Raw genomic sequence first — 57,671 nt, 5'->3', positions numbered from 1 at the left:
TCTCCGGCAAGGGGATACCGCTCCAGCAGGTGCGGGTCGAGAGCCGGTACACCCTGGTCTCGGCCGGCCCGGGCGGACCCGACCTGAACGTCCTCGTCGTCCAGGCGGGGCAGCGCGGCCTCAGCTCCCGTTACCAGGTGCTGCTCGGTTCCCGCCCGCCCCGGTCCCTGCCACCCGACCTGGCGCGTGCGGCGATCGGCGTGTGCCAGGTCTCGGGCAGCCGCCCCAGGGTGGTGTACGACGCCGCCCACGACCCTCAGCTGACGGCCCTGCTGCTGGAGAGGTTCGCCTCCGGCGGTGACGCCGAACGGCGCGGCAGGGTGCGGTTCCGCACCCTGCCGGGGACCACCGTGGACGCCGTCGGTCCGGGGCGCCTGCTCACGGGCGAGCAGTCGAACACCTCGCTCGTGTACGGCCGGGAGTACGTCCTCAAGACCTTCCGCAGGCTCTGGCCGGGGCACAACCCCGACCTGGAGCTCAACGTGGCGCTGTCGGGCTCTCCGTTCGTGGCGCGGCCCTGCGGGTGGATCGAGGCGGACCTGTCCGGACACTCGACCCCGACCACGCTCGCCCTGCTCCAGACGTTCGTCCCGGACGCCACTGACGGGTGGGTGATGGCCACGGCCGACGTCCGCACCCTGCTGGACGGGGTGGAGGCCGACTTCAGCGAGGAGGCCGCCCGGCTGGGGCGGACCACCGCCGAGGTGCACAGCTCCCTGGCCCGGGCGCTGCCCACCGACGTGCTGTCGGCGAGCGCCGCGAGCGAGCTCGCCGACGCCATGGTGGAACGCCTGGCCATGGCCAGCGCCGAGGTCCCCGAACTGGCCGAGCACGCCCCACGGGTGATGGAGGCCTACGCCGACTTCGCCCGGCTGGACGAGCCCCTGCCGATTCAGCGCATCCACGGCGACTACCACCTGGGGCAGGTCATACGGCCCGCCTCCGGGTGGGTGCTGTTGGACTTCGAGGGCGAACCGACCGTTCCGGTGCGCGAGCGCCAGCGGCTGTCCAGTCCGCTGCGGGACGTGGCCGGGATGCTGCGCTCCTTCGACTACGCGGCCGGGTACCTGCTGGTCGACCGGGACGACGATCCCGGGCTCGCGTGGGCCGCCCGGGACTGGGCCCGGCGCAACCGGGAGGCCTTCTGCCGGGGCTACGCCGAGGGGGGCGGAGCCGATCCCGACAAGCACCTGACGGTCCTGCGGGCCTTCGAGTTCGACAAGGCCGTCTACGAGGTCCTCTACGAGGCCCGTAACCGGCCCCACTGGCTCCGGGTTCCGTTGGAGTCCATCGCCACCGCCGCCGGAGCGCCCCGCGTTCCCGGCTGACCACCGGGGCGGCCGCCGTTCACCCGCGGCGGCCGCCCCGTCCCCTTCCCGCCGTCCCTCGGTCACGACCTCACGCCATCCGACCACGACGAGTCACCACGGAGTCGCATTGTCACCGCGTACGACCAGGAAGTCCTCGACACCCGACGATCAGCCGCCGAAGGCGCCGAGGAAGGCCGCCACCAAGGGATCGCAGGCGAAGGGCACGGAGTCGAGGAGCACGCAGGCCAAGGCACCCGCCGCGAAGAGGGCGGCCCCGAAGGCGGGCACGGCGAAGACGGCAGCGGCCAAGGAGGCCGCGCCGAAGCGGGTCGCGGCGAAGGAGAAGCACCCGAAGGGAGCCGCCGCCGGCGGTACCGCGAAGAGGGCGGGAGGCACCCCGCCGAAACCGACCGCCAAGCGCACGCGCGCCACCGCCGGGATCTCCGCCGAACTGGTCGCCGACATCGACCGGATCGTGGACGGCTGGCACCACGATCCCCACTCCGTCCTCGGTCTGCACGGCCGCGACCTGCGGGTCCTGCGCCCGGGCGCCGTCGGGGTGGACGCCGTCCTGCCCGACGACACGCGGGTCGCGCTGACCCACCGCCACCGTGGCGTCTTCACCGCCAAGCTCCCCGCCCGCACCGCCGACTACCGGATCGCGGTGCGCTACGAGGAGGACGGCCCGGAACGGGTCGAGGCCGACCCCTACCGTGCGGCGCCCACCCTGGGGGAACTCGACCTCCACCTCATCGGTGAGGGCCGCCACGAGGAGCTGTGGCGGGCGCTGGGCGCGCACACCACCACCGTCGACGGGCCCATGGGCGAGGTCGCGGGCACCGGCTTCGCCGTCTGGGCTCCGGACGCGCGCGGCGTGCGGGTGATCGGCGACTTCAACTACTGGAGCGGGACCGCGCACCCCATGCGCAGCCTGGGCGCCACCGGCGTGTGGGAGCTGTTCGTGCCCGGCCTGGGCGACGGCGACCTCTACAAGTTCCAGGTCCTGGGCGCCGACGGGCACTGGCGGGACAAGGCCGACCCCATGGCGCGGCGCACCCAGGTGCCCCCGGCGACGGCGTCGGTGGTCACCACCTCCGAGCACGTGTGGACCGACGAACAGTGGATGGCCGAGCGCAAGGGCGTGGAACCGCACCGCGCCCCGATGAGCGTGTACGAGGTGCACCTCGGCTCCTGGCGACCCGGCCTCGACTACCGGGAGCTGGCCGAGCAGCTGGTGGCCTACGTCGTCGACCTCGGATTCACCCACGTCGAGTTTCTGCCGGTGGCGGGCCACCCGTTCGACGGGTCGTGGGGATACCAGGTCACGTCGTACTACGCCCCGACTCCGCGCTTCGGTTCCCCGGACGAGTTCCGCCACCTGGTGGACTCCCTGCACCGGGCCGGGATCGGGGTGTTCCTGGACTGGGTGCCGGCCCACTTCCCCAAGGACGAGTGGGCGCTGGCGCGCTTCGACGGGACGGCCCTGTACGAGCACCCGGACCCCCGGCGCGGCGAACACCCCGACTGGGGGACGCTGATCTTCAACTACGGACGCACCGAGGTGCGCAACTTCCTCGTGGCCAACGCCCTGTACTGGCTGGAGGAGTTCCACATCGACGGCCTGAGGGTGGACGCCGTCGCGTCGATGATCTACCTGGACTACTCGCGGGACTCCGGGCAGTGGGAGCCGAACGCGTTCGGCGGTCGGGAGAACCTAGAGGCCATCGACTTCCTCAAGGAGCTCAACAGCACGGTCTACCGGCGCAACCCGAACGTCGCGATGATCGCGGAGGAGTCCACCGCCTACACGGGCGTGACCCGGCCGGTCGACCAGGGCGGCCTCGGCTTCGGGATGAAGTGGAACATGGGCTGGATGCACGACTCCCTGGAGTACGTGAAGAAGGAACCGGTCCACCGCGAGTACCACCACGACGACATCACCTTCTCGATGGTCTACGCGTACAGCGAGAACTACGTGCTGCCGCTGTCGCACGACGAGGTGGTACACGGCAAGCAGTCGCTGTTGAACAAGGCTCCCGGTGACGAGTGGCAGCGCGCGGCGACCCTGCGGGCGCTGCTGTCGTTCATGTGGTCGCACCCGGGGAAGCAGTTGCTGTTCATGGGCGGGGAGATCGCCCAGGGGGACGAGTGGTCGCACGAGCAGGGGGTGCCGTGGTGGCTGCTCCAGTTCGAGCACCACGCGGGGGCGCAAAGGCTGGTCCGAGCCCTGAACCACGCCTACCGGCCGCGCCCGGCGCTGTGGTCGCTGGACACCGATCCGGCGGGGTTCCGCTGGCTGGACGGGGGCGACCGGCAGGGCAACACGCTCAGCTACCTGCGCCACGGCGAGGACGGATCGGTACTGGCCTGCGCGGTGAACTTCTCCCCCGTCCCCCGTCCGAACTGGCGTGTGGGGCTGCCCTCCGAGGGCCGGTGGACGTCGGTGCTCAACTCCGACGACGCGCGCTTCGGGGGCTCCGGCCACCCGGCACCGGCCTCCGTGGAGGCCTCCGCCCAGGAGTGGCACGGTCAGCCGTTCTCCGCCGAGATCACCCTGCCCCCGCTGGGGGCGGTCTGGTTCGAGCCCGAGCGCTGACCCCTCCGTAGGGGAGGCGGGAACGTGCCCCGGGGCGCCGTCCACAGGCGGCGGCCCGGGGCTTTCGCGCGCCCGGGGGTTCGGGGTCTACTGGAACCGCGGGCCCTCCCCCGGCCCGCGTGTCACACAGAACCCGTCACCCCACCACCGGCCACTCCGTACGACCCCGGCGGCGCCACCGGCCAGAGCGGCGCTTCCCCGGGGCAGCCACGTGGTCTCCTGTCCCCCGCACCCGTGTCCCCGACACGGGTCCCACCCGTTGGGAGCCCCCCATGTCCGACACGAGTCCGGGTTTCGTCAGGGTCCTGGGCAGGGCCGACGTCCTAGCCCTGGCCTTCGGCGCGATGATCGGCTTCGGCTGGATCGTCCTCACCGGCGACTTCGTCGACGCCGCGGGCAGCGGCGGCGCCGCCCTGGCCTTCGTCATCGGCGGCGTGGTGATGGCCTTCGTCGGCCTCACCTACGCCGAACTGGTCTCCGCCATGCCGCACGCGGGCGGAGAACACCACTACGCCATGCGCGCCATCGGCCCCAAGGGCGCCTTCGTGGCCTCCTGGGCGATGGTCCTGGGATACGTCTCGGTGGTCGCCTTCGAGGCGGTCGCCGTCCCGCAGACGCTCGTCTACCTGTTCCCGGACATCGAGGCCGGGTACCTGTGGACGATCGCCGGGTACGACGTGCACGCCAGCCTCGTCGCCATCGGGGTGCTGAGCGCCGTGGCCATGACGGCCCTCAACTACGTCGGGATCAGACCGGCCAGCGTCTTCCAGGGCGTCACCGTCCTGTTCCTGCTCGCGGCGGGCGCGGCGATGCTCACCGGCGCCTTCGTGGGCGGCTCCACCGCGAACATGGAACCCCTCTTCACCGGCGGGGTGTCCGGGATGTTCGTGGTGCTGGTCGCCGTCCCGTTCCTGTTCGTGGGCTTCGACGTCATCCCCCAGTCCGCCTCGGAGATCAGGCTGCCCCACCGACTGGTGGGCTCGCTCCTGGTGGTCTCGGTCTTCTGCGCGACCGCCTGGTACGTGATGGTGATGCTGACCGCCGGCGCCGGGATGCCCGCCGCCGACCTCCTGGGCTCCGAGCTCGCCTCGGCCGACGCGATGGCCGCCATGTGGAACAGCGCCGCCATGGGCAACCTCCTGGTCCTGGGCGGCGTGGCCGGGCTGCTCACCAGCTGGAACGCCTTCCTCATCGGCGGCAGCCGCCTCATCTACGCCATGGCCCGGTCGCGGATGCTCCCCTCCTGGTTCGGGGAGCTGCACCCGCGCTTCCGCACCCCCGCCAACGCGGTGCTGTTCATCGGGGCGCTCTCGGTCCTGGCCCCGCTCTTCGGCCGCCCGATGCTCGTGTGGCTGGTCAACGCCGGCGGTCTGAACATCGTCATCGCCTACCTGACGGTGGTCGTGTGCTTCCTGGTGCTGCGCCGTCGCGAACCGGAGATGGAGCGCCCGTTCCGGGTCCGTGCGGGGACGCCCGTGGGCGTCACCGCCTTCGTGCTGGCCTTCGGCCTCTTCCTGCTCTACCTGCCCGGAATGCCCGCCGCCCTGGGCTGGCCCCACGAGTGGGTCATGGTCCTGGCCTGGTGGATCGGCGGCGCCGTCCTCATGTGGCGGCTTCCCCGAGTCACTCCGGGCCCGGACGCCGAGGAACGCCTCATCGAGATCATGGACGCCCGGGACGGAAGGAGATCCCCCGCCCTCTGAACTGCCCGACCCGGGACCTCCCCGCGCCCTCCGGCCCCGTCGACGCGGACCGGAGGGGCGGCGTGCGTCGGGGTCAGTTCACCCAGCCGTGCCAGGAGGCCAGGCGCCGGACCGCCTCGTCCAGCACCTCGTCCTTCTTGCAGAAGGCGAAGCGCAGCAGGTGCCGCCCCTCGTCCTGCCGGTCGTAGAACACCTTGGCGGGGACCGCCGCCACCCCCGCCTGACGGGGCAGCGCCCGGGCGACGTCCACGCCGTCCGCGTACCCCAGCGGGCGGATGTCCGTCATCAGGAAGTAGGTACCCTCGCAGACGTTCACCTCGAACCCGGCCCGGGTCAGGCCCTCGGCGAGCCGGTTCCGCTTGCCCTGGAGCGCGAGCCGCTGCCGTTCGATCCACTCCCCCTCGTGGTCGAGGGCGTCGGCGATGGCCAGCTGGAGCGCGCCGTTGGCGGAGAAGGTGAGGAACTGGTTGACCGTGCGCACGGCGCGGACGAGGGGTTCGGGGCCGGTGACCCAGCCGGTCTTCCACGCGGTGACGGCGAACGTCTTGCCCACCGAGGAGATGGACAGGGTCCGCTCACGCATGCCCGGCAGCGTGGCCAGCGGCACGTGACGGCGGTCGTCGAAGGTGAGGAACTCGTACACCTCGTCGGTGACCGCGATGAGGTCGTGCTCACGGCAGACCGCGGCGATCTCCTCCAGCTCGGCGGGGGTGAACACCGTGCCGGTGGGGTTGTGCGGGCTGTTGACCATGATCAGCCGGGTGCGCGGGGTCACCGCCGCGCGCAGCTCGGCGGGGTCGAAGGTGAAGCGTCCGCTCTCCGGTTCCCGGCGCAGCGTCACCGGGCGCCGCACCCCTCCGGCGAGGGAGATCGTCGCGGCGTAGGAGTCGTACATCGGCTCGAAGACGATCACCTCGTCCCCGGCCTCCACCAGCGCCAGCATCGAGGCGGCGATCCCGGCCGTCGCGCCGACCGTCACGTACACCTCGGCCTCGGGGTCGAACTCCAGGCCGTAGTGACGGGCACGGTAGCGGCTCACGGCGTCGCGCAGCTCCGGGCGGCCCGGCCCCGGCGGGTACTGGTTCACCCCCGCCATGATGTTGCGGGAGGCGCCCTCCAGGAGGGAGCGCGGTCCGTCGGTGTCGGGGAATCCCTGCCCGAGGTTGACGGATTCGGTCTCGACGGCCAGGCGCGTCATCTCGGCGAAGATGGTCTCACCGTACTGGCGCATGCGTTCGATCAGAGGTTCTTCCACCCGTCGAGCGTATCCACCCCGTTCCTCCGCGGCACCCTTGGGCACGGCGAAGGCCCCCGACCTCGTCACACCCGGTTCGTCAGGGGGTGCCACGAGGTCGGGGGCCCGACCCGGCCGTCACGGCAGGAGGAGGCTCAGCACGATCCAGACCACGGGACCCGCGATGAGCAGCGAGTCGATGCGGTCCATGAGACCACCGTGGCCCGGCATGAAGCGGCCCATGTCCTTGACGCCGAGGTCACGCTTGAAGAGCGACTCGATGAGGTCGCCGACCGTGGCCGCCAGGACCACGGACAGGCCCAACACCACGCCGACCCACCAGGGGCCGCCCAGCAGCAGGGTCACGCACAGCGCACCCGCCACCGCGCAACCCACCACGGAGCCGCCGAAGCCCTCCCAGGTCTTGTTCGGGCTGATCACCGGGGCCATCTTGTGCCGCCCCAGCAGGATTCCGGCGAAGTACCCGCCGATGTCGCTGGAGATCGTCACGAGGATGAACACCACGAGCCGGTACTGGCCGTCCTCGGGGTGCGCGATGAGCAGCATCCACGTGGCCAGCAGGAACGGCAGGTACATCAGGACGAACAGGTTCGCCGACGCGTCGGCGACGAACCCCTCTGCCCCGCCCCTCAACCTCCAGACCAGGCAGGAGACGGCCGTGAGGGCGGCGATGCCCGCCAACCAGTCCGCCCCGCCGAAGTAGGCTCCGGCCTGCATGGCCACGCCGCCCACCGCCAACGGGACCACGGCGAGGGTCGTGCCCTTGCCTCCGAAGGCCCGGTTGAGCTCGCGCAGCCCGATCAGCACCCCGAGCGACGTGATGATGGTGAACAGCTGCGGCCAGGGGAAGATCGAGAAGAAGACGAGCGCGCCCAGGGCGCACCCGCTGGCGATGGCCACCGGGAGGTTGCGGCCGGTCCTGACCGGCTCACCTCCCGGCTTGTGCAGCACGAAGCGCTGCCCGGCGGCCGTGTCCGGGGAGGGGGTCTCCGCCCCGGACGGGGGAGTGTCGTCGGGTCTGTGCTCCGGCGAGTGGTCATCGCCTCCGGAGCCCTTGGAAGGTGTGGTCACCGGCTAAACCTCGAGAAGTTCCGCTTCCTTGTGCTTCAACAGCTCGTCGACGGAGGCGACGTACTTCTGGGAGAGCTCGTCGAGCTCGGCCTGGGCGCGGTGCGCCTCGTCCTCACCGAGGTCACCGGCCTTGACGGCCTTCTCGAAGCTGTCCTTGGCGCGACGGCGCACGTTGCGGATCGAGACCTTGCTGTCCTCGGCCTTGGTGCGCGCGACCTTCACGTACTCCTTGCGGCGCTCCTCGGACAGGTCCGGGAACACCACGCGGATGACCTGGCCGTCGTCGGAGGGGTTGACGCCGAGGTCGCTGTTGCGGATCGCGTTGATGATCTCGGTGCGCGAGTTGACGTCGAACGGCGAGATGACGACCATCCGCGGCTCCGGGACCGAGAAGGACGCCAGCTGGTTGATCGGCGTGCGGGCGCCGTAGTAGTCGACGGTGATCTTGTTGAAGGTGGCCGGGGTGGGCCGGCCGGTGCGGATCGTGGCGAAGTCCTCCTTCGCGACGACCACGGCCTTCTCCATCTTCTCCTCGGCCTCAAGGAGGGTTTCTTCGATCATTGTGGCGCTCCCGGGTTCTCGGCTGGGTGTTCGTGGCTTGGGGGTCGCGGGCCGACCGTCCGCCGTTAGGCGGGGACGGGGCCGACGATGGTGCCGATCTTCTCACCGCGGACGGCGCGCAGGATGTTGCCCTGGCTCATGAGGTCGAAGACCACGATGGGCAGCCCGTTGTCCATGCACAGGCTGACGGCGGTGGCGTCCATGACCTTGAGGCCGCGGGTGAGGACCTCGTTGTAGTTGAGCTTGTCGAACTTGACCGCGTCCGGGTTGCGCTGCGGGTCGGCGTCGTAGACCCCGTCGACCTGCGTGCCCTTGAGAACCGCCTGGGCGCCGATCTCCAGCGCGCGCTGGGCGGCGGTGGTGTCGGTGGAGAAGAACGGCGCTCCCAGACCGGCACCGAAGATGACCACGCGGCCCTTCTCCAGGTGGCGGATGGCGCGGCGCGGGATGTAGGCCTCGGCGACCTGGCTCATGTGGATCGCGGTCTGCACGCGGGTGTCCACGCCCAGGCGCTCCAGGAAGTCCTGGAGGGCGAGGCAGTTGATGACGGTGCCGAGCATCCCCATGTAGTCGGCGCGGCCGCGCTCGATGCCGCCCTCGGTGAGCTGGGCGCCGCGGAACATGTTGCCGCCGCCGACGACGACGGCGACCTGGATGCCCTCGGAGACCGCCTCGGCGATCGACTCGGCCACGTACTGGACGACGTCGGGTTCGATGCCGAGACCGCCCCCGCCCGCGAAAGCCTCCCCCGAGAGCTTGAGCATCACGCGTTTCCAACCGGAATCGTGCATGGCGGGTTCGGTGGTCATCGCTTCGTTCTCCGACACGGCCTGCGGCCTCCCTTGTTCTCCCCGAGTGGCACAGGGTCCCCCGAGTGCTCCTGCTGCGGGCGGTGGGGGCACGACGCCCCGCATCCGCCCATATCCACCAGAAGGTGCCGGGGAGAGACGTCTCCCCGGCACCTCCATCATGTCAAAACCCCAGGGTGTGTGCGGTGGGTGCCCTCACGGAACACGCCACCGGACCTCGTCCCTAGGCCTGGCCGACCTTGAAGCGAACGAAGCGCTTGACGGTCACACCGGCCTCGTCGACGACCTTCTGGACCGTCTTCTTGCTCTCCTTGACGAACGGCTGGCCGAGCAGCGTCACGTCCTTGAAGTAACCGTTGAGGCGGCCCTCCACGATCTTCGGGATCGCCTGCTCGGGCTTGCCCTCCTCGCGGGTGGTCTCCTCGGCGATGCGGCGCTCGTTGGCGACGACCTCGGCCGGGACCTCGTCCTTGCTGACGTACTGCGGAGCCAGCGCGGCGATCTGCTGGGCGAGGTCCTTGCCGACCTCTTCGTCCTTCTTGTCCAGCTCGACGAGGACGCCCATGCTCGGGGGCAGGTCCGGGTCGGACTTGTGCAGGTAGCTCGCGACGTAGGCACCGTCGAACTTGGCGATGCGGCGGAACTCGAGCTTCTCGCCGATGATCGCGCTCTTGCCCTCGATGTAGGCCTGGAGGCTCTTGCCCGGCTCGATCTCGGCGGCGGCGATGGCGGCGATGTCGTCGCCGTCCTGGGCGGCGACGAAGTCCGCGACCTGGTTGGCCAGCTCGATGAAACCGGCGTTCTTGGCGACGAAGTCGGTCTCGCAGTTGAGCTCGATGAGGGTGGCCTTACCCTCGCTCTCCTGCTTGAGGACGACCATGCCCTGGGCGGCGGTGCGGTCGGCGCGCTTGTCGACGGACTTGGCGCCCTTGATGCGCAGGGCCTCGACGGCCTTGTCGTAGTCGCCGTCGGCCTCGGTCAGGGCCTTCTTGCAGTCCATCATGCCGGCGCCGGTGGCGTCGCGCAGCTTCTTGACGTCCGCGGCGGTGAAGTTCGCCATGCCTGTTCTCGCGATTCCCTTGGAGTGAAGTCTGTACTGGAAGTGAAGCGCCCCGGGATGAGCACCGCACGGGCCGCCCCGCCCACGAGGGGCGGGGCGGCGCACGGGAAACGGTGTCCCCGGAAGGGACCGCTGACTACTCGGCGGTCTTGTCCTCGGCGGGGGCCTGCTCGGGGGCGTCCACCGGGGAGTCCTCGGAGGTGACCTCGGCCGGAGCCTCGGCGGCGACCTCGTCGGCCGGGGCCACGGTGGCGGTCTCGGCCGGGGCCTGCTCGGCCGCGGCCTCGGCGGCAGCCGTCTCGGACTTGCCCTCCAGGAGCTCGCGCTCCCACTCGGCCAGGGGCTCCTCGGCGGCCTTCTCCTCGGTCGCGCCGGAGGCACCGGAGCGGACCATGAGGCCGTCGGCGACGGCGTCGGCGACGACGCGGGTGAGGAGGCTGACGCTGCGGATGGCGTCGTCGTTACCCGGGATCGGGTAGTCGACCTCGTCCGGGTCGCAGTTGGTGTCGAGGATGGCGACGACCGGGATGTTCAGCTTGCGAGCCTCGCTGATCGCGATGTGCTCCTTCTTGGTGTCCACGATCCACACCGCGCTGGGGACGCGGGACATGTCGCGGATACCGCCGAGGGTGCGCTCGAGCTTGTCCTTCTCACGGCGAAGGTTCAGCAGCTCCTTCTTGGTGAGCGCGGAGCCGGCGACGTCGTCGAAGTCGATCTCCTCCAGCTCCTTGAGGCGCTGGAGCCGCTTGTGCACGGTGGAGAAGTTGGTGAGCATGCCGCCCAGCCAGCGCTGGTTGACGAAGGGCATGCCGACGCGGCGGGCCTGCTCGTCGATGGCCTCCTGCGCCTGCTTCTTGGTGCCGACGAACAGGATGGTGCCGCCGTGGGCGACCGTCTGCTTGACGAACTCGTAGGCGCGGTCGATGTACGCCAGCGACTTCTGGAGGTCGATGATGTAGATGCCGTTGCGCTCGGTGAAGATGAAGCGCTTCATCTTGGGGTTCCAGCGACGGGTCTGGTGCCCGAAGTGGACGCCGCTCTCCAGGAGCTGGCGAATCGTCACGACTGTGGCCATGACCTGGTCCTCCTTGCGGTGGCGAAGGGGTGCTCCGCCGTCGGTTGATCCTGACGCCCCGGCCGTACCGCCACGCCGCCGAAGCGGTGTGGACCGTGGGTGCGGCCCCTCCCGGAGGAGGCGGGTGGGCGTGCGTATTGTGGTTGGTCCAGCGGACCACAGACGATTCTATCCTCCGCGCGGCACACCCCGGAACAGGTCCGTGCCCAGGCAGATCGCTCCGGGGGACGGGGCCCCGGGGCGGGCCCTCGGCGGCGGTTGTCCACAGGTCCGGTCCCTCCGGTGGCGGAACCGGGGCGCGGAGCGCACGCTGGGAACATGAGCCCTCGCCGTGTCTGGCACCTCCTGTTGTCGCTCTCGCTCCTGCTCCTGCCCGTCCTCGCGCACCGCACCGCGTACGCGGCCCAGGGCGGAGCGCCCTGGCGCTGGCCGGTGGACCCCCCGGCCGAGGTCCTACGCGGTTTCGACCCGCCCACGCGGCCCTGGCTACCCGGGCACCGGGGGGTGGACCTGGCCGCCGTACCGGGCCAGGACGTCCGGGCGGCGGGTCCGGGGCGGGTCCACTTCGCCGGCCGGGTCGCGGGTGTGGGGGTGGTGAGCGTCTCGCACGGGGACCTGCGCACCACCTACCTGCCCGTGGACGCCTCCGTCGCGCGGGGCGACCCGGTGGGCGACGCCCCGCTGGGCAGGCTCTCGGACGAGCCCCGGCACTGCCCCGACCGGCACTGCCTGCACTGGGGCCTGCTCCGGGGCACCGAGTACCTCGACCCCCTGCACCTGTTGGGCCGGGGCCGGGTCCGCCTCCTGCCCCTGCGCGGTCTCCTCCCCCACGGGGCCCCGTCTGCCGAGGGGCGGGTCAGGCCCGGGGATGCGCCTGCTGGTAGGCGGTGCGCAGGCGCTCCACGGAGACGTGGGTGTAGATCTGCGTGCTGCGGGGGCTGGAGTGGCCGAGGAACTCCTGGACGCTGCGCAGGTCCGCGCCGCCGTTGAGCAGGTGGGTCGCGGCGCTGTGCCGCAACCCGTGCGGGGCGGAGTCCGCGCCGACGGCGCCCAGGTGGGCGTGGACGTCCTCGCGGGCCTGACGAACGCCCAGGCGACCGCCCCGGGCGCCCAGGAAGAGGGCCCGGGTCGGAGTCGGGGCGACCATCTCCGGCCGCCCCCGGGCGGTCCAGGCGTCCACGGCCTCCAGGGCGGGGGCGCCCACCGGGACCGTGCGCTCCTTGTCGCCCTTGCCCAGCACCCGCACGGTGTCGCGGGAGCGGTCGAGGTCGGTCAGGTCCAGGGCACAGAGTTCGGCGACCCGGATACCGGTCGCGTAGAGGAGTTCCACCACCGCGTGACGGCGCAGCTCCGTGGGGGTCGTGGGGTCCGCGGCCTCCAGTGCGCGGGCCGCCTGGTCCTCGTCCAGGACGGTGGGCAGGGCCCGCTGCTGGCGGGGGGTGGCCAGACGGGGGCCCGGGTCGGTGGCCAGGATTCCCTCGCGGTGCAGGTAGCGGGTGAGGGCGCGGACCGCCGCCACCCGTCTCGCGACGGTGGACCGGCTGGCCCCGGCGGCCCGTGCCCGGGCCAACCAGGCGCGGACCAGGGGGACGTCGAGGTCGGACGCGGTCCGACCGCGTGCGTCGAGATCGGCCAGGAGGGAGGTGAGATCGGCGAGGTAGCCGCGCACGGTATGCGGGGAGCGGCCGAGTTCGCCGGACAGGTGCGCGGAGAAGCGCTCCAGGAGGACCTCGGCGCCGGGGCCGGCGCGTCCGGTGGCGGGGGCGGGCTCGTCACCTGGCCCGTACTCGTCGCCCGGCCCGGGTGCGGGCGTGGTCAAGCGCCCTCCCGGGGCAGGCTGGCGACGGCGTCGATCTCCACGAGGAAGCGCGGGTCCACCAGGCCGCTGACCTCCACCAGGCTGGCCGCAGGGAGGTGGTCCTCGGGCAGGGAGTCCAGGAGCGCGATGCGGAACTCGTCGAGGTCGGTGATGTGCCGGAGGTAGTAGGTCAGTTTGACCACGTGGGTGAGGTCGGCCCCGTGCCGGGCCAGAACGGCCTCCAGGTTGCGGAAGATCTGGCGGGTCTGCCCGCCCGCGTCGCCCGCGACGTCGCCGTCGGGGGCGACCGGGACCTGCCCGGAGACGAACAGGAGCGGTCCGTCCGCCACCAGGGCGTCGCTGTAGGTTCTGGCCATGGTAGGACCGTACCCCGGCCCGACCGCCGGTACCCCTGGTCGCGGGTCCCGCGGGCCACCGGTTCGGTCGCGGCTCTCGTAGCCGACCGGGCCCGTACGGTCCGCGCCCGGGGACGCGGGGCCGGTCGCGGAGTCGGCCCCGTGCCCCCGTGGCGGGATCGTGTGGCTGGTCGGGTACGGCGGGACCGTGGACGCCTCTCCCCCGTGGGTCGCTAGGCGGCGCTCGGTTCCCACTGGGTGTCGAGGTCCTCGGAGGTGATCCTGAGCAGCTGGCCGTCGGCCCGCAGGATCGCCTCGTGGAGCCGTCTGAGCGGCACGGTGGGCTCCACCCCCAGTTCGCTGGACAGCCGGAGCCGAGCCCCCCGGTAGATGCCCAGAGCCTCAGCCTGGCGCCCCGACCGGTACAACGCGAGCATCAGCAGGGCGAGCAGCCGTTCCCGGTACGGGTGCGCGGCGGCCAGTTCGGTCAGTTCGGGCACCATCCGGGCGTGGTGTCCCCGGTCCAGGTCGGTTTCGATGCGTTCCTGGTCGGTCAACAGCCTGAGTTCCTCCAGTCGCCGAATCTCGTTCGCGACCACCCCGCTGTTGGGAATGTCCGAATAGGGTCTTCCCCTCCACAGCGCCAAGGCGTGGCAGTACGTTTCCGAGGCCTGCCGGAGTTCTCTCCGACCGCGTGCCCGGCGGGCGTGAACAACGGTCGTCTCGAATCTTCGCGCGTCCACCTCGGCGCTACACAACTCCAGGCGGTAACCCGGCCCGTCGCGCACCAGGCGGCCACCGTCGTCCAACACTTTCCGCAGCCGGTGGACGTACACCTGCAAGGTACTGCGGGCCCCGTCCGGGGGCGTTCCCTCCCAGAGGGCATCAGCCAGTTCGTCCAGGGAGAGCCGGTGCCCTCCCTGGCTGAGCAGTACGGCCAACAGACGGCGCAACATGGGGGCCCTGAGCACGACCGGAACTCCGTCCCGATAAATGACCAGCGGCCCCAGAATCCCGAACTCAATCACGTCGCCTCCTGTTCGGGAAGTGCCGTACCCATCTCCGTGCGTCCGGAACGGGCCAGCTTTATCACTACTTTACGTGGCCAGTCATTGCCAGCGGTCACCTTCAGCACGTGATGAAAGTAGGTCGAAGGACCTGTTCGGCGCAACCAGGCAGTAATCGAGGTGTAAGTGCCCTCACTCATGCTGGGTCGTGCGTCGACCGAAGCCTGCCGGAAAGAGCGACATGAACGCTGACGGGCGGACCCCCGCCGCACCCCGGTCCCCGGAGCCGTCCCCCCTGTGGCTGCCCATGACCTCGATGTCCATGTTCGAGCGGGGCGGGACCACCCTCGTGGCGGGCGACGGTGTCCGGGTCCGCGACGAGGCCGGTAACAGCTACCTCTCCGCCACGTCCGGCCTGTGGAACGTGACCTGCGGTTGGAACCACCCCCGGATCGTGGACGCCGTCACCGAACAGCTGCGCCGTCTCTCCTACGGAACGCTGTTCCGTTACGGGCACGACACCGCCCGCGACCTCGCGGCGCGGCTGCTGGAGATCACCCCCGGCGACTTCGGCCGCGTCTACTTCTCCTCCTCCGGCTCCTCCGCCAACGAGGCGGCCGTGAAGGTGCTGCGCCGGTACCGGAGCCTGATCGGGCAGCCCGAGCGCCGCCTGGTGGTCTCCTTCGACTCCCACTCCTGGCACGGAACCGGGATCGGTGCCATGGCCCTGACCGGTGAGGACCTCGACCAGGACGCCTACGGGGCGGACCGCCGCTGGAACCGGCTGCTCCCCTTCCCCGACCCCTTCGCCGCCGAACGCGGGCTGGGCCCGGACGAACGGACCTGTCTGAGGGCCCTGGCGGAGCTGGAGCACACCGAGGGCGAACGGGTCGCGGCGGTCATCGTGGAGCCGATCCTCTGTTCCGGCGGTGTACTCATGCCGCCCCCGGGCTTCCTGGAGGAGGTCGCCGCCGCCACCGCGCGCATGGGCGCCCACCTGATCGTGGACGAGGTGGCCACCGGGTTCGGGCGCACGGGGCTGATGTTCGCCAGCGAGCACACCGGCCTGCGCCCCGACGTGCTCACCCTGTCCAAGGGCATCAACAGCGGCTACCTGCCGCTGGCCGCCACGCTGTTCCCCGCAGAGGTGTACGAGGCCTACGAGGCCGCCGGGACCTACCTCACGCACGGGGAGACCCAGTCCGGCAACCCCGCCGCATGTGCCGCCGCTCTCGCCACGCTGGAGGTGATGGAGGAGGAGGCCCTGGTCAAGCGCTCGGCCTCGGCCGGGTCCCGGCTGCGCGGGCATCTCGACGCACTGCTGGAACTGGACATCGTCGGCGAGGTGCGCGGCGAGGGCCTGGCGCTCGCCGTCGAACTGGTCCGGGACCCGGTGAGCCGGGCCCCGTTCTCCCCCATGGAGATGGCGATGATCAGCCACCTCTGCCAGCGCAACGGACTCCTGGTGCACCTGAGCCGCCGTTGCCTGCTCCTGTTCCCCCCGCTCGTCGTCACCGACGACGACGTCGACGAGATCGCGGCCCGGCTGACCGGGGCGCTGAAGGCGGTGAGGCCGCGATGACCGGCACGGACTCCGGGATCAACCCGCACTGGTGGGTCCCCACGAGGGTCGACTTCGGCGCGGGCCGCCTGCGCGACGTCCCGCTGGAGGTGGAACGGGCGGGCCGACCGGTGGCGGTGGTGGTCGACGAGCACGCCGAGGCCGTGGTGCCGGGCGTCGCGGAGGTGCTGCGACGGCTCGCCCCCGAGTTGGTCGTACGCCGCGCGGCCTCCACCCCCACCCGGCGGGAGGCGGCCGAACTGGCCGACCGCCTGCGCGCGGCGGGGACGCGCTCGGTGTGCGCGATCGGCGGCGGCACGGTGATGGACCTGGCCAAGGCGGCGGCCGCCGCGGTGGTCCTGCCGGGCCTGCTCACCGGTTGGCGGCCCGGTGGCGGGTTCGTCATGCCGGAGCCGGTGACGCGGGGAGGTCTGCCCGTGGTGGCGGTACCGACCACGGCGGCGACCGGCAGCGAGGTCAACGCGAAGGCGAGCCTGGCGGAGGGCGCCGACCGCCGCTTCCTGGTCCACTGGTCCCTGTTCCCACGGGTCGCGGTGATCGACCCGGTGCTGCACACGTCGCTTCCGCGGGCCCTGACCGCCGAGGGCGCGCTGGAGACGGTGGCCCGGCTGCTGGTCCCGATGGTGTCGGACCCGCCCACGACGGCGCTGCCCGACGAGGTCGCCATCGGTCAGATCCGGGCGGTGGTCCCCGCGGCCGACCGGGCCCTCGCCGACGGCGACGACCTGGAGGCGCGCGGCACGGTGGCGCTGGCCGCCAGCGTCAGTACGTTCACGCTGCACCAGATCGGCCGCCACCTGCACTCGTTCTGGGTCTGGTACCCGACCAACACCCTGACCGCACGTGGCCTGCGCAAGGGACCGGCGCTCGGTGTGCTGCTGACCCGCTGGGCGCGGATGGTGGTCGACGGCGACAAGCTGGCCGGACACGCCGACCGGCTCGCGGAGCTGGGCGGCCGGGCACTGGGGCTGACCGGGCCGTCACCGGCGGAGGTCGCGGACGCGTTGGAGGGCCTCCTACGGCGCTGGGGCTTCCCCACCACGTTCGGGGAGCTGGACCTGGACGCCTCCGCCGAGGAGCTGACCGAGCAGACCTGGCGGGCGTGGTCGGTGCCGCTCGACCCGAGGACCCGGGACCAGGTGCGTTCCCTCTTCGAGGGCGCCTGACCGGCACCCGCGGCGTCATGACGAGGGGCCGTCCCCGACCGCATCACTCCCGGTCGGGGACGGCCCCTCTGGTGAGCCCGGCTCCGTCAGCATCCCCCACCACCGGAGCCGGGCCGTCCCGCGGCGCCTACAGCGGGACCTCCAGTGAGGCCCCGACGTGTGCGGCCACGCCGATCGGCGCGACACACATCGTGGAGGCGCCGGGCAGTTCCAGGTTGGCCTCGATCCCGGGCCCGTCGTAGGCGCACAGCGGGAAGGTACCCAGGCCCCGGTCAGCGGCGACCAGGGCCGCCGCCTGGAGGGACACCCCGATCGCCACGGCCCCCGCCCGCAGGGCGCCGGGTCCGTGCGCGCGCACCAGTTCGGGGAGTTCCAGGACCGGGACCACGACACCCGCCAACGAGAGGTTGAGCCGGTGGCCCGGAGCGCCGATCCGGGTGGCCACCCTCGGGTCCTTGGGCGGAACCAGCCTTCCGTGACCGCCCAGGGGCGCCAGCACGGAGTCGACCGCCTCGGCCACCGGTGCGAGGTCGTCGGCGGTGGGCGGGGGCGCCACGAACCCGCCGACCGGGCTGCGGCGGCGCAGCATGGCCCGTTCCGGGTCGCGCGGCATGGTGATCTCGCCGAACTCCAGCTCCGGACCCGGTTCGGAGCGGCGGGCCGCGCACAGGACGTCCTGCGGGTAGCGGTCCGGGACCGGGGGCACCCGGACCGGGGCCGGGTCGCTGGCCGGGATCACCGTGCGGGTCGGTCCGACCGTCACCACGGCGAAGGCGATCTCGGTCTCGTCGCCCAGCTCCAGGATGTGCTCGACCTCGTCGTCGACGAAGGCGAGCCGGGGCGCGCACTCCCAGTCCAGGCTGCGTCCGGCGATCAGCAGCTGCGCCAGGGTGTGGCCGGTGTCGAGCAGGTGCAGCCGGTGCGCGAACTTCCCGTACCGGCCGGTGGTGCGCTCCAGCCGGGTGGTGAGCACGATGGTCAGGTCGGAGACCGCGCCGCCCAGCGCCCGGGCCAGGCGCGGCCGGGGGTCCTCGGTGGTGACCTGGGTGAGACCGTGGTGGACGGGGTTGTAGCGGTGCGCGCCGACCGGCAGCCCCGACTCCCCGCCGGAGAGCAGCCACAGGTCCACGGGGTAGGCGGCGCCGCCGCTGGCGACCAGGCGCAACAGCGTGGTCATCACGTGCTGTTCGTCGAACCCCCACCCGGGCGCGCCGGTGGGCAGGAAGGCCCTCGCCCCGGAGACGGTCAGGAACCGGTGGCGGGCGAGCCCGTTGCCGGTGGCCAGCATGCGCGAGATGCGGTCGACCGGCCCGTCCGGTCCGCTCCCGGGGCGGGGCAGGGCGTGCTCGGCGACGCCAGGGCGCCCCGCTCGCGTCGGGTACAGCTGGTAGGCCCCCGACACCTGGGGCAGTTCGCGGTCGGCCAGGTACGCCAGGACGGTGTCCCGGGCGGCGTCGGTCGCGGTGGTGCGCTCGGCCGTGCTCATGAGTGCCCTTCTACGAGTTCGGTCGCGCCCGCGGCGACCATCGCCACGGCGTCGACCCCACAGGCCTGTTCCACCGCGTCGGCGACAACGTGGCAGTACAGGAATCGGTCCACCGGGCGGACGCCGATCCGCGCCAGGTGCAGGTACAGGAGGTTCAGAGCCACCCGGTAGCGCAGGAACCATGGAGCCCCGCGCAGGGTCCGTTCGAAGTCGCCGGAGCCGCGCAGGGTCCGGTGGAAGGCGCTGTGGCGGGTCTGCTCCTCGGTGGCGTCGCCGCCCTCTCCCCCGCCTCCGCCGGTGATGGGCCCGTCGAGGTCGAGTCGGCCGTCGGCGAGCAGGGGGCGGGCCGCGTCCGCGGAGCGTACGAGTTCGCGGCCCACGGCCGCGGTGAGGTCGTCCAGGTGCCCGGCGTCCCCTTCGGCGTGGGCGCGCACCCTGCGTACGAGGGGGTCGCGCAGTCGGGCCGATCGTTCGTCGAACAGCGCGCGGACTCCGCCGGGGTCGGGGCTGCCCATGATGTGCGCCTCGGCGTGCGAGCGGTAGGAGACGAACCCGCGTTCGAGGTAGCCGCCCACCTCCCGGGCCATGAGCAGCATGAGGTCGACGACGTGGGTGCTCAGAGAGGGGCCCTCGCCCACCGCCATGGTGAGCGCCGCGCCACTGGTCCGCTGGTGGAACCCCTCGAACAGGGCCACGGCGTCGGGGGTCCCGAGCACGTGCAGCCGGGGGTCGTGCTCCTCCTCCTCGACGGTGTTGTCCGCCTGTTGCGGCTCCAGTGGTCCGTACTCGCGTTCGCGTGCGGCGAGCTGCCGGTACGCCTGCCGGAGCGGTTCCGGGTCGATGACCGTGGTGGACGGGTGGGCGGCCAGCGCCGCTCCGAGGTGGCGGGCCGCGGCCGGGCGCACGATCCGCTCCCAGTCGGCGTCGTCTGCGTCCACGACGATCCGCAGGTGCGGGCCCCGGCGCCAGTGACGGGCCCAGAAGGCGGGCAGGTCGCGGGCGGCCAGCTCCGCGAGCAGGGGCCGGACCCCGGCCCTGAGCAGGGGCGCGGGGTCGGCGTCGTGGTAGGCGACGCGCAGTCGCCGGGCGGCCGTCACGATCCCACCGACACCGTGTCGGCCAGGGCCAGCCTGAGCAGTTCCATCACCAGTGCCTCCCGTTCCATGTGGACTCCGAGACGGTTGTTGTGCATGTGCAGGGCGGACAGGGTCGCCATCCCCCGGTCGAGGTGGGGGAGGTCGGCGGGCGCGGTGCCCTCGGACAGCTCCAGCAGGCCCCTGGCCTCCACGTCGGCGAGCCCCTCCTGGAGCCGACGGCACGCGCCGAGCCACTCCCCCTCGCCGCCGCCGGGCGACGCGGTCAGGGCGTGCCGGACGAGCTGGCGGACCCGTTCCCCGGAGCGCTGCCAGGACCGCTCGACGACCCGCTGCCACTGGGCACCGGTCCGTTCGCCGATCCAGCGGCCCACCATGTGGTCCACGAACCGGTTGACCCAGTCCGCGTCGCCGACCGTCGCCAGGCCGCCGGTCATGCACCACACGGCGCGGGCCACCGGGTCGGTCGGGGTGCCGACGTAGGCCAGGGCGTCGCGGCTGGACGCGGTGAAGAACCGCTCGACGTGGGGCATGGCGGCGGGTCCGCCATACAGTTCCGTGTCGGGCCGGTAGGGCTCCCAGACGAGGGTGTTGTCGGGGAACAGGTCGCCGCCCGCCCCGCTCCCGGAGTCCCCGATCAGGTCGGCGAGCCGCTGGTAGTCGGCCGGGTCGGCGACGGCCAGTGACGGTTCGCGATCCACGAGGTCGGCGAACCGGCTGCGGACCTCCTCACGCACGGCCGCGCGGTCGTCGGGGTCGGGCACCCACAGGCGGAACCTGACGTGGGGTCCACCCGTCCAGTAGCGGACGTAGAACCAGTCCGGTGCCCGTTCGCCCCACGTCTCCACGGTCGGGGCCACGACGGAACCGACCACCACCGCGGGGTCCTGGTGGTAGTAGCAGTGGGCCGAGATCCAGCTCATGGACGATCCCCCGGTAGTTCGACGGCGTACTCCACGACCCGGTCGGGGCCGAAGACGTCGGGCTCGGCCTCCTGCAACAGCAGCAGGTCGCGTCCCTTCGACATCCGGGCCAGTTCCTCGACGCCCCACCAGGAGCACAGGTCCAGCGGCCGCGGCTTACGGTCCTTGGCCTTCTCCATGACCCGCTCGTCGGAGTCGACGACGTCGGCGGCCCGCGCGAAGACGACCTCGGGGAGCCCGAGGTCCCGGACCCTGCGGCGCACACGGGCGAACCGGTCGAAGTCCCCGCCGCCGCCCGGGTCGAGTTCGGCGCGGGGCACGATCCAGCTCCTGCGTTCCATGAGCACCCGGCCGACCCGTAGGCGCGGCAGGACCGACACCTCGGTCGGCTTAGGCCCGGTGTACAGCGCCCTGGCCCGCCCGACCAGCGCCCACGCCTCGGACATGGGGGTGGTCAGGTCGAGGAGGAAGCGCAGCACGGGAGGCAACCAGTACCGGCCCATGGTTCCCCTGTGGACGAGGACGACCGGGCGGTCGGCCGGCCGCCACCACAGGGCCGGCCGGCCCGCCGGGTCCAGCCGGATCTCCAGGTCGGCCGGGTGCACCCGACGCTCCGGTGGCAGGGAGGGAACGCACCCCGGCCAGGTCAGCTCGTGCGAGGCGTACGGCGCCACCCGGTTCAGGGAGCTGCGGAACAGCCCCGCCACCTCCACCAGGAGGGCGCCGTCGCCGTCCTCGCGGGCGGCGGGCGGCCCGGACCAGCGGCGGACCCGGGAGCCCGCGGTTCCGTACCCCGGTGAGGCCGCGTTGAGGGCCACGGTCCCGTCCGCCAAGGGCTGGAGGAACAGGGTGGTGGGGTGGTCGCGGGGCAGCCAGGCGGGCGCCGCGTCCAGCAGCCGGTCCAGGGCGCCGGTGTCGGCGTCGAAGGCGGAGCCTCCGCCCGGCGGGGTGAGGAGCCCGAGCAGTCCGGCGTGGAACCGGCGCAGTTCCTCGACCCGCGGCACGCCGGAGTCCTCCAGGTGGAAGGGGTCGTCACGCAGCCGGTGGAGACGCGCCGTGCCGGGCGCCCCCGTCTCACGGGACTCGGTCCAGGCCAGCCAGGCCTCGAGCAGTCCCACCCGGGCGTCGGCGCCGAAGCGTCGGGCGAGCAGCTCCGCGACGGCCAGGCGGCCGGGCAGGGCCCCGTCGAAGACCGACACCAGGCGCCGGACCCGGTGCAGGTCGCGGTCGAGTCCCGGCCAGTCCGGGGTGCGGGGCGGCGTGGTCCAGCCGGGCAGGACGTCCTCGTAGCAGAGGTATTTGCCCGGGATGAGGGACGGGTCGCCCCCGGCCCCGGTCAGCGCCTCCCCCACGGTCGAGCGCAAGCGGCCCAGGGAGAGCCACCGTTCGGCCGGAGCGTCGGCGGCCTCGACCTCGCGTGCCGCCTCGTCGACCCGTCTGAGGGGGGTGTCCTGCGCGAGCCCGAGCCGTGCGGCCGCCTCTGTCAGGCGGTTCCGGGCCTGGTCGGGAATCCCGAGGTCGCCCTGGAGGAGTCCGGCTCCGACCAGCTGGCCGAGCATCGCCTCGGCCTCGGCCTCCGCCGCACCGAACCCGGAGGTCAGGAACACGGCGAGCTCGCCCGGGGAGGCGCCGTCCCGGGCCCTGCTGGCGAGCGCGAGCAGCCACGGGCGGGCGGGCACGCCGACGCAGCGCCCGTCCGCACGGGCGACCACGGCGCGCTCGCCGATCACGGTCAGGGTCGGGTTGGTCCGCAGGACCACGGGCCCGTGCGCGGTCACCAGCAGGCGCTCCAGCTGGAACTCGACCTCCGCGTTGAGTTCGAGGTGACGGGAGAGCGCGTCCGGTGCCGGGACCTGGACCGTGTACCCCGCCCCCGCGCCGGTCGTCCCCTCGGGGAGTGGACCGGCGGTGGTCAGGGTGGAGAAGGGGCTGGTCTTCAGAGCGGTGCGCAGGACGTAGTTGGCCACCCGTCGGCGGGTGTTGAGGTGTTCGGGGGCGCCCGCCGGTCCGGACAGCCAGGCCTCGACGTCGGGGAAGAGGGCGTCGCTGGCCATCGCCAGGGCGCGCCGGAAGTCCTCGTCCCGGGCGAGCCCGGCCAGTCGCCGCTCGGCCCGCGCCGTCTCGGCGCGGTAGGCCTCGCGTGCCTCCTCCCACCCCCGGTCCAGGTCCTCGTGGCCCGAGACCAGACGCCCGTGGAGTTCCCGGGCGGGCGCCGACAGGCGGTCCGTCGCCGCCTCCGACAGCGCTCTCGGCGGCCGACCGTTGTGCACGGCCCTGCGGCAGGCCAGCAGCGCGCGGCGGACGGCTCGGTCCTCGCAGCCGCCCACCGCGGTGTGGATCAGGTCCGCGAGCTCCGCGCCCCCTCGGTCCAGGTCGTGTCGGAGCGCGTCGAGGTCCGCGAGGCGCCGCGCGGTGTCGGGCAGGGCGCCGACCCGTGCTCCGCCGCTGGGCAGCCCCGCCACGCGTGCGATGATCACGGCCGCACCCTCGTCCCCAGGTGCCAGGGCGCGTTGGGCTCGCCCAGTACCAGAAGGAACACCGGAACCTCCCGTTCGCCGTCGAGACCCAGCAGTCGGGCGCAGGCGTCGGCGTCGTAGCTGTTGGTCACCCGGGCCGACAGTCCGTGCGCGGCAGCGGCGAGGGAGATCCGCTGCGCCACCACACCGGCGAGCAGCTGGGTCGCGCGAAAGGCCCGCCTCGGGTGGTGTTCGAGCAGGCGCTCGGTGTCCGCGGTGAGGGCCACCATCAGCGGCGCGGTCCGCGCGTTGATCTCCGTGCGCCACACGTCCATGGCCTGGAAGGGCGGGCGGGGGTCGCCGTGGCCCACGGTCCTCAGCGCGCCGTCCACGAGCCGGTAGTGGCCCTGCGGCAGGTCGGTGACCGCGCCCGCGAGCAGGTGCACCCCCACCTCGGGTGGCGCGGTCTCGTACCAGAGGTCGTCGGCGGCCGGACGCGCCGCGTCGAGCAGGAGGTCGGCGACGACCCCCAACGCGACCGGCTTGGCGGTGGGCAGGAAGACGTCCGGGCCGGAGTCGCGCCGGACCACGGCGGTACCGGTGTCGGCGCCGCTCTCGCGTCGCAGCGGAGCCAGCGGCAGGTCGGCCCCGGCCGTGGGCGGGTCCGCCTCGGCCCCGGCCAGCGGTCGCCCGGCGGGTGCCTTCACCGGTTCCAGATCGGCCGGGTCGCGCAGCCGCGAGGCTCGCTCCACGGCGAGGGTGCGGTGGCTGAGCGCCGGCTCGATGCCGTTTCCGCCCGCCACCGGAACCACGGTCCGCCTCGGCGGGACCGGGGCGGCCGCACGGTGTACCGGTTCGCTCGGTGTGCGCGCGCCGTCCCACAGGGGCAGCAGCGCCAGCACCGACTCGGAGTCGTCGTCGGGCAGCGCGAGCAGCCGGGCCACCGCCTCGTCGAGGAACCGCAGCCGGGTGTGACCGCCCAGCCCCAGGGCGGAGGCCACGACCTGGAGGTTGCCCAGGACCAACCCCGCCTCCTGTGTGACCAGCCGGTAGGCGTAGTTGCGGTACCGGAAGGCGGTCTTGCCCAGCCGGGCCGTGACGATCAGCACGGTGCGAGCACCGTCGAGGTCGGCCGCCGTCGCCGCCGCCAGGTCGGCCAGTCGCACGTCGTCGCGCAGCTCGGACAGCTCGTGGTGGGCCGCGTCGTAGCGGTGGACCCCGCCGGGCGCGGCGTCCGACCACACCGCGAGTTCGACCGGGTAGAAGCAGCGCGCCGAGGCCACCGTCCGGTGCCAGGGCCACTCCACCTGCGGACCGACGTCCACGCGCGAGAACCCGTAGCCGTAGAACAGCAGTTCGCCCAGCCGTTGCAGGTCCGAGCCCGCGCCGGCACCGGCTCCGGGACGGCGGTGCCCGTCCCGGAGCGCCGCGCCGAGCGGGCCGATCCGGTGACGCGGTCCGGCCGGGAGCGCGAACCTGCGCCGCGGCTCGGCGGGGCGGGTGAACAACGGGGGGCGGGCGGGATCGTCGAGTCCGCCCTGCCCCTCCGCGTGGATCGCCTGCCACCGGTAGTGCACGTCGTACAGGTAGTCCCGAACCAGGGCCGCGTCCCCGCCGTCGGTCACGGGTGCCGCCGCGCTCGGATGGGTGTCGGTCATGGGAACGGGTGCGGGTCGGGGTTCACGTCGTCGAAGCCCTCCTTGGCCGCCGCCGCGTACACCCGGTCGAGACCGCGCACGCGACGGAACCGGTGGCCGAAGGTCATCGGCAGCATCCCTGGGACGATCACCTTCACGCAGAACAGGCCGCCCGCTCGGTGCTCGGGAGTGGTCTGGTCGACCACCAGCACCTCCAGGCCGTGTCGGCGCAGGCGCTCGACGGTGTCGTTGAGCAGCGCCTCCATGTCCGTCGGACCGTCGGTGTGCAGCCTCGGGTCGGGCTCGGCCATCTCCCGCTTCGGGCCGCCGAACAGGAACGCCAGCCGGTCCTGTGCCTCGGGCCTGCCGTTGAGCTGGCTGTGGTGCAGCATCGAGGTGCACAGGTCCGGGTCGTCGACCATGCGCCGGGCGAGGTCCTGTACGTCGGCGGGCTCGTCCTGGTGCTGGGCGATGATCGGGGCGAGTTCCAAGAGCCCCGCCGCCACCGCGTCCTCCATGTCGAAGTGCGAGGCCGCGGCGCAGAGGAAGCGGGCGTAGCCGTCCCTCTCCCGCTCGTCGACGACCCCGACCCACACGCTGGGTATCCCGTGCTCGGTCGTGGTGTCCCAGGCGTGCGCCGTGTACCCGGTCAGCCGCTCGATCCGCTCCAGCAGCAGCGGCACCGTGGTGCCCCTCGCGGTACCGAGGTCGATCTCGGCGGGGGTACGGCGCGAGTACCAGGTCATCAGGAACGCGTCGCGCTCGATGACCTCCATCAGCCCGTGCAGGATCGTCTCCGGCATGGAACCGCCCACGGCACAGCCGTTGGACACCTCGTACAGGAACCGGGGGCGGTCCGGTCGCACCAGCCGTGTGCGGTAGTAGGCGTAGGTCTCGGGCACGAGGACCGGCCGGTCGTGGGTGAGGGACCTGCCCCAGACCCAGTCCAGCTCAGCGTCCTCGCTCCACCGCCGCCAGGGAAAACCCTCCTCGTCGTAGCGGTGCTCGTCGTGCAGCCCGAGCCGCCGCAGGTCGAGAGCCTCGGGCAGGTCACGGTAGGCACCCGTCACCACACTGCGGTGACCGGACGGGCTCATCCCGCCCCAGCGCTCGACCGCCTCCGCGACGGCGGCCGTGCCCGACTCCCGGTAGGAGGGGGTGCGGCCGATGCCCTGCTCGATGTCGGTCGAGTTCCGCAGACCCAGGGGCGCGGTCATGTTCGGGAACACGCCGCCGCCGTACTTGAAGAGGGTGCGGACGAGACCGACGTCCCGGTCCACGTAGGTCGGGAGGAACGACTCGTCGTCCACGAGGGACTTGGTCCGCATCGACCCGGGCTTGTGCGACAGGGAGGCGCTCGGCCGCAGGTCCTCGGTGTCCTCCGGGTTGTCCTCGGGCAGGGCCCCGCACACGGCGCACAGCGGGTCCGGCAGGAGCACGGCCCGCCGTGCACCGAGACCGATCAGGCGCACCACCATGACCGAACGCCGTTCGGCGGTGTCCTGGTCCCGGTCCAGCTCGACCAGCCGACCCGCGGCCTCCGCCGCGAACTCGGCGTGCAGGCGGGTGAGCGCGGGCGGTGCCCACCGCCGGAGCCGCTCCGGGTCGCGGCGGTCGATCTCGGCCATCGGCTCCGGGAACTCCCGGGCCAGCAGCAGCCGCGACTCCAGGCACTCGGGGCATCCGGGAAGGTCCTCGCGCACCACCGGACCGACGAAGAGCCGGTCGCGACGGGCGAGCACCGGCAGCACCGGACCGCTCCCGGCCGGGATCTCCGGCAGCACCCCGTCCTCCCCGACCACCACCGTGTACTCCGGCGGGACGACGGCGCGCAGGGCGTCGGCCAGGGCGCCGGTACCGACCACCGTGGGCGTGCGGGTCATCGACTCGGTCACAGCTCCACCACCCTCACCAGGTGCGGCGTGGCCGTGCGCAGGACGGGCTCGCCGTCCAGCTCCACGACGCCGAGCCGCGTACCGCGTGCGGCCAGCAGCTTGACCGCGTCCTGGGCCGTCAGCGCCGATCCGGTCAACGCGGCGGCCGCGCCGTCGGGTTCGGGAACGCGTTCCGGTGGCGGAGGGGTCGTCACCGGGTCGGCGCCGCACTGCGCGGTCGTCGTGGCCCGGAGGACGGCCAGCGAGGCGGCGGACTCCAGGTCCCGGCCGGAGGCCCGCGCCAGCGGCCCTTCGTCGGTGGCGGCCAGGACCGTGGGCAGTTCGGAGTCCAGTTGGAAGAGGCGGATCTCGGACTTGGTGAGCAGTTCCAGACGGTGCACCTGATCTCCGACGGCTTCGGAGAGGTCGTCCCGGGCGATCAGCGGAGCCCGGTCGGGAACGGACACGACCCTTTCGGCGGCGTAGTCCAGCACCGCCTGGGAGAGCGCGGACTCGCGGTCCAGCGCGGCTCCGATACCGGGGACGCGAGCGTCGGCGATGCCGACGGGGACGACCTCGGGACCGGTCTCCCCGCTGAGGAGGTCCCGGGCCGGACCGCTCGCCGGGTGGGCGGCGGCCAGTCGGCCCAGCGCCGCCAGGGTGGCGTCGTGTCGGGCCTCCACGAAGGCGTCGGCCACACCGAGGACGTCACTGGTCCGGCCGCCCTTGACCAGGCGGGCCACGGCCACGCGCAGCGGCAACTGCTCCGGGTGCTCCTCGATGTCGAGCAGGGGGCCGGTGAGCGGGTCGAAGAGTTCGGCGGCGGCGAGGGAGAAGGCCTCGCTGTCGACGACGGTCCCCGTGTCGTCGCTGGCGGCGTCGGCCGCCGTCCCGACCGGCAGGACACGACCGGTCTGGGACTCCAGCGTCTCCAGGTCGATCCGCTCCACCTCGCCGGAGACCGGCGCGGGGTAGGCGCCGGTCACGGCGCGGAAGGCCGCGAAGAGCGCGGTGTTGGCGGGCACCCCCACGGCGGGGCCGCGCAGCCAGGTGGAGGGGCCGGCGGGCAGCGTCCCGGTGTCGGTCAGGCGCGCCCTCGCGTCGGCCCAACCGGCCTCGCCACCCGGAACCGGGCCCACCCAGGCGGTGTCACGAGTGACCAGCACCGGCAGGAGCGGGGCCGTACAGGCGTCCGCGACGGTGTCGATCAGCGCCGGGTCCTCGGTGAGCACCACCACGAAGTCGGCGGAGGAGACGCTCGCGGCGAGATCGGCCGCCGGGGTCTCGACGAGTACGAGGGCGGGGTCCTCCTCCCTCAGCGCCGCGACGTCCGCGGCCCGCGCGGCGCGGGCGTCGGCGTCGTCGGAGGGGTCGACGACCTCCACACGGGCACAGCCCAGGTGCCAGGCGGCGCGTGCGGCGGAGTCGGCGAGCGGGGCACCGCCCACGATGACCAGGCGCGTGCCCCGCCAGGTCTGGAACCGGGCCGGGCCGGAGTCGCAGCGGAAGTCGACGTAGGCGATCTCGGCCTGGTAGCGGTGGAGCTCGTCCTCGGTGAGCGAGTGCGGCTGATCGTCGGTGACGTCGCGCACGAACCCGTTGCGTTCGAGTAGCCCCACCAGGTCACGGGCCATCTTCTGGTGGGCGGGCGACAACCCGGAGGTCAGCTCGTCGAGCGGTGCGGAACCGTCCAGACTCGGTGCGAGCAGTTCCACCCACTGATAGATGGATGCGCCACGCAGTGTCACCGATCTCGCGCTGTCGATGATGAAGGCCCCGTCCGCGGTCGGGACGTAGTAGACATCTGGCCGGAGTTTCGGTCGCATCCGCGCCCTTCTCTTCTCTCTCACTGTTGCGAGGGGACGGCCCCGGCGCGGGGGTACGCGCCGGGCCCGCCCCACCGGATCAGCTGCAGCAGCAGCACGGGCAGCAGCTACAGCAGCTGCAGCAACCGCCGCCGCTACCAGACGCGCCGATCTCCATCATGGCCAGCGTGGAACCGAGCGACTCGATACCACCGGGCTGGTCCGAACCGAAGCCGAGCACACCCTCACTGCTGGTGCTGAATTCCTCGACCGGAAGGTCTCCGAGACCAGCGGAAATCTGGTCAGCCTTCATCGACATGGGAACCTCCTCCCTGTTATTCGACGGAGCGCCGAAACCCTTGTGCGTCGGCGCTGCACCATCATCGCGGTCACTGCTTACACCGCACCTACAGCGGGTTTGCATCCGAATACGAGCGCGTCCGGGTCCGCCCCGAGAAATGGGGACCGCGTTCCACCGGGAAGGCGAGGGGGCGGCGGTCCCGGTTACCGAGACGACGCCGACGGGCCGACCGCGTACCGTGACGCGACCGGCCCGCCAGCCGCACATCCAGACCGTCGAGCAGGTCACCGCCCCGCAGAGGACCGGGGGGCGACCTCCCAGGTCAACCGATCAGCTGCAGCAGCAGCACGGGCAGCAGCTGCAGCAGCTGCAGCACTCGCCACCACCGGAGGCGCCGATCTCCATCATGGCCAGCGTGGAACCGAGCGACTCGATACCACCGGGCTGGTTGGAGCCGAAGCCGACCACGCCCTCGCCGCTGGAACTGAATTCCTCGACCGGAAGGTCTCCGAGACTTGCCGAGAGGTGACCAGAATCGATAGACATGTGTTCTCTCCTTTCTTCGTCCAAAGGCGGACAACGCGTCGAATCATCGACGGATACCACTGTGGACGAAGGCAGTTACACCTCGACTACACGGCGTTTTACCGGCCCGACTCCGACTCGGCGATGACGGGCGTACGATCCTCCTCCGTGGCTCTCACCCCTCACCCCTCGGTCGGGACCGTCGGCGGTCGGGCAGGCGCCACCCCGCCTCACACCGCTCCACCAGCCCGGCCGCCGCGAGCAGCCCCAGAGAACGGATCGTGTGCTCCAGGTCCCCGGAGCCGCGCGAGGCCACCACCGCGGTACCCGCCCCCTTGCGGGTGACGGCCGCGAGCACCCGTGCGGTCCCCCGGTCGAGCTCGGCCTCGACCACCAGCGGGCCCGCCTCCCTCGGAACGGCCTCCCCCAGGGGCACGATCAGCTCCTCCACGTCGTCCGCGCGCGTCACACAGCTGGCCCGGCCCTCCCGCAGCAGCCGGTGGCATCCCACCGACAGCGCGGAGGTCACCGGGCCCGGTACGGCCATCAGCACCCGGTTCAGGTCGGTGGCGTGGGCGGCGGTGTTCAACGCGCCGCTGCGGGCTCCCGCCTCGACCACCACCGTGCCGGGGGTGAGCGCGGCGATCAGCCGGTTGCGCACCAGGAAGTCGGGGGTACGCGGGGTCCGGCCCACCGGCCACTCGCTGACCAGGACCCCGTTGCGGGCCACGTCCGCGAACAGCCCCGCGTGCCCGCGCGGGTAGTCCGCGTCCAGACCGCAGGCCAGCACCACGACGGTGCTCCCCGCGGCGAGGGCGGCCCGGTGCGCCGCCCCGTCCACGCCGTAGGCACCCCCGGAGACCACGGCGAAGGAGCGGTCGGCCAGCTCGTGGGAGAGCCCGGCCGCCACGTGGAGCCCGTAGGCGGTCGCGGCCCGCGCACCCACCACCGACACCGACCTCAGACACAGGTTGCGCAGGTCGCCCATGCCCCGCACCCACAGCCCGTAGCAGACCGGCAGCTCGTCGAGCCGCCCCGGCCACTCCGGATCGCCCGGAGCCACGAACCGCACCCCGGCCTCCGCGGAGGCCTCCAGCAGGCGGTCCGGGTCCACCCCACGGGCCCGCTCCGACCACCGCCGCCAGGCCCGCGCCACCTGATCGGAGGGCGGGGGTTCCACCGGGGGCGGCGCACCGGACACCAGGGCCGCCCACACCCCGGCCGCCCCGTGGGCGTTCACCAGGGGACCCAGCCAGCGGTGGCTGGGGGGTGCCACCGCGGTGAGCCCCACGCGCGCGTGCGCCTCGTCGGTCACGCTCACCACGCCCTTCCGGCCCACAGCGCGTACGCGTAGGCGGTCTCCTCCTCGGTGGGGCGCTCCCGGCCCGCGAGGTCGGCCAGGGTCCAGGCCACCCGGAGGGCGCGGTCCACGCCCCGGGCACTGATCTGCCCCGCGTCCATGGCCCGGCCCAGCACCCTCAGGGCCCCCGGCTCCACCGGGAAGTCGCGGCGCAGGCGCGCCCCGGGGATGGCCGCGTTGGTGCTCCACGGGGTGTGCTCCAACCGCTCCCGTGCCCGGTTCCGGGCCCGTGCCACCCGCTCCGCCACGGTCGCCGAGGACTCCGCGAAGGCCCGGTCGGCCAGTAGCTCGGCCCGTGTCACCGGCTGGAGCTCCACCTTGAGGTCGACCCGGTCCAGCAAAGGCCCCGAGAGCCGGGAGAAGTAGCGCCGCCTCTCACCGGACGGGCAGGTGCACAGGCTGCCCGGTTTGGCACAGGGGCACGGGTTGGCCGCCAGCACCAGTTGGAAGCGGGCCGGGAAGGCCACCGTCGAGGCGGAGCGGGCGATCACCACCTCCCCGCGTTCCAGGGGTTCGCGCAGCGAGTCCAGCACGCCCCGGCCGAACTGCGGGGCCTCGTCCACGAACAGGATGCCGTGGTGGGCCTTGGACACCCAGCCCGGCTGCGGGTTGCCGTGTCCGCCGCCGATGATCGACGCGCGACTGGAGGTGTGGTGCGGTGCGGCGAAGGGCGGCACGGTGACCAGGGGCGCGCCCGGCGGGAGCAGCCCGGCCACCGAGTGGATGGCGGTGGCCTCCAGCGCCTCGGCGGCGGAGAGCCGGGGCAGGACCGTGGGCAGGCGTTCGGCGAGGAGGCTCTTCCCTGTTCCGGGACTGCCCAACATCATGAGGTTGTGACCGCCCGCGGCCGCGATCTCCACCGCCCGCCGGGCCACCGGCTGTCCCAGGACGTCGGCGAGGTCGGGACCGCCCTCGCCGACGGGCTCCGGTTCGGCGGTCTCCTCCGTCGGGGGCTCCGGTTCGCCCTCCCCGCGCAGCCACCCGCACAGCTCCGCGAGGTCGGCCACGGCCGTGACCTCCACGTCGGGCACCAGACGCGCCTCGGCCAGGTTCCCGGCTGCCACCACGAACCTGGTGAACCCCTGGTCGGCGGCGGCCACCAGCGCGGGCAGCACCCCGCGTACCGGGCGGGCCCGGCCGTCCAGGCCGGGTTCGGCGATGAGCACGGTCCCGGACAGCCGCTCCGGCGGGACCTCCCCCGCAGCGGCCAGCACCGCACCGGCGATCGCGAGGTCGAAGAGGCTCCCGGACTTGGGCAGGCTGGCGGGGGAGAGGCTGATGATGATCTGGCCGCTGGGCCACGCCTCGGAGCTGTTGGCCACGGCCGCGCGGATACGGTCGCGGGCCTCCCGCAGGGCGGCGTCGGGCAACCCCACCAGGGTGACCCCGGGTTCACCGCCACCCAGGTGCACCTCCACCTCGACGATGTGTCCCTGGACCCCGAGCAGGGTGACGCAGTGGGTGAGGGCGAGTGACATCAGCCCATCCCCCGTTCGTGGGAGACGAACACCCGGCCGCCGCGGACCAGCAGGCACACGCCGTCCACCCGCAGCGGCCGCCCCGGACACCGGTGCAGCCGCGCCCAGGATCGCCCCAGCGCGCGCAGTCGGCGCCGTTTGTCCGCGGTGATGGCCTCCACCGGGTGACCGAGGCGCAGCGACCCCCGTGTCTTGACCTCGGCGATCACCAGGAAGGGCCCGTCACGGGCCACGATGTCGATCTCCCCGGCACCGCCCGGGGCCCGCCAGTTGCGGGCCACCACCCGCATCCCGGCGCGTTCGAGGTAGACCGCGGCGAGGTCCTCGCCGCGGCGTCCCAGGTTCCTTCGGTACTCGGCCCACCGATCCACCGGCGACCACCTCCCCCCACCACGGTGCGTGATCGGGGGCGGGCGCGCCAGGGGTCGGCGCCGCCTGTGGACAACCGGTCCACGGGTGGAGGGGAGGCGGGGAGCGGCGGCGGGCGCCCCCCGGGCTACTCGGCGGCCCTGCCGCCGTCCGTCGGGGGCATCTCCAGGTCGGACTTGGTGATCTCCTCGACGTTCACGTCCTTGAACGTCACCACGCGCACGTTGCGCACGAACCGGGCCGGGCGGTACATGTCCCAGACCCAGGCGTCCTCCATGACGACCTCGAAGTACATCTCCCCGTTCTCGGTCGATCGGGGCTGGAGGTCGACGTGGTTGGTGAGGTAGAAACGGCGCTCGGTCTCCACCACGTAGCCGAACAGGCCGACGACGTCGCGGTACTCGCGATAGAGCTGGAGCTCCATCTCGGCCTCGTACTTCTCCAGGTCCTCAGAACTCATGTGCGCGCTCGCTTTCGTCAGCACTCTCCGGTCACGATGTGCCGGTCCTCCTGACACGGACACCCCCGCCGCCGGCTCGTTCCCGCCGGAGGAGGCACCGCGCGATCGGGGGACGCCGATACGATCCGAGTTCCATCATGCGTCACGGAACGGACTTCTGTACCCCGTCGGGCGGAATTCCTTCGACGGATCGGTCACCCCGGCCGGAACCGGCGCGCCCCGTCGCCGCGCCCGGGGGCCTCCCGGGACCACCCGGTCCGCCGGATCAGCCGTCGGACCCGTCCAGCCGCTCGAAGCCCTCCGGCACGCCCAGGGAGCCGGCCTGGCCGAAGGGCCAGATGATGACGAAGGCCCGGCCCACGACGTGGTCGATTGGAACGGCACCGCCACCGGGGTTGTTCTGGTTCATCCGGGAGTCGTAGGAGATGGCCCGGTGGTCGCCCATCAGCCACAGGTACCCCTCCGGCACCTCGATGGGACCGAACTCGGTGTGGCTCTCCACGCTGCCCGGGTACAGGTACGCGCCCTCCTCCAGGGGGACGCCGTTGACCAGTACGCGGTTCTGCTCGTCGCAGCACTCCACGGTGTCACCGGGCAGGCCGATGACCCGCTTGATGTACTCCTTGCCCGTGGGGGCGGCGCCGAGCTGCTGCTGGACCCAGGTGAAGCCGCGGCTGACCGGGTTGGTGGACTCGGGGGGCTGGACGACGGTGGGATCGTCCCACGACCCGTCGCCGTTGAACACGATGACCTCACCGCGCTCGATGTCGCGCACCTGGTAGACGACCTTGTTGACGAGGACCCGGTCACCCACGAGGAGGGTGTTCTCCATCGACGACGAGGGGATGTAGAACGCCTGCATCACCCAGGTCCTGATCACGAACGCCAGCACGAGGGCGATCACGATCAGGATGGGCAGTTCCTTCCAGAACGACCCCTTCTTGGCACTGCTCTGGGACTGGCTCATGTCGGCGTCAGCTCTCTCCTCCGGCCCCTGGCCATCGGCGTCGGATACACCACTGGCCCCCAGGCGCTCATGCGTCTGGGAGCCAGTGGCGGAGCTGCGCTCCTCCGGGCCGGGCCGGGCGGAATCCTCGTCCGGGACCGCGTCCGAGCCGAGGTCCCTCTCGTCTTTGCTCATCGGCCGAAAGCCTATCCTGCCGCCCGGTGGGGCGGCGTGGTTCCGGCCCGATCAGCCAGGACCTACTTGGTGACGGGCTCGCGGCGCTCGCGGATGCGGGCGGCCTTGCCGCGCAGGTCGCGCAGGTAGTACAGCTTGGCACGACGCACGCGACCGCGGGCGACGACCTCGTACTTCTCGACGGCCGGGGTGTGGATGGGGAACGTACGCTCCACGCCCACGCCGTAGCTCACCTTGCGGATGGTGAAGGTCTCGCGGTTGCCCGAGCCCTGACGGCGGATGACGACACCCTTGAAGACCTGGACACGGGTGCGGTTGCCCTCGGTCACGCGGACGTGCACGTTGAGGGTGTCACCGGGGCGGAACTCCGGAACGTCGGTGCGAAGCTGAGCCTTCTCAAGCTCCTGAATGGCGGTGTGCATCTCGCGAATCCTCATCAATAGCGCGCCGCGTCCTGCCCTCCGGCTGTTCCGGAGAGGGGATGCGCGGGCGAGGCCCTGTTGGGTCTGAACAGTCGAACCACCCGGTGACCGACACAGAGGCCGACGTCGTACCGCCGGCATGCGGATGCCTGGGGATCACCAGGGGGGAACTCACCTAGTTTGCCACATGATCCCGGCCGTCCCGAACCGGTCGTTCACCACCTTCGGCGCCCCCGGACGGACCCCGGACCTCGTCCAGGACCTCCCGGTCCCGCCGGTCGAAGCCGTCGTCGGGGGTGGCGGCGATCAGGTCGGGCCGGTTCCTGGCGGTCTTGCGCAGTGCCTGGTCGCGGCGCCAGCGGTCGACGGCACCGTGGTTGCCCGACAACAGGACCGGGGGCACCTCCTGGTCCCGCCAGGTTCCGGGCTTGGTGTACACCGGCCCCTCCACCAGGTGCTCCATACCACCGGAGGCGAAGGAGTCCTGGACGTGGGACTCGCGGTTGCCGAGCACCCCGGGGAGCAGACGGGTGATGGCCTCCACCATCACCAGCGTGGCCGATTCACCGCCGTTGAGGACGTAGTCGCCGATGCTGATCTCCTCGACCGGCATCCGCCGCGCCGCGTCGACGGCGACCCGGGAGTCGATCCCCTCGTAGCGGCCGCACCCGAAGACCAGGTGCTCCTCGCCCGCGAGGCGTTCGGCGTCGGCCTGGGTGAAGGGACGTCCGCTCGGGGTCGGCAGCACCAACCGGGCGGGCCGCTCCGCCACGACCGCGTCGAGTGCCTCGCCCCACGGCTCCGGCTTCATGACCATGCCGGGGCCACCGCCGTAGGGGGTGTCGTCGACGGTGTTGTGCCGGTCGTGGGTCCAGTCGCGCAGGTCGTGGACGCGTACGTCGAGCAGGCCCGCCTCACGCGCCTTGCCGATCAGCGACAGGTCCAGGGGGGCGAAGTAGTCGGGGAAGATGCTGATGATGTCGATGCGCACTGCGTACTCGTTCAGTCGGTGTTCTGGAGGTCGAGCAGGCCGGGCGGCGGATCGAGCACGATACGGCCGCCCGCGACGTCGACCTCCGGAACGAGGGGCGCGACGAACGGGACCAGGATCTCGTGTCCGCCGGTCTCGGCGGTGATGACCAGCACGTCCTGCGCGTGGTGGAGGACGTCCCCGACCTCGCCCACGGTCACGCCCTCGGTGGTGACGGCGGTGAGGCCGATCAGTTCGTGGTCGTGGAACTCGTCGGGGTCGTCCAGGGGGGCGATGTCCTCGGAGTCCACCATGAGGAGCGTGCCGCGCAGCGTCTCGGCGGCGTCGCGGTCGGCGGTGCCCTCGAAGCGCACGAGCAGCCTGCCGCTGTGGCGGCGCGTGGCGGCCACCTTCAGCGGGCCGGTCGCGGTCGGGTCCGTCTGGAGGACGGAGCCGACCCGGAACCGGGCTTCGGGGTCGTCGGTGCGCACGTCGACGGCGACGTCGCCGCGGATACCGTGCGCGCGGCCGATCCGGCCCACCACGAGTCGCATGAGCAGTGCTTTCCTTCGGTCGTTCTTCGGTCCCCGCGCGGGGAACCGCCCCGGGGATGGCCGTGCCCGGGGCCGTTCACACGGTCCCCGGGCACGAGTGCGGGGACGCCGACCGTCAGCGGTCGGCGCCCCCAGAGGCGCGTCAGCGCACTTCGTTCAGGTCCAACAGGTCCACGCGGACGTACCGGCCGCCGGCGAGAGAGCCGACGACGGTCCGCAGTGCCTTGGCGGTCCGGCCGTTGCGGCCGATGACCTTGCCGAGGTCGTCCGGGTGGACCCGGACCTCCAAGACCTTGCCCTTGCGGAGCCGCTTGGCTCTCACCTGGACGTCGTCGGAGTTCGCGACAATCCCCTTCACGAGGTGCTCAAGCGCCTCTTCCAGCACGATTAGGCCTCGCCCTCGGACTTCTTCTCAGCCTCGGCGGTCTCGGCGGGCTTGTCGGCCGCCTTGTCCGTCTTCTTCTCGGCCTTCTTGGTCTTCTTCTCCTGACCGGGAAGGACGAGCTCCTTCAGCGCGGCCTGGAAGGCGGCTTCCTTGGCCTCGGGGTCCTTGGCCTCGGCGACCTGGAGCGGAGCCGGGGCGGCCAGGCCCTTGAACTTCTGCCAGTCACCGGTCTTGCGCAGGAGGACCTTCACCGCGTCGGTCGGCTGGGCGCCGACGGACAGCCAGTACTGGGCCCGCTCGGAGTCGACCTCGATGAGGCTCGGGTGCTCCTTGGGGTGGTACTTGCCGATCTCCTCGATCGCCTTGCCGTCACGCTTGTTGCGGGCGTCGGCGACGATGACACGGTACTGGGGCGTACGGATCTTGCCCATACGCTTGAGCTTCAGTTTGACAGCCACTGGAGTGGTCTTCTCCCGTATAACGGTGTTAGCGCCTGATGGGCGGCCCACGTGGGGTTGTGGAACCCGTCGAGGCAGGACGTGGGCGGCGGGTTAGTTAGAGGGCTGACCCGGCCACCGTTAGTCGACTACTCATTGTGCCAGACGCCGACGTGTTCCTTGGACAGGACACCACCGTGCGCGCGGCCCGGTTCCCGAGCGACGACGGCCCGCCCGGGAAGACCCGGGCGGGCCGCGTGGCGGTTCTCACCGTCGCCGTACCGCGTCGGCTACTGCTTCGGCAGCTTGAAGTTGGACAGGTCCGGCATGTTCGGGCCGCCGAAGCCGGGCGGGAGGGTGGGCTGGCCACCGCCACCGCCGCCGAGGCCGGGGGGCAGCTGGGGCGCCTCCTGGCCGCCCTCCTCCTGACGCCGCTTGCGCTCGGCCGCGCGGTCGGCCTCCTGCTGGCGGGCCTTCATCGGGTTGCCGCTGCGCTGCTTGCCCTTCTTCGCCTTCTTGGCCTGGGCCTTGGCCTTCTTCTTGTTGCCGCCCATGCCCGGCATCCCGGGCATTCCCGGCATGCCGCCGCCGCTCTTCATCTTGCGCATCATCTTCTGCGCCTCGAAGAACCGGGTGACCAGGCCGTTGACGTCACTGACCTGCGTTCCGGAACCGTTGGCGATGCGCAGACGGCGGGAGCCGTTGATCGTCTTCGGGTTGGCGCGCTCGCCCGGGGTCATCGACTGGATGATGGCCTGGATGCGGTCCAGGTCCTTGTCGTCGATGTTGTCGATCTGCTCGCGCATCTGCCCCATGCCGGGCATCATGCCGAGCAGGTTGCCGATCGGGCCGAGCTTGCGGACCATCGACATCTGCTGGAGGAAGTCGTCCAGCGTGAAGTCGTCGTCCGAGGCCATGGTCGAGGCCATCTTCTCGACCTCGGCCTCGTCGAACGTGCGCTGGGCCTGTTCGATGAGGGTGAGGACGTCGCCCATGTCCAGGATGCGCGAGGCCATCCGGTCCGGGTGGAAGAGGTCGAAGTCCTCGAGCTTCTCGCCGGTGGAGGCGAACATGATCGGGCGGCCGGTGAGGTGCCGGATGGACAGGGCCGCGCCGCCGCGCGCGTCACCGTCGAGCTTGGTGAGCGCGACCGCGTCGTAGCCGACCCCGTCGAGGAAGGCCTGGGCGGTGTTGACCGCGTCCTGGCCGATCATCGCGTCGACGACGAAGAGGATCTCGTCCGGATTGACCGCGTCGCGGATGTCCGCGGCCTGCCGCATCATCTCGGTGTCCACACCGAGGCGCCCGGCGGTGTCGATGATGACCACGTTGTGGTTGTTGCGCCGCGCGTGCTCGATGGACTCACGGGCCACGTCGACGGGGTCGCCCACGCCGTTGCCCGGCTCGGGGGCGAACACGGGCGTACCCGCGCGCTCGCCGACCACCTGGAGCTGGGTGACGGCGTTGGGGCGCTGGAGGTCGGCGGCGACCAGCAGCGGCGTGTTGCGCTCGGCCGTCAGCCACTTGGCGAGCTTGCCCGCGAGGGTGGTCTTACCGGCGCCCTGGAGACCCGCGAGCATGATCACGGTGGGGGGCGTCTTGCCGTAGCGGATCTGCCGGGTCTCGCCACCGAGGATCTCGACCAGTTCCTCGTTGACGATCTTGATGACCTGCTGGGCGGGGTTGAGGGCCTTGGAGACCTCCTCGCCCCGGGCGCGCTCCTTGATCCGCGAGATGAACTCGCGGACCACGGGCAGCGCCACGTCCGCCTCGAGCAGCGCGAGACGGATCTCGCGCGCGGTCGCGTTGATGTCCTCCTCGGACAGCCGCCCCTTGCCGCGCAGCGAGGAGAAGACCGATGTCAGCCGGTCGGAAAGCGTCTCGAACACGAGTGTGGCCAGTCCTTCGTCGTCGGGTTTGACTTCCTAGCGTACCGCCCCGCCGTGACCGGGCACGAGGCCCAGGTCCGGCCGGGGCCCGTCCCCGCGCGACGGGGGCGGGGACCCGGGTCCCCGCCCCCGTCCGTCGTGCCCCGAGGCCGGTTCGTGAGGACCGGCGAGGCCGTGCGGGCACTACTCGCCCTCGGTCTCCTCGGCCTCGGTGCCCTCGCTCGCCTCCGCGCCCTCGGACTCCTCGGCGTCGCCCGAGAGGGTGGCCTCGCGCTGCTCGGTCAGGGCGGCCAGCATCTCCTCCTGCTGGCCGCCGCTCAGACCACGCGTGGACAGGCGGGCCTCGCCCTGGATGTCCTCGTACGTCTTGGGCTCGGCGGTGACGATGTTGTAGTTGGCGTCACAGGACAGGGCGAGCGTGCCGCCCGCTTCGAGGGAGCCGCTGTCGGTGCAGGTCTCGTCGCCGATCTGCTCCTGGGTGAAGGTGACGTCCATGCGGACCAGGACGGTGCCGCTGCCCGAGGCTCCGGCGTCGTGCACGGTGCCGGACCACGTGCAGTGCGGGCCGTCGGCGCACTCCATCTGCGGTTGACCGTCCCAGCTCACCTCGATGCGCGCGTCACGGGAGTCGGTGAGCTCCTCCTCGGTGAGGGTGGTGAGGGTGTCGTAGAGCTCCTCGGCGGCGGCCTCGTCGGCCCGCGCGATGTCCAACCTGACCTGGGGGCCCTTCTCGGCACCCTCGGGGACCAGCTCCTCGATCTCGATGCGCAGGAGCTGCTCGGTCTCGGCGTCGATCCACACCTGGTTGCGCTCGCCGTTGAGGTCGAGCCGGTAGGCGCGGGTGTCGTCCAGGGTCTCCTCGACGGCGTCCTCTCCCTCCAGTCCGATCTCCTGGAGGATCGCGGAGAGCGCGGGCGGGGCGAGCGTGTTCTGCGGGTTGATCCCGGCCTGCGCCGTGGAGGAGCGGACCCAGGTGCCGTCGAACTGGTCGCTGTCGGGCCCGAAGACGTTCTTGTCGAGCCAGAACTCCTCACCGGCCCGCAGGAAGATCTTGCTGTCGGCGGCGACCAGCTCCGCCTCGACCCCGTTGGCGCGAACGGTGCCGTTGGTCGCACCGCCGTCCGCGACGGTCATGGTGGCCTCCTGGACGTCACCGCCCACGGAGGGGGCGACCTGCCCGTCCGCGGTGAGCGCGGGGTAGTCGGCCAGGTCCGTGAGGGCCTTCTCCAGCAGGGGCGCGGCGTCGACCGGGGCCGCCGTCTCCTCGGTGGGGGCGGGCTCGTCGTCACCGCCGCCGAAACCGCATCCGGCCAGTCCCAGAGCGGTGATCGTGCCCACCGCGGCGAGGGCGAGCCGTCCGCCCGCGCGACCCCTGTTGTGAGTAACCGGCGCCATCTTGCCTCCTGACCCCGACCTGTGGGGTGCTGATTCGAATGCGCGTGAAGAAAGGTCGTCGGGAGGTCCCCGGGCGGTGTCACCGCCCCGCCTCTCCGCGACATGGGATGCGTGCGCGGCCCCCGCCGGTCGCGTCCGGTGGGCCCGTGGGTCGGCCCGACCCGGCGTTTGCCGCCGTTCCCCCGAAACCGGGCTGGCCGCCGCGCCGCCCGGAAAGGGTACCGAACACGAGCGCGCACCTCTGCCAACACCACTCCATGAACACGCGCATATCAGCGGAATCCGCGGGCCACGGGCGAAGGAGCAGCCAGAACGCGAACGGGGCCGACGGGGAGAAATCCCCCGTCGGCCCCTGTGTTCCGCCCCACCGTGCCGGTGGTCCGGGACCGGGCTCCTCACCGTTGAGTGCTAGGTCCCGGCTCCCGATGGGGCCGTCTCCCCGCCCGGAGGCGTCGGCGGGGAGGCGGTCTCTCCCTCCCTTTCGTCGAGCTCGTCGAAGGCGTACGCCGACTCCGCGTGGAGCTCGTGGTCCAGACCGTTGGTCTCGACCTCCTCGGTGGTCCGGAAGCCGATGAGCAGGTCGATGACCTTGGCCAGGACCCAGGTGACGACGAACGTGTAGATCATGACGCCGAGGACCGAGACGGTCTGGGCGGCGAGGAGGCCGAGGCCTCCGCCGAGGAACAGGCCCGCGTCGCCACCGCCGGGGACGGCGGGGGAGGCGAGGAACCCGAGCGCGAGGCAGCCGACGACGCCGCCGACCATGTGGACGCCCACGACGTCCAGGGCGTCGTCGTACCGGAAGCGGAACTTCCAGCTGATGGCGTAGGCGCACACCGCGCCGGACAGGGCGCCGACGGCGATGGCCCCGACCGGGGTGACGTTGGCGGCGGCGGGCGTGATGGCCACCAGCCCGGCGATGGCTCCCGAGGCGAAGCCGAGGGCGCTGACCCGGCCCTGGCGCAGGCGTTCGACCAGCATCCAGGCGGCGGTCGCGGCGGCGGTGGCGACCTGGGTGTTGACCAGGGCCAGAGCGGCCTGCTCGTTGGCGGCGTAGGCGGAGCCGCCGTTGAAGCCGAACCAGCCGAACCAGAGCAGGGCCGCGCCGAGCAGCACGAACGGCAGGTTGTGCGGGCGCATCGACTCGGCGCCGAAGCCCTTGCGGCGTCCGAGGACCAGCACCAGCGCCAGGGCGGCGGCGCCGGCGTTGATGTGCACGGCCGTGCCGCCCGCGAAGTCGATCACCTCGGGCAGCCCGGTGAACTCGTGCATCCGGGCGATCCAACCGCCGCCCCACACCCAGTGGGCCACGGGGAAGTAGACCAGGAGCGCCCAGACCGGAGCGAACAGCAGCCACGCGCCGAACTTGGCGCGGTCGGCGATGGCACCGCTGATCAGGGCCACGGTGATGACCGCGAACATCAGCTGGAAGCCCGCGTCGACCAGCAGCGGGTAGCCGCCGTCGGTGCCGTCCACCGGCTCCACCTCGGTCAGGAGCGAGGTGAGGCCCACGTGGTCGAGTCCGCCGACGAACAGGTCGAGGGCGCCGTAGCCCGGCGCGTAGGTCAGTGAGTGGCCGACCAGGACCCACAGGACGCTGACGACGGCGATACTGCCGAAGCTCATCAGCATCATGTTGAGGACGCTCTTGGCCCGTGACATGCCTCCGTAGAAGAAGGCCAGGCCCGGGGTCATGAGCATCACCAGCGCGGCGCTCATCAGCAGCCACGCGGTGTTGCCGGTGTCGATCATGTCGTCGCCTCCGTTGCACGGACGGGGGATGGTCGTGGGTGGCGGCGGACGCCGGGCACGTCCTCGGGTCCGGTGCGCCGGCCACGGCGACCACTCTCCGACCGGGGTGTTTCCCGGCCGGGCCCGACGTGTTGCGCGTCCGTAAAAGCACGGGCGGGGGTGTTAAGCCGACGTGAACGGGGTGTGCTCCCGGAGACGACGAACGGCCGGACCCCGTCTCTGGGGGTCCGGCCGCTGGGGCCGCGAGGGTGCGGCGGGCGCTGGCCTCGGCTCAGCCGAGGATGGCGTCCACGAAGACCTCGGGGTCGAAGGGCGCGAGGTCGTCGGGGCCCTCGCCGAGCCCGACGAGCTTGACGGGCACGCCCAGCTCGCGCTGGACCTGGACGATGATGCCGCCCTTGGCGGTGCCGTCGAGCTTGGTCAGGGCGATGCCGGTGACGTTGACGACCTCGGCGAACACGCGCGCCTGGCGCAGGCCGTTCTGGCCGGTGGTGGCGTCCAGGACGAGCAGGACCTCGTCGACCCGGGACTTCTTCTCCACGACGCGCTTGACCTTGCCCAGCTCGTCCATCAGGCCGGTCTTGGTGTGCAGGCGTCCCGCGGTGTCGATGATCACGGTGTCGGCGCCGTCGTCGATACCCCGGGCGACGGCGTCGAAGGCCACGCTGGCGGGGTCGGCGCCCTCCTCCTTGCGGACGACCGGCGCGCCGACCCTGCTGCCCCAGGTCTGGAGCTGTTCGCTGGCGGCGGCGCGGAAGGTGTCGGCGGCGCCGAGCACGACGCTGCGCCCGTCACCGACCAGGACGCGGGCGAGCTTGCCGGTGGTGGTGGTCTTCCCGGTGCCGTTGACGCCGACGATCATGATGACGGCCGGGTTGTCGCCGTGGGGTTCGGTGCGCACGGCGCGGTCGGCGTCGGTGGTGATCTGCTTGAGGAGTTCCTCGCGGAGCAGGGCGCGGACCTCGCCGGTCTCGCGGGTGCCGAGCACCTTGACCCGGGTGCGCAGGTTCTCGACGATCTGGGTGGCCGAGGTGACACCGATGTCGGCGGTGATCAGGGTGTCCTCGATCTCCTCCCAGGTGTCCTCGTCCAGGTTCTTGGCGGAGAGCAGGCTGAGCAGACCCTGACCGAAGGAGCTCTGTGAGCGGGCCAGGCGGGCGCGCAGGCGGACCATGCGCCCGGCCGACGGCGGGGGGGTCTCGATCTCGGGGGCGGCGGGCTCGGCCGGGGCGGGAGCCGCGGCCTCCTCTGCCGGAGGGGCGTGGGCGGGGGGCCGCTGGGCCGCTTCCCCGTCCCTCTCACGGTCTTCTTCTGGGGCGGCGGCACCGGGCTCCCCGGTGACCTCGGGCTTGGCTTCTTCCTCACTCGGCTTGACCGAGCGTCCGGCCCTGACCAGGAAGAACCCACCAACCGCCAGGAGGGCGACGACGACGATGATGCTGACGAGCAAGGTGATGTCCATAGCGTTCACCAGTCTCCCAGAGTGTCCGACGCGTTCGTGTCACGCCCCGGTGGCGTGCCGGGAACGGTCGGGGGGCGGTGTCGGCGGTGTCAGGTGCCGCGGTGGCGCGTGGTGCGCAGGATGAGAATGAAGAAGGGGGCCCCGAGGAAGGCGGTGACCACACCGATGGGGAGTTCGGCGGGGGCGACCACCGTGCGCGCCACGATGTCCACCAGGACGAGGAAGGCCCCGCCCATGAGGACGGTGACGGGCAGGATCGCCCGGTAGTTGGAACCGACCAGGCGGCGCACGATGTGCGGGACGACGATGCCGACGAAGCCGATGAGCCCGCTGACGGAGACGGCGGCCGCCGTGGCGAGGGAGGCGGCGGCGATCACGACCATCCGCACGACGACGGGGTTGAGGCCGAGGCTGACGGCCTTGTCGTCGCCCAGTGCGAGCATGTCGAGCAGGTAGCCGGACACCAGCAGGACCACGAGGCCGACGACGGCGTAGGGGGCGATGAGGCGGACGTCGTCCCAGCCGCCCCGGCCGAGACCGCCCAGGAGCCACGCGTAGATACGTTGCAGCTGGTCCACGCCCATCTGCTGGACGAGGGTCTGGGCGGCCGACAGGAACGAGGAGACGGCGACCCCGGCCAGGACGAGGGCGGCGGTTCCCCCTCCCCCGGCGGTGGAGCCGAGCAGGTAGGCGGCGGCCACCCCGGCCAGTGCCCCGACGAAGGCCGCCACTGGGACGAGGGCCCGCGGGTCGGCGAGCACCTCGTGGCCGAAGACCATGACCATCGTGGCGCCCAGCCCCGCGCCGGCCGCGGCGCCGAGCAGGAAGGGGTCGGCCAGGGGGTTGCGGAAGACGCCCTGGTAGGCGCCGCCCGCCGTGGCCAGCAGGGCGCCGACGACGGCGCCCATCACCACGCGGGGCAGGCGCAGCTCCATGAGCAGCGCCTCCTGCCTCTCGGTGAGCGGTGTCTCGACACCGAACGGCAGGAGGCTGAGCAGGTGGCGCAGGATGTCGGCCGCGGAGATCGACGCGGCTCCCGCCGCGACGCCGAGGACCCCGGCGGCGAACAGGGCGGCCGCACCGCCCAGGACCCAGCCCAGGGGAACCCCGAAGCCCTTCACGTCCCGCCCTCCTCGCTCTCTCCCCCGTCGCCCGCCGGGCCCGGAGGCTCCCGGGTCCGGCGGGCGGTGTCGGTCCTACTGGTTCGCGGACTCGGTGACCGCCTCGCCCACGGAGCGGGCGAAGTCGACCACGCGCGGCCCCCAGCGGGAGGAGGTGTCGGCGTCCAGGAGGTACACCGAGCCGTTCTCGACCGCGGAGACGGTGTCGAAGGCCGGGCGCTCGGCGACCGCGTCCACGGACGACTCGTCGCCGTAGGACAGGAAGATGAGGTCGGGGTCCTCCTCGACCACGAACTCGGCGGACAGCTGCGGGTAGCCGCCGCTCTCTCCGTCGTCGGCCTGGTCGGCGATGTTGACGAGGCCGAAGGCGTCGTAGACCTGGCCGACGAAGGTGCCGGAGGTGGCGGAGAACAGGGTGTCGTCGAGCTCCTGGTAGAAGGTCAGTTCGGTGCCGCCGATCTCGGCGCAGGCGGCCTCGACGATCTCCCCGATCTCGGACTCGATCCGGTCGGCCTCGGTGTCGGCCTCATCGGTGCGGCCGGTGACGTCGCCGAGCAGGCGGATCTGCGCGTAGACGTCCTCCAGCCCGGCGGCACCGGGCAGGACCAGCACGGGGATGTCGACCGCTTCGAGCTGGTCGGCGGTGTCGACGGCGCTGTCGGCGAGGATGACGAGGTCGGGGTCGTACTCGCTGATCGCCTCGACGTTGGGCGTGAATCCGCTGAGGTCCGTGGTGGGGGCCTCGGCCGGGTAGTCGGAGTAGTCGTCGACCGCCTCGACCTGGTCGCCCGCGCCGATGGCGAACAGCATCTCGGTGTTGCTCGGCGAGAGCGAGACGATGCGCTCGGGCGCGGCCTCCACGGTGACGTCGCCGACCACGTCGGTCACGGTCACGGGGAAGGTGCCGTCGCCGACGGAGGCGCGGTCGGCCGCGGGCTCGGGGGCCCCGCACCCGGCGGAGGCGGTCCCGTTGTCCTGCGCGGGCTCGGACTCGGGTTCGGCGTCGGTGGTGCCGCAGGCGGTGAGGGCGAGGGTGGCGCCCAGGAGTGCGACGGGGAGGTGACGGGCGATCCGCACGGTGCGGTGCTCCTTCGGTGAACAGGGGAAAGAGCACGACCCGGTCGGGGACGGCCGGTCCTTCCCACGAGGACGGGGTTCGTCGGTGCCGAGGAGGCGACCTGGCTCGTCCCCGCGCGGGCGCGGGGCGTCACAGTTGCGGGGCAGCGCCGGATTTCGCGGGCCGGGTCGGCCGCGGTACCGGACTTCGCTCGTTCGACACCCGTCGTGCCACCGACGGGCGGCACAACCCCTCCACTCTACTCGGCGGCCCGGCCGGGCCCCGGGGCGCCTCCACACCGCGGGGCCGGACGCTCGGCAGCGCCGCGACCTGTGGCTTCCCCGGGAGAACGCCGCTGGGAGCGGTACTCCGGAGCGCGGTACCGAGGCCCACGCCCCGGATTTCTGTTCACTTTTATCCGACCAAGCGCTTTATGTCCCCTTTATTGCTTGTGTGACCCAAGGGGAAATACGCGCCACTTGGATCTCCTACGTGGCCATATTGATCCTCAAAGCACATTGACACCTGTATCGCACACGGCAATGATCTCGTTGCCATGCGCGCCGATTATCCGAATCACGGACGACAGACGGCGTATCCCCCGTGCGCGTACCTCCGCACCCGGCGGATGCCGTTCCCCCATGTCCTGAGGCGCGCACGAGAAGGGAAGTGTTGACAAGGTGGCACCCAACCCGTCACGCCTGGCACCGATCGCCGGGCTGGCACTGCTCGCCGGCCTGGTCGCGGTCACACCCGCCCACGCCGACGAGGGCTCGGAACTCGCGCCCCTCCACCCGGCCCCCACGTCCGGGAACGGCGAACTCACCCACCAGGTCCAGGACCTGTGGTTCATCGAACTGGCGAGCCCTCCCACCTCCGAGGGAACGGCTTCCGCGCTCGTCGAGGACGAGCACGAGGAGTTCCGCGCCGAGGCCGAGGAGATCGGCCTCCAGTACACCGAACGGCTCTCGTTCGGCGAACTGTGGAACGGCCTCTCCGTGGAGATGGACGACGCCCAGGTGACCACGGCTCGGGAGATCCCCGGCGTCGCCGCGATCCACCCCGTCGTCCGCCACGAGATCCCCGACCACGACGACAGCTCACCCGACATGGACACCGCCCTGGGCATGACCGGCGCGGACGTCGTCCAGAGCGAGCTCGGCCTGACCGGCGAGGGCCTGCGCGTGGCCGTCATGGACACGGGCGTCGACTACACCCACCCAGACCTGGGCGGCCCGGGCGGCTTCCCGACCGGCCGCGTCGTCACCGGATACGACTTCGTCGGCGACGACTTCAACGCCAGCGACCCGGCCAAGAGCACCCCCGTCCCCGACGACGACCCGCAGGACTGCAACGGCCACGGCACCCACGTCGCGGGCATCATCGGTGCCCAGGGAGAGGTCACCGGGGTCGCGCCCGACGTCACCTTCGGCGCCTACAAGGTGTTCGGGTGCACCGGTTCCACCACCTCCGACGTCATGATCGCCGCCATGGAGCGGGCGCTCGCCGACGACATGGACGTGCTCAACATGAGCGTGGGCTCCGCCCACTCCTGGCCGCAGTACCCCACCGCCGTCGCCTCGAACAACCTCGTCGACGAGGGCATGGTGGTCGTGGCCTCCATCGGCAACGAGGGCGCCTCCGGGCTCTACTCCGCCGGAGCCCCGGGTCTGGGCGCCGACGTGATCGGCGTCGCCGCCTACGACAACACCCACATCCGCGCCAGTGGCGCCGAGGTCACCCAGAGCGGCGAGACCATCGCCTACATGGAGATGGACGACGCGGTGCTGCCGCCGACGTCCGGCGAGACCGACGAACTCGTGTACGTGGGCCGGGGCTGCCTGGCAGCGGGCGACGAGCTCGAAGGGGACCCCGAGGGCCGCACCGCCCTCATGGTCCGGGGCGAGTGCACCTTCGGCGAGAAGTACGACGCCGCGCTGGCCGCCGGGGCCACCGGTGTCGTCATCCACAACAACCTGCCGGGCATGTTCGCGGGCGGCGGCATCGTCGACCAGGGCGCGTTCGCCGTGGGAGTCTCCGACGAGGCCGGGGCGCACCTGCGCGAACTCCTGGAGGGCGGCGGCCCCGTGACCCTGACCTGGACCGGCGAGGAGACCACCATCCCCAACCCGACCGGCGGCCTGATCAGCAGCTTCAGCTCCTACGGCATGTCCCCCGACCTGGACATCAAGCCGGACCTGGGAGCGCCCGGCGGACTGATCAACTCCACCTACCCGATGGCCAAGGGCGGCTACGCGACCGTCAGCGGCACCTCGATGTCGTCCCCGCACGTCGCGGGCGGCGTCGCCCTGCTGCTGGAGGCACGTCCCGACCTCGCCGCCCACGACGTGCGCGGCGTCCTCCAGAACACCGCCAACCCCACGGCGTGGTGGGGCAACCCGGACCTGGGTGTCCTGGACAACGTCCACCGCCAGGGCGCGGGCATGCTCGACGTCCCCGGCTCGATCCTGACCACCACCGCGCTGACCCCCGCGAAGCTGCCGCTGGGCGCCACCGAGGGACCGGTGACCGAGAGCGTCACCATCACCAACGACGGTGAGGAGACGGCCACCTACGCGATCGCGCACGCCCCCGCGCTGGGCACGCACGGCGACACCTACGCGCCGTCCTTCAACGACACCTACGCCGGAGTCGCCTTCAGCACCGACGAGGTGACCCTCGCCCCCGGCGCCTCCACCGACGTCGACGTGACCGTCACTCCGCCCGCCCGCGACCACGCGCAGATGGTCTATGGCGGCTACGTCGAGGTCACCGAGACCGGCACGGACGCGACCGTCCGCGTTCCCTACGCCGCCTACAACGGCGACTACCAGGAGATCGAGGCGATGACCCCGATCACCGACGCCAACGGGAACGTCCACGAGCTGCCCTGGCTGACCCGCATCACCGAGTGCTCGGTCTTCACGGGCCTGGAGTGCGCGGACAGCAATGGCGGCGCGTTCCGGAACCAGCCGGACGGGGCCACCTACACGATGGACTGGGTGGACGGCCTACCGGACGTGCCGTACGTCATCGCCCACTTCGACCACCACGTCACCCGGCTGGAGATGACCGTGGTCGACGAACGCACCGGCCGTCCGGTCCACCCGGACCGCAACCTGGCGGTCAGTGTCGACCACGTCAACCGGAGCGCCACCAGCACGTCGTTCTTCAGCTACGTCTGGGACGGCACCGTGGTGGACTCCCGCGACCGGGTGACCGACGTCCGCGACGGTGACTACCGTCTGCGGGCCCGGGCGCTGAAGGCGCTCGGCGACCCGGACAACCCGGACCACTGGGAGACCTGGACCTCGCCGGTCATCACCATCGACCGGGGCTGATCCGGAGCGCTCGTGGTCGTCGCGGGGCCGTCCTCCCCTCCGGGAGGGCGGCCCCGCCGACGTATCGGGGTCGTGGGAGACCGGGCGTACACTGCGAGATCGGGCCATCGCCCAACCCCCCCAATCCGAAGGGACACACCCAGCCATGTCGGGATTTCGCGACTTCTTCCGTAGGCACTGACCCGTGCCCGCGGCGCTCAACCAAGCCGAGTACGAGGAGATCCTGCACCTCACGCTGACCAACCGCAAGGTCCAGGCCATCATGCGCATCCGGGAACTCACCGGGATGGGCCTGGTCAGAGCCAGGAAACTCGCCGAGGCCATTGAGACGGGGCGCTGGACCCCGGCACCCGACCCGGGCCGGGGCTTCGCCGACCTGGTACGGGAGCTGTTGGAACGCGAGGCCGAAGAGAGCCGGATGGCCGAAGACGAGGCCCGCTGCACAGGCAGCCTCGACCAGCCCTGACGGAGGAACGGCTCCGGCCCTCGACCAGGGAACGGCCACAGAGCCGGGGTCTGGCTCCAGACCCCGGCTAGGACTCGCCGTCCTTGGGCCGCGGGAGCTTCACCAGAGCGTAGGCGAAGCACAGGCTGGAGGGCAGGGCCAGCGCCAACGACAGAATGGCGCGGCTCTTCTGCCGCTCCGAGCAGGAGGAGTCCACCCACTCCTGTCGGATCATCTGCTCGATGTCCTCGCCCCAGTCGCGGCGGTCGTCCCACAGGGCGGGCCCCACCCACACGACCGGAGAGCAGCGCAGGCGCCCCTCCTCGCCCGGCGGTGGCTGCACGCGGTACGAGGTGCCCAGGAGCAGCATCATCGTGAACACACCGGTGCCCCCGACCGCCATACTGGCGCGGACCGCGCCGGGGAAGTGGCGCATCCGCTGTCGGGCCCACAGCACGAGGGGGATGAAGAACACGGCGTCCGTTTCGACCTGAAGGTTGGGGTTGGTGCTGGCACTGCAACCGCCAGGCTAGGGCCCACGGCACGCCGGGAGCCGCGTCGGGGCACCGGTGTCAGAGTGACCTCCGCCACCCGACCGCCGCGCACCGGTCGACCTCCACCGGGACCCGAAGGGGTCAGGGCGAGCGCGGAGGCTCGTCGCCGACCGAACGCCCGGCGGCGGGGCTCCCGGCCGAGGCGGCGACGTCGGCCAGGACGCGCGCCCGGGTGAGGGCCGCCAAGAAGAGGGTGCCGACGACCCCGAACAGCAGTGCCCAACCCACCCGGGCATTGGCCAACCCCGCGCAGGTGGCCTCACTGACCCCCTGCGGCGTCAGCACCCACGCGGCTCGGCCGAGCACCGGAGGGCAGTCCGGTCCCTCGGACTGTGAGGAGACCCCCGTCAGGAACTGTGGCCAGGCCACGTCGGTCGTCAGCAGGAGCACCATGACCCCGTACGCCACCCACACGGCCACTCTGAGCGGGATCAGCGACCGCCGGTCCCCCTTCGGCCGCTCCACCTTCTTCGGCCAGCAGAGGAAGCCCACCAGGAGCACGGTCAGCAGGACCGCGCCCGTCAGATTGAAGGCGTCCTGGGGCTCCACGGTCCACTCCTCACGGTGATCCGGCACGACGGAGGCAGGGTACCGATCCGTCGCGGACCGTCACGAGGCGGGGCGGTCGAGCTTCTGGCTGATCACCTGGGAGATCCCGTCACCCTGCATGGTGACGCCGTACAGGGCGTCGGCCGCCTCCATGGTGCGCTTCTGGTGCGTGATCACGATGAGCTGCGAGGACTCCCTCAGCTCCTCGAAGATCACCAGCAGGCGCTGGAGGTTGGTGTCGTCCAGGGCGGCCTCGACCTCGTCCATCACGTAGAAGGGCGACGGGCGGGCCTTGAAGATGGCCGCGAGGAACGCCACCGCCGTGAGCGAGCGCTCGCCGCCGGACAGCAGGGACAGCCGCTTGACCTTCTTACCCGGCGGCCGGGCCTCAACCTCGATACCCGTGGTGAGCATGTCCTCGGGGGTGGTCAGCACCAGCCGCCCCTCACCTCCGGGGAACAGGCGCCCGAAGATCGCCGCGAACTCGCGCTCCACGTCCAGGTAGGCGGACGAGAACACCTCCTGGACCCGGGCGTCCACCTCGGCGACGATCTCCATCAGGTCGCGGCGGGTCTTCTTCAGATCCTCCAGCTGCGCGTTCAGGAACGCGTGGCGCTCCTCCAGGGCCGCGAACTCCTCCAACGCCAGCGGGTTGATCTTGCCCAGCTGGTTGAGCTGCCGCTCGGCGACCTTGAGCCGCTTGGCCTGCACCTCACGAACGTACGGCAGCGGGATCGCGTCCTCGTCGGCGTCGGCCGCCGGGGGCACCGGAACGCGGGGACCGTACTCGGCGATCAGGGTGGGCACGTCCACGCCCAGCTCCTCCAACGCCCTGGTCTCCAGCTGTTCCAGGCGCATACGGCGCTCGGCACGCGCCACCTCGCCGCTGTGCGCGGAGCTGGTGAGCTTCTCCAGCTCCACGGAGAGCTCGCGGACCCGGGCCCGCACGGTCTTCAGCTCGCCGTCGCGGGCCTCGCGCTCGGCCTCGGCCGCGACCCGTTCGGTCTCGGCGGCGGCCAGCGACACGGCGATCCGCTCCAGTGTGAGCCGGGCACTCTCCACGACGGCCCGCGCGACCGTGGCCTGGGCGGCCCGGTCGCGGCGCCGCTCGGCCTCGCGCTCCACCGCCCGACGCTCCTCGGCGGCCTGGGCCAGCAGGGCGTCGGCCCGGCCCGCGATGGAGCGCGCCCGCTCCTCGGCGGTGCGCACGGCCAGTCGTCGCTCCATCTCGGCGGCGCGGGCCCGGGAGGCCAGGGCGGAGAGCTCGTCGCGGTGGTCGGCGTCGGGCGCCTCCTCCTCCACTGCGGCGGAGATCTCCTCGGCCTCCGCCAGCTCCTCCTCCAGCCGCTCCAGCTTCTGGGCGTCCTCGCCCCGGGCGGCGGCCGCCTTGGCCGCGGCGGCCGCGTACCGCTCGGACTCGGCCTCGGCGGAACGGGCCTGCCCGCCCAGCTTGCCCAGACGCTGCGCGGACTCGTTGCGTCTGCGGTCGCTCTGGCGGCGCCGGGCGGTGACCTCCTCGGCGGCCGCCGCGACCTCGGCCCGCTCGCGCTTCTTCTCCTCCAGCTCCACGGCGACGCGCTTGGCCGCCTCGGTGGCGGCCTCCAGACGTTCGGCGGCCTCGTCCACCGCCGCCTGGACCTCCAGGAGGCTGGGCGCGGCGGCGGTTCCGCCGTGGACCATGGCGGCGGCGAACACGTCACCCTCGGGAGTGACCGCGCGGACCTTCGGCAGCGCTGAGACCAGGGCCCGGGCCCGCGCCGTGTCGGGGACCAGGGCGACCCGGTCCAGGAGCGCGGTGACCGCGTCGCGCAGGTGGTCGGGCGCGGTGACGGCGTCGGCGGCGTAGCGCCCGTCACCGGGCAGGTCTGGCCAGTCGGCGCGGTCGGCGGACGGCACGGCGCGGGCCACGACGATCCCGGCCCGACCGGCGTCCTCGGACTTGAGCAGTTCCAGGGCGGCGGCGGCGCTGTCCTCGTCGCGGACCGCGACCGCCCCCGCGGCCACCCCGAAGGCGGCCGCCACAGCGGTCTCGTGTCCGGGTTCGACCTGGACGAGTGCGGCCAGGCCGCCGAGCATGCCCGGGAGCCCCGCCTCCAGGAGGGTGCCGGCCCCGTCCTTGTGCGCGAGACCGAGTTCGAGGGCCTCCTTGCGGGCGGCCAGGGCGGCGCGCTCGCCCTCGGCGGAGCGCTCGGTGTCGCGGAGCTGGTTGAGCTCGGACTCCACCGCGGAGAGCCGCTGGGCGAAGCGCTCCTGGCTCTCGTCGAGTTCGGCGTCCCCCTCGTCGAGTCCGGCGGACTCCTCGGCGGCCATCTCGTACTCGTCCTGGGCGGCGGTGGCGCGCTCCGCGGCCTGCCGGGCGGCCTCCTCCAGCCGGGTGATCTCGGCCTCGTTGGAGGTCAGCCGTCCGCGCAGGCCCTCAACCCGGGCGGACAGCCGGACGATGCCCTCACGGCGTTCGGCGGCCGCGCGGGAGGCGGCCTCCAGTCGGCGTTCCTCACGCTGCAGGGCGTCCTCGGCGGCGGCGCGCTCGGTGACACTGGTCTCCAGGACCTCGCGGGCCTCCTCCAGCCGGGTCTGGAGCTCCTCCTCCTGGGCGGCGGCCTCCTCGGCCTCCATCTCCAGTTCCTCGGGGTCGCGGCGCTGGACGACCTCACCCTGGACGGCGATCAGGTTCTGGTGGCGTTCGGTGGCCAGGCCGCGCACGCCGTCGAGGCGTTCGGTGAGGCGGGAGAGCGCGTGGTAGGTCTCGGTGGCCCGGGTCAGGGCGGGGGCCGCGGCGGTGGCCCGCTCCTCCAGTTCGGCCTCGCGCGCCTGCGCCTGGTTGAGGGCGGTCTCGGCGGCTCCGCGCCGGGTCAGGACCTCCTTCTCGTCCGCCTCCTCCTTGGCCAGCTGGTCGGTGAGGGTGACGATGTCGTCCGCGAGCAGGCGGAGCCGGGCGTCGCGCAGGTCGGCCTGGATGACGGCGGCCCGGCGGGCCAGCTCGGCCTGTCGGCCCAGGGGTTTGAGCTGACGGCGGAGCTCGGCGGTGAGGTCGGTGACGCGGTCCAGGTTGCCCTGCATCGCGTTGAGCTTGCGGATCGCCCGCTCTTTGCGCTTGCGGTGCTTGAGGATGCCGGCGGCCTCCTCGATGAGGGCGCGGCGGTCCTCGGGCCCGGCGTGCAGGACGGTGTCCAGCTGCCCCTGGCCGACGATGACGTGCATCTCCCGGCCGATGCCGGAGTCGCTGAGCAGGTCCTGGATGTCGAGCAGACGGCAGGTGTCGCCGTTGATCGCGTATTCGGAGCCGCCGTTGCGGAACATCGTCCGCTTGATGGTGACCTCGGTGTAGTCGATCGGCAGCGCGCCGTCGGTGTTGTCGATGGTGAGGCTGACCTCGGCTCGGCCCAGGGCCTGGCGGGTGGAGGTGCCCGCGAAGATCACGTCCTCCATCTTGCCGCCGCGCAGGGACTTGGCTCCCTGCTCGCCCATCACCCAGGAGAGGGCGTCCACGACGTTGGACTTACCGGAGCCGTTGGGCCCCACGACGCAGGTGATGCCGGGTTCGAAGCGCAGGGTGGTGGCCGACGCGAACGACTTGAAGCCGCGCAGCGTCAGATTCTTCAGGTACACCCACGCCTCCCACGACGTTCACCGTCCTCGCCACGTGCGTTCGTCACGGGGCCGACACCAAGGGTGCCATGAAGCCGCGTGTGACGTGCGACGTTGGGAGACAAGCGGGTGTGGAACCCGGTTTCGGCAGCCCCGGGAGGGGCGGCCGACCGGTGGTACGGCGAACGCGCGCGCCCCGCGTGAACACGGAGGGTTGCGTGGGGTGCCGCCGGGTACAACGGTAAAGGTAACCGCAAGGGAAGGGAAAGCGAGTGCGGTTTCGGGTCCCGTTCGGGACACCAAAGGCACGGACCGATCCGTGTCGTCTCCACGACGGTCCGGGATGACCGGCCAGGGACGCCAGTGTGGCCGCGGCGTCCCCGTCAGTGGATCATCGTTCGTGCGCCGCCCATGGGCCGTGGTGCACGGCCCTCACGGCGTCACGGTGTCAGGCGAGCGCGGGCTCGCGGTCTGTCGCACCGGAGGCGACGTCGGTAACGGCCATGCTGAGCTGGTCGTTCTGTGACTGAAGACGGCCGATCTCGTCTTCGAGGTCGCGTACCCGCTTCTGAAGCCGTCGCATCTCCGAGACCATACGAGGGTCGGAGCCGCCGACGTGGCCGAACAGAGCCTTCGCCATGATGTGGGTCCTCCACACTGAGTGACCAGTTGGGATGCGCGCATACGTGTCCCCGTGTGTACCCGTAGCCCCGGGTTGTCGCGGGGCGACTCCACGGTCGGAAGTTGCGCGGTGTGTCTTCCAGAGTCTCACTCCGCGCGCGACTGGTCAAGATTGGATTACAACAGTCCGTAACGACCACACACCAGGCAGGAACAGCCAGGGAACGTGGCACCGCACGGTCAGAACGTGACCCACCCCCGACACTGACGCCGGAACGCGCCGCCCTCGAACGGCTGGCGCGGTGGTCTCCGTGTGTCGCGGCACCCGTCTGCTGCCCGGTCGAGCCGCCCCACGGTCGATGCTCGAACCGCGTTACGCCTCCAGCATACTCACCGCTCGACAAAACCGTCGAAGGAACCCCCCGGCCGAGCCCAGCGTTCCACCACGGAATCGACCCTTCCCGGGGTCTCGCCGCTTCTCAGCTGCCCCAGGAGCCTCTCGCAGCTCTCCCGTGACCCCTCGGCAACCACCTCCACCCGACCGTCGTCGAGGTTGGTGGCGGCTCCGGTGAGCCCGAGCTCCAACCCGCGAGCCCGCGTCCACCAGCGAAAACCCACACCCTGGACCCGTCCGCGCACCCACGCGGTCAGACGAACGGGCTCTCCCTCCATACCCACGACCCCACATCCTCCCTTACCTCACGGAGATACTTTTCTCACCGACACGCCCACCGGTCGCGTACGGGTACCCCCGGAACGCACGGACGGTCCGCGTGCACGAACACTAGGGGACGTCCGGTCCCAGCCCACCGCCCCCTCCACGTCGACGTGGCGCCGCGCGATATGGATTATGGAATCCAGAACCGTGTACGCTGGCGGACATGGCCCGACCACGCACGTTCGACGAGACGTCGGTACTCGACGCCGCAGCCCGCGAGTTCCGCGCGCACGGCTTCGCCGAGACCTCCACCGAACAGCTCTGCGAAGCCGCTGGCGTGCGGCGCAGCAGCCTCTACAACGCCTTCGTCTCCAAGGACGAACTCTTCGTCCGCGCCCTGGAGCACTACACGGACACCATCAGGCAGCGCCAGAGGGCGGTCTTGGCCGACGACACGCGGCCGGGCGCCGAACGGCTACGCGCCCTGGTCGACCTCGTGGTCGGCGAGGAGCGGGAGGCCGCCGGGCACGGCCACGGGGCCGGATGCATGGTCGTGCAGAGCCTCATGGACCCGGACCTGCGCGCACGGGACGCCCGTGTGGCACGCCTCCTCGAACGCGACCTGCGCGAGCGGACCGGCCTCCTCGCGGGGGCCATCCGGGCGGGCCGCGTCGACGGCTCGATCGCCGGGGGCCCCGACCCCGAGGACGGCGCGATGCTCGTCAACACCGTGATCTCCGGGCTGCGCGTCACCGCGCAGACCGGCGCGGACCCCGAGACCCTGCACAAGATCGCCCTCGTCGGGTTGGCCGCCCTCCTGGGCTGACCGGATCGCCCCCTGGGCGGCTCCCCCACCCGCCCTCGTTCACCCCTGCGCTCATTTTGGATTATCAAGTACAGAAAGGCGCCCGCCTTGACCACCACCACGGCACCCCCCACCACGAAGGCGGTCCCCACCGCCGTCCACGTCCTGGCCGCCGGGGTCTTCGCCATGGTCACCAGCGAGTTCACCGTCGCGGGCCTCATGCCCCAGCTCGCGCGGGACCTCGGCACCGGGATCAACCAGATCGGCTACCTCGTCACGGTCTTCGCCGCCGCGATGGCCGTCGGCGGCCCGCTCCTCGCCCTCGCCCTCCTGCGCGTACCGCCCCGAACGGCGCTGATGACCGTCTTCGCCGTGTTCCTGGTCGGCAACGTCACGGCCGCCCTGGCGACCGGCTACCCGATGATGGTGGCCGCCCGGATCGTCAGCGGCGCCGCCTCCCAGGCCTTCTTCGGCATCGCCGTGTCCATGAGCGTCCAGCTGGTCGACGCGCGAACGCGCGGACGCGCCGTCTCGGTCGTGATGAACGGGCTGATGCTCGGCACCCTGCTCGGCCTCCCGCTGGCGACCCTGATCGGCGGCCGGTTCGGCTGGCAGTCGGCGTTCTGGGCGATCTCCGTCATCACCGTGGTCGCGGCCGCCCTGACCCTCGCCCTCGTGCGCGACCCCGCCCGGGACCCCGGGGACGCCGCCGACACGGCGGGGACCCGCTCGGAGCTCGCGGTGTTGCGCCGCCCCCGGTTCCTGCTCGCGCTCGTCTCCAGCACCCTGATCATCGGAGCGACGTTCTCCGTTTTCAGCTTCCTCAGCCCGATCCTCACCGAGGTCACCGGGTTCGCCGAGGGCGCCGTGCCCCTGCTCCTGCTCGCCTACGGAGCCGCGACCCTGGTGGGCAACGTCGTGGTGGGGCGGCTGGCCGACACCCGAACCATCCCCACCCTGCTGGTCGGCACGGGGCTGAACGCGCTCTTCCTGGCGGGATTCGCGCTCCTGACCGACACGCCCCCGCTGGCCCTCGCGTTCGTGCTCGGCATCGGCCTGGTCGGGGTCACGATGAATCCCGCGATGGCGGTACGCGTCCAACGGGCGGGGAGCACGGCACCGCTGGTGAACACCGTGCACGGTTCGTTCATCACCCTCGGCGTGATCATCGGGTCGGCCGCCGGGTCCGCGCTCATCCCGAACCACGGTCTGCGCGCCCCGATCGTCCTCGGCTTCGGCCTCGCGGTCCTGGCGGTCCTCACGATCCTGCCCGCGCTGTCCGACCCCGCGCGGCGCACGAGGGCCGACTCCGCCTAGATGAGTAATTCCCAGGGGTGCGTGGTCTGAGCATGAGGCGAGGGAGCCCATGGTCTTGTTGTGACGCAACACCTGAACTCCCTCGCCCAAG

General features: G+C 72.1%; 49 protein-coding genes and 1 pseudogene (1 of these 50 running past the window's edge). 10 read left to right on the top strand and 40 right to left on the bottom strand.

Going from position 1 to position 57,671, the window contains the following annotated elements:
* Positions 1-1,328, top strand: partial view of a phosphotransferase gene (locus ACFYL4_RS18490; RefSeq protein ID WP_357758006.1) — the 3' portion only. 52 nt of this gene lie to the left of the window's left edge; only the last 1,328 of its 1,380 coding nucleotides appear in the window; its start codon lies off the left edge, out of view; the stop codon is at positions 1,326-1,328.
* Between the two features lie 150 nt (positions 1,329-1,478).
* Here ACFYL4_RS18490 and ACFYL4_RS18485 read toward each other — a convergent pair whose 3' ends face one another.
* Positions 1,479-1,775 (bottom strand): hypothetical protein, encoded by a 297-nt coding sequence (locus ACFYL4_RS18485; RefSeq protein ID WP_357758003.1) that lies wholly within the window; start codon positions 1,773-1,775, stop codon positions 1,479-1,481.
* Between the two features lie 10 nt (positions 1,776-1,785).
* On the opposite strand from ACFYL4_RS18485, the gene glgB reads away from it, so the two are divergent.
* Both glgB and ACFYL4_RS18475 read left to right on the top strand, forming a co-directional pair.
* A complete protein-coding gene (glgB, locus tag ACFYL4_RS18480) occupies positions 1,786-3,906 on the top strand; it encodes a 1,4-alpha-glucan branching protein GlgB (protein ID WP_387519488.1) in 2,121 nt (706 codons plus the stop codon).
* Positions 3,907-4,178: 272 nt separating this feature from the next.
* Positions 4,179-5,609 (top strand): APC family permease, encoded by a 1,431-nt coding sequence (locus ACFYL4_RS18475; RefSeq protein WP_387519486.1) that lies wholly within the window; start codon positions 4,179-4,181, stop codon positions 5,607-5,609.
* Positions 5,610-5,682: 73 nt separating this feature from the next.
* On the opposite strand, the gene ACFYL4_RS18470 is transcribed toward ACFYL4_RS18475, so the two are convergent.
* The 6 genes from ACFYL4_RS18470 to rpsB form a co-directional block, all read right to left on the bottom strand.
* Entirely contained in the window at positions 5,683-6,864 is a 1,182-nt protein-coding gene (locus ACFYL4_RS18470; protein ID WP_387519485.1) for a pyridoxal phosphate-dependent aminotransferase, read from the bottom strand.
* 117 nt (positions 6,865-6,981) lie between these two features.
* Positions 6,982-7,935, bottom strand: a complete 954-nt coding sequence (locus ACFYL4_RS18465) for a phosphatidate cytidylyltransferase (RefSeq protein WP_387519483.1) — start codon at positions 7,933-7,935, stop codon at positions 6,982-6,984.
* 3 nt (positions 7,936-7,938) lie between these two features.
* Positions 7,939-8,496 (bottom strand): ribosome recycling factor, encoded by a 558-nt coding sequence (gene frr, locus ACFYL4_RS18460; RefSeq protein ID WP_387519481.1) that lies wholly within the window; start codon positions 8,494-8,496, stop codon positions 7,939-7,941.
* A 65-nt stretch (positions 8,497-8,561) separates the two neighbouring features.
* A complete protein-coding gene (pyrH, locus tag ACFYL4_RS18455) occupies positions 8,562-9,305 on the bottom strand; it encodes a UMP kinase (protein ID WP_357758368.1) in 744 nt (247 codons plus the stop codon).
* Between the two features lie 223 nt (positions 9,306-9,528).
* On the bottom strand, positions 9,529-10,365 hold the full coding sequence (gene tsf, locus ACFYL4_RS18450; RefSeq protein ID WP_357757986.1) for a translation elongation factor Ts: 837 nt from the start codon (positions 10,363-10,365) through the stop codon (positions 9,529-9,531).
* Between the two features lie 136 nt (positions 10,366-10,501).
* Positions 10,502-11,440 (bottom strand): 30S ribosomal protein S2, encoded by a 939-nt coding sequence (gene rpsB, locus ACFYL4_RS18445; RefSeq protein WP_357757983.1) that lies wholly within the window; start codon positions 11,438-11,440, stop codon positions 10,502-10,504.
* Positions 11,441-11,758: 318 nt separating this feature from the next.
* Between rpsB and ACFYL4_RS18440 the strand changes: the two are divergent.
* A pseudogene (locus ACFYL4_RS18440) lies at positions 11,759-12,199 on the top strand (peptidoglycan DD-metalloendopeptidase family protein); the annotation flags it as partial.
* Between the two features lie 97 nt (positions 12,200-12,296).
* Here ACFYL4_RS18440 and ACFYL4_RS18435 read toward each other — a convergent pair.
* From ACFYL4_RS18435 to ACFYL4_RS18425, 3 genes are all read right to left on the bottom strand, one after another.
* On the bottom strand, positions 12,297-13,163 hold the full coding sequence (locus ACFYL4_RS18435) for a tyrosine recombinase XerC (protein ID WP_387519635.1): 867 nt from the start codon (positions 13,161-13,163) through the stop codon (positions 12,297-12,299).
* 92 nt (positions 13,164-13,255) lie between these two features.
* On the bottom strand, positions 13,256-13,615 hold the full coding sequence (locus tag ACFYL4_RS18430; protein WP_357757980.1) for a RidA family protein: 360 nt from the start codon (positions 13,613-13,615) through the stop codon (positions 13,256-13,258).
* 212 nt (positions 13,616-13,827) lie between these two features.
* Complete coding sequence (locus tag ACFYL4_RS18425) at positions 13,828-14,622, bottom strand: AfsR/SARP family transcriptional regulator (RefSeq protein ID WP_357757977.1); 795 nt, start codon at positions 14,620-14,622, stop codon at positions 13,828-13,830.
* Between the two features lie 220 nt (positions 14,623-14,842).
* Between ACFYL4_RS18425 and ACFYL4_RS18420 the strand changes: the two genes are divergently transcribed.
* Together ACFYL4_RS18420 and ACFYL4_RS18415 are read left to right on the top strand one after the other, a co-directional pair.
* Positions 14,843-16,183 carry an aspartate aminotransferase family protein gene (locus tag ACFYL4_RS18420; RefSeq protein ID WP_387519478.1) on the top strand — a complete coding sequence of 447 codons (1,341 nt, stop codon included), beginning with the start codon at positions 14,843-14,845 and terminating at the stop codon, positions 16,181-16,183.
* The gene (locus ACFYL4_RS18415; protein WP_387519476.1) at positions 16,180-17,349 is read left to right on the top strand and encodes an iron-containing alcohol dehydrogenase; all 1,170 of its coding nucleotides are present in this window, start codon (positions 16,180-16,182) and stop codon (positions 17,347-17,349) included. The genes ACFYL4_RS18420 and ACFYL4_RS18415 overlap by 4 nt, the downstream gene beginning before the upstream one ends.
* A gap of 127 nt (positions 17,350-17,476) precedes the next feature.
* On the opposite strand, the gene ACFYL4_RS18410 is transcribed toward ACFYL4_RS18415, so the two are convergent.
* From ACFYL4_RS18410 to ACFYL4_RS18290, 25 genes are all read right to left on the bottom strand, one after another.
* The gene (locus tag ACFYL4_RS18410) at positions 17,477-18,835 is read right to left on the bottom strand and encodes a SagB/ThcOx family dehydrogenase (protein ID WP_357757968.1); all 1,359 of its coding nucleotides are present in this window, start codon (positions 18,833-18,835) and stop codon (positions 17,477-17,479) included.
* A complete protein-coding gene (locus ACFYL4_RS18405) occupies positions 18,832-19,932 on the bottom strand; it encodes a thiopeptide maturation pyridine synthase (protein WP_387519474.1) in 1,101 nt (366 codons plus the stop codon). Before ACFYL4_RS18405 ends, ACFYL4_RS18410 begins: the two co-directional genes overlap by 4 nt.
* On the bottom strand, positions 19,929-20,852 hold the full coding sequence (locus ACFYL4_RS18400) for a lantibiotic dehydratase C-terminal domain-containing protein (protein WP_387519472.1): 924 nt from the start codon (positions 20,850-20,852) through the stop codon (positions 19,929-19,931). Before ACFYL4_RS18400 ends, ACFYL4_RS18405 begins: the two co-directional genes overlap by 4 nt.
* On the bottom strand, positions 20,849-23,329 hold the full coding sequence (locus tag ACFYL4_RS18395) for a lantibiotic dehydratase (protein ID WP_387519470.1): 2,481 nt from the start codon (positions 23,327-23,329) through the stop codon (positions 20,849-20,851). Before ACFYL4_RS18395 ends, ACFYL4_RS18400 begins: the two co-directional genes overlap by 4 nt.
* Positions 23,326-24,966, bottom strand: a complete 1,641-nt coding sequence (locus ACFYL4_RS18390) for a SagB family peptide dehydrogenase (protein ID WP_387519468.1) — start codon at positions 24,964-24,966, stop codon at positions 23,326-23,328. The genes ACFYL4_RS18395 and ACFYL4_RS18390 overlap by 4 nt, the downstream gene beginning before the upstream one ends.
* Positions 24,963-26,840 carry a TOMM precursor leader peptide-binding protein gene (locus ACFYL4_RS18385; protein WP_387519466.1) on the bottom strand — a complete coding sequence of 626 codons (1,878 nt, stop codon included), beginning with the start codon at positions 26,838-26,840 and terminating at the stop codon, positions 24,963-24,965. Before ACFYL4_RS18385 ends, ACFYL4_RS18390 begins: the two co-directional genes overlap by 4 nt.
* Entirely contained in the window at positions 26,837-28,645 is a 1,809-nt protein-coding gene (locus ACFYL4_RS18380) for an NAD(P)-dependent oxidoreductase (RefSeq protein WP_387519464.1), read from the bottom strand. The genes ACFYL4_RS18385 and ACFYL4_RS18380 overlap by 4 nt, the downstream gene beginning before the upstream one ends.
* 79 nt (positions 28,646-28,724) lie before the next feature.
* Positions 28,725-28,943: a hypothetical protein gene (locus ACFYL4_RS18375; protein WP_017545978.1), complete on the bottom strand. Its 219-nt coding sequence runs from the start codon at positions 28,941-28,943 to the stop codon at positions 28,725-28,727.
* Between the two features lie 312 nt (positions 28,944-29,255).
* Positions 29,256-29,471 carry a hypothetical protein gene (locus ACFYL4_RS18370; protein WP_357757947.1) on the bottom strand — a complete coding sequence of 72 codons (216 nt, stop codon included), beginning with the start codon at positions 29,469-29,471 and terminating at the stop codon, positions 29,256-29,258.
* Positions 29,472-29,625: 154 nt separating this feature from the next.
* A complete protein-coding gene (gene dprA / locus ACFYL4_RS18365) occupies positions 29,626-30,774 on the bottom strand; it encodes a DNA-processing protein DprA (RefSeq protein WP_357757945.1) in 1,149 nt (382 codons plus the stop codon).
* Complete coding sequence (locus ACFYL4_RS18360; RefSeq protein WP_387519461.1) at positions 30,768-32,288, bottom strand: YifB family Mg chelatase-like AAA ATPase; 1,521 nt, start codon at positions 32,286-32,288, stop codon at positions 30,768-30,770. The genes dprA and ACFYL4_RS18360 overlap by 7 nt, the downstream gene beginning before the upstream one ends.
* Positions 32,288-32,659, bottom strand: a complete 372-nt coding sequence (locus ACFYL4_RS18355) for a YraN family protein (RefSeq protein ID WP_387519459.1) — start codon at positions 32,657-32,659, stop codon at positions 32,288-32,290. The genes ACFYL4_RS18360 and ACFYL4_RS18355 overlap by 1 nt, the downstream gene beginning before the upstream one ends.
* A gap of 125 nt (positions 32,660-32,784) precedes the next feature.
* A complete protein-coding gene (locus ACFYL4_RS18350; protein ID WP_357757939.1) occupies positions 32,785-33,117 on the bottom strand; it encodes a DUF2469 domain-containing protein in 333 nt (110 codons plus the stop codon).
* 265 nt (positions 33,118-33,382) lie between these two features.
* On the bottom strand, positions 33,383-34,258 hold the full coding sequence (gene lepB, locus ACFYL4_RS18345; protein WP_357757936.1) for a signal peptidase I: 876 nt from the start codon (positions 34,256-34,258) through the stop codon (positions 33,383-33,385).
* Positions 34,259-34,320: 62 nt separating this feature from the next.
* Positions 34,321-34,680: a 50S ribosomal protein L19 gene (gene rplS / locus ACFYL4_RS18340; RefSeq protein WP_357757933.1), complete on the bottom strand. Its 360-nt coding sequence runs from the start codon at positions 34,678-34,680 to the stop codon at positions 34,321-34,323.
* 175 nt (positions 34,681-34,855) lie between these two features.
* Positions 34,856-35,671: a tRNA (guanosine(37)-N1)-methyltransferase TrmD gene (gene trmD, locus ACFYL4_RS18335; protein ID WP_357757930.1), complete on the bottom strand. Its 816-nt coding sequence runs from the start codon at positions 35,669-35,671 to the stop codon at positions 34,856-34,858.
* Positions 35,672-35,682: 11 nt separating this feature from the next.
* The gene (gene rimM / locus ACFYL4_RS18330) at positions 35,683-36,204 is read right to left on the bottom strand and encodes a ribosome maturation factor RimM (protein ID WP_357757928.1); all 522 of its coding nucleotides are present in this window, start codon (positions 36,202-36,204) and stop codon (positions 35,683-35,685) included.
* A gap of 142 nt (positions 36,205-36,346) precedes the next feature.
* A complete protein-coding gene (locus ACFYL4_RS18325; protein WP_017580734.1) occupies positions 36,347-36,589 on the bottom strand; it encodes an RNA-binding protein in 243 nt (80 codons plus the stop codon).
* A gap of 2 nt (positions 36,590-36,591) precedes the next feature.
* Positions 36,592-37,047 (bottom strand): 30S ribosomal protein S16, encoded by a 456-nt coding sequence (rpsP, locus tag ACFYL4_RS18320; RefSeq protein WP_357767332.1) that lies wholly within the window; start codon positions 37,045-37,047, stop codon positions 36,592-36,594.
* A gap of 269 nt (positions 37,048-37,316) precedes the next feature.
* Positions 37,317-38,915: a signal recognition particle protein gene (ffh, locus tag ACFYL4_RS18315; protein WP_387519455.1), complete on the bottom strand. Its 1,599-nt coding sequence runs from the start codon at positions 38,913-38,915 to the stop codon at positions 37,317-37,319.
* 183 nt (positions 38,916-39,098) lie between these two features.
* Positions 39,099-40,310: a hypothetical protein gene (locus tag ACFYL4_RS18310; RefSeq protein ID WP_357767326.1), complete on the bottom strand. Its 1,212-nt coding sequence runs from the start codon at positions 40,308-40,310 to the stop codon at positions 39,099-39,101.
* Positions 40,311-40,718: 408 nt separating this feature from the next.
* Positions 40,719-42,062, bottom strand: a complete 1,344-nt coding sequence (locus ACFYL4_RS18305) for an ammonium transporter (RefSeq protein WP_357767323.1) — start codon at positions 42,060-42,062, stop codon at positions 40,719-40,721.
* A 271-nt stretch (positions 42,063-42,333) separates the two neighbouring features.
* Positions 42,334-43,524, bottom strand: coding sequence for a signal recognition particle-docking protein FtsY (ftsY, locus tag ACFYL4_RS18300; RefSeq protein ID WP_357767320.1), 1,191 nt, complete (start codon positions 43,522-43,524; stop codon positions 42,334-42,336).
* An 89-nt stretch (positions 43,525-43,613) separates the two neighbouring features.
* A complete protein-coding gene (locus ACFYL4_RS18295; protein ID WP_387519452.1) occupies positions 43,614-44,645 on the bottom strand; it encodes a FecCD family ABC transporter permease in 1,032 nt (343 codons plus the stop codon).
* A 75-nt stretch (positions 44,646-44,720) separates the two neighbouring features.
* A complete protein-coding gene (locus ACFYL4_RS18290) occupies positions 44,721-45,722 on the bottom strand; it encodes an ABC transporter substrate-binding protein (protein WP_387519450.1) in 1,002 nt (333 codons plus the stop codon).
* Between the two features lie 660 nt (positions 45,723-46,382).
* Here ACFYL4_RS18290 and ACFYL4_RS18285 point away from each other — a divergent pair.
* Positions 46,383-49,043, top strand: coding sequence for a S8 family serine peptidase (locus tag ACFYL4_RS18285; protein ID WP_387519448.1), 2,661 nt, complete (start codon positions 46,383-46,385; stop codon positions 49,041-49,043).
* Between the two features lie 184 nt (positions 49,044-49,227).
* On the top strand, positions 49,228-49,509 hold the full coding sequence (locus ACFYL4_RS18280) for a 50S ribosomal protein L7/L12 (protein ID WP_387519446.1): 282 nt from the start codon (positions 49,228-49,230) through the stop codon (positions 49,507-49,509).
* A gap of 67 nt (positions 49,510-49,576) precedes the next feature.
* Here the strand turns inward: ACFYL4_RS18280 and ACFYL4_RS18275 are convergent, their stop codons facing one another.
* From ACFYL4_RS18275 to ACFYL4_RS18255, 5 genes are all read right to left on the bottom strand, one after another.
* The gene (locus ACFYL4_RS18275; RefSeq protein ID WP_387519444.1) at positions 49,577-49,963 is read right to left on the bottom strand and encodes a hypothetical protein; all 387 of its coding nucleotides are present in this window, start codon (positions 49,961-49,963) and stop codon (positions 49,577-49,579) included.
* 160 nt (positions 49,964-50,123) lie between these two features.
* Positions 50,124-50,618, bottom strand: a complete 495-nt coding sequence (locus ACFYL4_RS18270) for a hypothetical protein (protein ID WP_387519442.1) — start codon at positions 50,616-50,618, stop codon at positions 50,124-50,126.
* A 33-nt stretch (positions 50,619-50,651) separates the two neighbouring features.
* Positions 50,652-54,200: a chromosome segregation protein SMC gene (gene smc, locus ACFYL4_RS18265; protein WP_387519440.1), complete on the bottom strand. Its 3,549-nt coding sequence runs from the start codon at positions 54,198-54,200 to the stop codon at positions 50,652-50,654.
* A 427-nt stretch (positions 54,201-54,627) separates the two neighbouring features.
* A complete protein-coding gene (locus ACFYL4_RS18260) occupies positions 54,628-54,819 on the bottom strand; it encodes a hypothetical protein (protein WP_357767298.1) in 192 nt (63 codons plus the stop codon).
* A 371-nt stretch (positions 54,820-55,190) separates the two neighbouring features.
* Positions 55,191-55,472: an acylphosphatase gene (locus ACFYL4_RS18255; protein WP_387519633.1), complete on the bottom strand. Its 282-nt coding sequence runs from the start codon at positions 55,470-55,472 to the stop codon at positions 55,191-55,193.
* A gap of 209 nt (positions 55,473-55,681) precedes the next feature.
* Between ACFYL4_RS18255 and ACFYL4_RS18250 the strand changes: the two genes are divergently transcribed.
* Both ACFYL4_RS18250 and ACFYL4_RS18245 read left to right on the top strand, forming a co-directional pair.
* Complete coding sequence (locus ACFYL4_RS18250) at positions 55,682-56,284, top strand: TetR/AcrR family transcriptional regulator (RefSeq protein WP_387519438.1); 603 nt, start codon at positions 55,682-55,684, stop codon at positions 56,282-56,284.
* 87 nt (positions 56,285-56,371) lie between these two features.
* Positions 56,372-57,580, top strand: a complete 1,209-nt coding sequence (locus ACFYL4_RS18245; protein ID WP_387519436.1) for an MFS transporter — start codon at positions 56,372-56,374, stop codon at positions 57,578-57,580.
* Positions 57,581-57,671: the final 91 nt, after the last annotated feature.

This window comes from Nocardiopsis sp. NPDC006938 (assembly GCF_042869555.1).
In the GTDB taxonomy this organism is placed as follows: Bacteria; Actinomycetota; Actinomycetes; order Streptosporangiales; family Streptosporangiaceae; genus Nocardiopsis.
This window is presented reverse-complemented; position numbering and strand designations above follow the sequence as displayed.

Coding starts and splice junctions, on each gene's coding strand:
- ACFYL4_RS18485 (WP_357758003.1), bottom strand. CDS start 1,775: ATGTCGGCGACCAGTTCGGCGGAGATCCCGGCGGTGGCGCGCGTGCGC.
- ACFYL4_RS18475 (WP_387519486.1), top strand. CDS start 4,179: ATGTCCGACACGAGTCCGGGTTTCGTCAGGGTCCTGGGCAGGGCCGAC.
- frr (WP_387519481.1), bottom strand. CDS start 8,496: ATGATCGAAGAAACCCTCCTTGAGGCCGAGGAGAAGATGGAGAAGGCC.
- pyrH (WP_357758368.1), bottom strand. CDS start 9,305: ATGACCACCGAACCCGCCATGCACGATTCCGGTTGGAAACGCGTGATG.
- tsf (WP_357757986.1), bottom strand. CDS start 10,365: ATGGCGAACTTCACCGCCGCGGACGTCAAGAAGCTGCGCGACGCCACC.
- rpsB (WP_357757983.1), bottom strand. CDS start 11,440: ATGGCCACAGTCGTGACGATTCGCCAGCTCCTGGAGAGCGGCGTCCAC.
- ACFYL4_RS18430 (WP_357757980.1), bottom strand. CDS start 13,615: ATGGCCAGAACCTACAGCGACGCCCTGGTGGCGGACGGACCGCTCCTG.
- ACFYL4_RS18420 (WP_387519478.1), top strand. CDS start 14,843: ATGAACGCTGACGGGCGGACCCCCGCCGCACCCCGGTCCCCGGAGCCG.
- ACFYL4_RS18415 (WP_387519476.1), top strand. CDS start 16,180: ATGACCGGCACGGACTCCGGGATCAACCCGCACTGGTGGGTCCCCACG.
- ACFYL4_RS18410 (WP_357757968.1), bottom strand. CDS start 18,835: ATGAGCACGGCCGAGCGCACCACCGCGACCGACGCCGCCCGGGACACC.
- ACFYL4_RS18400 (WP_387519472.1), bottom strand. CDS start 20,852: ATGAGCTGGATCTCGGCCCACTGCTACTACCACCAGGACCCCGCGGTG.
- ACFYL4_RS18390 (WP_387519468.1), bottom strand. CDS start 24,966: ATGACCGACACCCATCCGAGCGCGGCGGCACCCGTGACCGACGGCGGG.
- ACFYL4_RS18380 (WP_387519464.1), bottom strand. CDS start 28,645: ATGCGACCGAAACTCCGGCCAGATGTCTACTACGTCCCGACCGCGGAC.
- ACFYL4_RS18375 (WP_017545978.1), bottom strand. CDS start 28,943: ATGTCGATGAAGGCTGACCAGATTTCCGCTGGTCTCGGAGACCTTCCG.
- ACFYL4_RS18370 (WP_357757947.1), bottom strand. CDS start 29,471: ATGTCTATCGATTCTGGTCACCTCTCGGCAAGTCTCGGAGACCTTCCG.
- ACFYL4_RS18360 (WP_387519461.1), bottom strand. CDS start 32,288: ATGTCACTCGCCCTCACCCACTGCGTCACCCTGCTCGGGGTCCAGGGA.
- ACFYL4_RS18350 (WP_357757939.1), bottom strand. CDS start 33,117: ATGAGTTCTGAGGACCTGGAGAAGTACGAGGCCGAGATGGAGCTCCAG.
- lepB (WP_357757936.1), bottom strand. CDS start 34,258: ATGAGCAAAGACGAGAGGGACCTCGGCTCGGACGCGGTCCCGGACGAG.
- rplS (WP_357757933.1), bottom strand. CDS start 34,680: ATGCACACCGCCATTCAGGAGCTTGAGAAGGCTCAGCTTCGCACCGAC.
- rimM (WP_357757928.1), bottom strand. CDS start 36,204: ATGCGACTCGTGGTGGGCCGGATCGGCCGCGCGCACGGTATCCGCGGC.
- ACFYL4_RS18310 (WP_357767326.1), bottom strand. CDS start 40,310: ATGGCGCCGGTTACTCACAACAGGGGTCGCGCGGGCGGACGGCTCGCC.
- ACFYL4_RS18305 (WP_357767323.1), bottom strand. CDS start 42,062: ATGATCGACACCGGCAACACCGCGTGGCTGCTGATGAGCGCCGCGCTG.
- ftsY (WP_357767320.1), bottom strand. CDS start 43,524: ATGGACATCACCTTGCTCGTCAGCATCATCGTCGTCGTCGCCCTCCTG.
- ACFYL4_RS18260 (WP_357767298.1), bottom strand. CDS start 54,819: ATGGCGAAGGCTCTGTTCGGCCACGTCGGCGGCTCCGACCCTCGTATG.
- ACFYL4_RS18255 (WP_387519633.1), bottom strand. CDS start 55,472: ATGGAGGGAGAGCCCGTTCGTCTGACCGCGTGGGTGCGCGGACGGGTC.
- ACFYL4_RS18250 (WP_387519438.1), top strand. CDS start 55,682: ATGGCCCGACCACGCACGTTCGACGAGACGTCGGTACTCGACGCCGCA.